This is a genomic window from Streptomyces sp. NPDC014991 (genome assembly GCF_043080665.1).
In the GTDB taxonomy this organism is placed as follows: domain Bacteria; phylum Actinomycetota; class Actinomycetes; order Streptomycetales; family Streptomycetaceae; genus Streptomyces.
In genome coordinates, this window is the sequence record NZ_JBIBVY010000001.1 from 743,356 (window position 1) to 801,026 (window position 57,671).

Annotated in this window: 49 protein-coding genes (2 of these 49 only partly in view); 34 read left to right on the forward strand and 15 right to left on the reverse strand. The window is 73.8% G+C overall.

The annotated features are described in order from the left end of the window. The 8 genes in view from ACF1BE_RS03355 to ACF1BE_RS03390 are tightly spaced (at most 43 nt apart) and all read left to right on the forward strand, a layout consistent with a single transcriptional unit that may run on beyond the window. On the forward strand, positions 1–1,419 hold the 3' portion of the coding sequence (locus ACF1BE_RS03355) for an ABC transporter substrate-binding protein (RefSeq protein WP_392197261.1). 6 nt of this gene lie to the left of the window's left edge; only the last 1,419 of its 1,425 coding nucleotides appear in the window; its start codon lies off the left edge, out of view; its stop codon occupies positions 1,417–1,419. Beyond that, positions 1,419–2,303, forward strand: a complete 885-nt coding sequence (locus ACF1BE_RS03360) for a carbohydrate ABC transporter permease (protein ID WP_392197262.1) — start codon at positions 1,419–1,421, stop codon at positions 2,301–2,303. The genes ACF1BE_RS03355 and ACF1BE_RS03360 overlap by 1 nt, the downstream gene beginning before the upstream one ends. Further along, positions 2,300–3,124 (forward strand): carbohydrate ABC transporter permease, encoded by an 825-nt coding sequence (locus ACF1BE_RS03365; protein WP_392197263.1) that lies wholly within the window; start codon positions 2,300–2,302, stop codon positions 3,122–3,124. The genes ACF1BE_RS03360 and ACF1BE_RS03365 overlap by 4 nt, the downstream gene beginning before the upstream one ends. Beyond that, the gene (locus ACF1BE_RS03370; RefSeq protein WP_392197264.1) at positions 3,121–4,209 is read left to right on the forward strand and encodes an ABC transporter ATP-binding protein; all 1,089 of its coding nucleotides are present in this window, start codon (positions 3,121–3,123) and stop codon (positions 4,207–4,209) included. Before ACF1BE_RS03365 ends, ACF1BE_RS03370 begins: the two co-directional genes overlap by 4 nt. Then, the gene (locus ACF1BE_RS03375) at positions 4,206–5,033 is read left to right on the forward strand and encodes a DeoR/GlpR family DNA-binding transcription regulator (RefSeq protein WP_392197265.1); all 828 of its coding nucleotides are present in this window, start codon (positions 4,206–4,208) and stop codon (positions 5,031–5,033) included. Before ACF1BE_RS03370 ends, ACF1BE_RS03375 begins: the two co-directional genes overlap by 4 nt. Further along, positions 5,011–6,084: an ABC transporter ATP-binding protein gene (locus tag ACF1BE_RS03380; protein ID WP_392197266.1), complete on the forward strand. Its 1,074-nt coding sequence runs from the start codon at positions 5,011–5,013 to the stop codon at positions 6,082–6,084. Before ACF1BE_RS03375 ends, ACF1BE_RS03380 begins: the two co-directional genes overlap by 23 nt. Then, positions 6,081–7,106: a 2-hydroxyacid dehydrogenase gene (locus ACF1BE_RS03385; protein ID WP_392197267.1), complete on the forward strand. Its 1,026-nt coding sequence runs from the start codon at positions 6,081–6,083 to the stop codon at positions 7,104–7,106. Before ACF1BE_RS03380 ends, ACF1BE_RS03385 begins: the two co-directional genes overlap by 4 nt. 43 nt (positions 7,107–7,149) lie before the next feature. Next, positions 7,150–8,610 carry an FGGY family carbohydrate kinase gene (locus ACF1BE_RS03390; protein WP_392197268.1) on the forward strand — a complete coding sequence of 487 codons (1,461 nt, stop codon included), beginning with the start codon at positions 7,150–7,152 and terminating at the stop codon, positions 8,608–8,610. On the opposite strand, the gene ACF1BE_RS03395 is transcribed toward ACF1BE_RS03390, so the two are convergent. After that, positions 8,597–9,259 carry a DsbA family protein gene (locus tag ACF1BE_RS03395; protein ID WP_392197269.1) on the reverse strand — a complete coding sequence of 221 codons (663 nt, stop codon included), beginning with the start codon at positions 9,257–9,259 and terminating at the stop codon, positions 8,597–8,599. The genes ACF1BE_RS03390 and ACF1BE_RS03395 overlap by 14 nt on opposite strands. 141 nt (positions 9,260–9,400) lie before the next feature. On the opposite strand from ACF1BE_RS03395, the gene pepN (ACF1BE_RS03400) reads away from it, so the two are divergent. Together pepN (ACF1BE_RS03400) and ACF1BE_RS03405 are read left to right on the forward strand one after the other, a co-directional pair. After that, positions 9,401–11,983 carry an aminopeptidase N gene (gene pepN, locus ACF1BE_RS03400; protein ID WP_392197270.1) on the forward strand — a complete coding sequence of 861 codons (2,583 nt, stop codon included), beginning with the start codon at positions 9,401–9,403 and terminating at the stop codon, positions 11,981–11,983. A gap of 207 nt (positions 11,984–12,190) precedes the next feature. Then, positions 12,191–13,240 (forward strand): hypothetical protein, encoded by a 1,050-nt coding sequence (locus ACF1BE_RS03405; protein WP_392197271.1) that lies wholly within the window; start codon positions 12,191–12,193, stop codon positions 13,238–13,240. Between the two features lie 17 nt (positions 13,241–13,257). On the opposite strand, the gene ACF1BE_RS03410 is transcribed toward ACF1BE_RS03405, so the two are convergent. From ACF1BE_RS03410 to ACF1BE_RS03430, 5 genes are all read right to left on the reverse strand, one after another. Further along, positions 13,258–14,058 carry a hypothetical protein gene (locus ACF1BE_RS03410; protein ID WP_392197272.1) on the reverse strand — a complete coding sequence of 267 codons (801 nt, stop codon included), beginning with the start codon at positions 14,056–14,058 and terminating at the stop codon, positions 13,258–13,260. 153 nt (positions 14,059–14,211) lie between these two features. Continuing rightward, on the reverse strand, positions 14,212–15,357 hold the full coding sequence (locus ACF1BE_RS03415) for a serine hydrolase domain-containing protein (RefSeq protein ID WP_392197273.1): 1,146 nt from the start codon (positions 15,355–15,357) through the stop codon (positions 14,212–14,214). Positions 15,358–15,449: 92 nt separating this feature from the next. Further along, a complete protein-coding gene (locus ACF1BE_RS03420) occupies positions 15,450–17,213 on the reverse strand; it encodes a TIGR03767 family metallophosphoesterase (RefSeq protein ID WP_392197274.1) in 1,764 nt (587 codons plus the stop codon). A 390-nt stretch (positions 17,214–17,603) separates the two neighbouring features. Beyond that, positions 17,604–18,485: a pyridoxamine 5'-phosphate oxidase family protein gene (locus ACF1BE_RS03425; protein WP_392197275.1), complete on the reverse strand. Its 882-nt coding sequence runs from the start codon at positions 18,483–18,485 to the stop codon at positions 17,604–17,606. Positions 18,486–18,487: 2 nt separating this feature from the next. After that, positions 18,488–18,934: a VOC family protein gene (locus tag ACF1BE_RS03430; RefSeq protein ID WP_392197276.1), complete on the reverse strand. Its 447-nt coding sequence runs from the start codon at positions 18,932–18,934 to the stop codon at positions 18,488–18,490. A gap of 118 nt (positions 18,935–19,052) precedes the next feature. Between ACF1BE_RS03430 and ACF1BE_RS03435 the strand changes: the two genes are divergently transcribed. Continuing rightward, the gene (locus ACF1BE_RS03435; RefSeq protein WP_392197277.1) at positions 19,053–19,595 is read left to right on the forward strand and encodes a CGNR zinc finger domain-containing protein; all 543 of its coding nucleotides are present in this window, start codon (positions 19,053–19,055) and stop codon (positions 19,593–19,595) included. Positions 19,596–19,749: 154 nt separating this feature from the next. Next, positions 19,750–23,049 carry a S8 family serine peptidase gene (locus tag ACF1BE_RS03440; RefSeq protein ID WP_392197278.1) on the forward strand — a complete coding sequence of 1,100 codons (3,300 nt, stop codon included), beginning with the start codon at positions 19,750–19,752 and terminating at the stop codon, positions 23,047–23,049. Positions 23,050–23,276: 227 nt separating this feature from the next. On the opposite strand, the gene ACF1BE_RS03445 is transcribed toward ACF1BE_RS03440, so the two are convergent. The 3 genes from ACF1BE_RS03445 to ACF1BE_RS03455 form a co-directional block, all read right to left on the reverse strand. Then, positions 23,277–23,465 (reverse strand): hypothetical protein, encoded by a 189-nt coding sequence (locus tag ACF1BE_RS03445; protein WP_392197279.1) that lies wholly within the window; start codon positions 23,463–23,465, stop codon positions 23,277–23,279. Between the two features lie 99 nt (positions 23,466–23,564). After that, positions 23,565–24,548 (reverse strand): hypothetical protein, encoded by a 984-nt coding sequence (locus ACF1BE_RS03450; RefSeq protein ID WP_392197280.1) that lies wholly within the window; start codon positions 24,546–24,548, stop codon positions 23,565–23,567. Position 24,549: 1 nt separating this feature from the next. Then, entirely contained in the window at positions 24,550–25,098 is a 549-nt protein-coding gene (locus ACF1BE_RS03455; protein ID WP_392197406.1) for an RNA polymerase sigma factor, read from the reverse strand. 331 nt (positions 25,099–25,429) lie between these two features. Here ACF1BE_RS03455 and ACF1BE_RS03460 point away from each other — a divergent pair, with 331 nt between their 5' ends. The 3 genes from ACF1BE_RS03460 (at position 25,430) to pepN (ACF1BE_RS03470) (ending at position 29,768) form a co-directional block, all read left to right on the forward strand. After that, complete coding sequence (locus ACF1BE_RS03460; RefSeq protein ID WP_392197281.1) at positions 25,430–26,449, forward strand: aspartate-semialdehyde dehydrogenase; 1,020 nt, start codon at positions 25,430–25,432, stop codon at positions 26,447–26,449. Positions 26,450–26,782: 333 nt separating this feature from the next. Next, positions 26,783–27,040: a hypothetical protein gene (locus tag ACF1BE_RS03465; RefSeq protein ID WP_392197282.1), complete on the forward strand. Its 258-nt coding sequence runs from the start codon at positions 26,783–26,785 to the stop codon at positions 27,038–27,040. Positions 27,041–27,194: 154 nt separating this feature from the next. Then, a complete protein-coding gene (gene pepN, locus ACF1BE_RS03470; RefSeq protein ID WP_392197283.1) occupies positions 27,195–29,768 on the forward strand; it encodes an aminopeptidase N in 2,574 nt (857 codons plus the stop codon). A gap of 77 nt (positions 29,769–29,845) precedes the next feature. Here the strand turns inward: pepN (ACF1BE_RS03470) and ACF1BE_RS03475 are convergent, their stop codons facing one another. Next, a complete protein-coding gene (locus ACF1BE_RS03475; protein WP_392197284.1) occupies positions 29,846–30,787 on the reverse strand; it encodes an EamA family transporter in 942 nt (313 codons plus the stop codon). Between the two features lie 139 nt (positions 30,788–30,926). Here ACF1BE_RS03475 and ACF1BE_RS03480 point away from each other — a divergent pair, with 139 nt between their 5' ends. Further along, a complete protein-coding gene (locus ACF1BE_RS03480; RefSeq protein WP_392197285.1) occupies positions 30,927–31,427 on the forward strand; it encodes a MarR family winged helix-turn-helix transcriptional regulator in 501 nt (166 codons plus the stop codon). A gap of 13 nt (positions 31,428–31,440) precedes the next feature. Here ACF1BE_RS03480 and ACF1BE_RS03485 read toward each other — a convergent pair whose 3' ends face one another. Continuing rightward, the gene (locus tag ACF1BE_RS03485; protein WP_392197286.1) at positions 31,441–32,955 is read right to left on the reverse strand and encodes an FAD-dependent monooxygenase; all 1,515 of its coding nucleotides are present in this window, start codon (positions 32,953–32,955) and stop codon (positions 31,441–31,443) included. Positions 32,956–33,110: 155 nt separating this feature from the next. Between ACF1BE_RS03485 and ACF1BE_RS03490 the strand changes: the two genes are divergently transcribed. Next, on the forward strand, positions 33,111–33,791 hold the full coding sequence (locus ACF1BE_RS03490; RefSeq protein WP_392197287.1) for a TetR family transcriptional regulator: 681 nt from the start codon (positions 33,111–33,113) through the stop codon (positions 33,789–33,791). Between the two features lie 108 nt (positions 33,792–33,899). On the opposite strand, the gene ACF1BE_RS03495 is transcribed toward ACF1BE_RS03490, so the two are convergent. The 3 genes from ACF1BE_RS03495 to ACF1BE_RS03505 all read right to left on the reverse strand — a co-directional run bounded on the left by ACF1BE_RS03495 (position 33,900) and on the right by ACF1BE_RS03505 (position 36,692). Beyond that, positions 33,900–34,187 carry a hypothetical protein gene (locus ACF1BE_RS03495; protein ID WP_392197288.1) on the reverse strand — a complete coding sequence of 96 codons (288 nt, stop codon included), beginning with the start codon at positions 34,185–34,187 and terminating at the stop codon, positions 33,900–33,902. A 168-nt stretch (positions 34,188–34,355) separates the two neighbouring features. Then, positions 34,356–36,449: a 4-alpha-glucanotransferase gene (malQ, locus tag ACF1BE_RS03500; protein ID WP_392197289.1), complete on the reverse strand. Its 2,094-nt coding sequence runs from the start codon at positions 36,447–36,449 to the stop codon at positions 34,356–34,358. Continuing rightward, positions 36,450–36,692: a hypothetical protein gene (locus tag ACF1BE_RS03505; RefSeq protein WP_392197290.1), complete on the reverse strand. Its 243-nt coding sequence runs from the start codon at positions 36,690–36,692 to the stop codon at positions 36,450–36,452. Between the two features lie 158 nt (positions 36,693–36,850). On the opposite strand from ACF1BE_RS03505, the gene ACF1BE_RS03510 reads away from it, so the two are divergent. The 5 genes from ACF1BE_RS03510 to ACF1BE_RS03530 all read left to right on the forward strand — a co-directional run bounded on the left by ACF1BE_RS03510 (position 36,851) and on the right by ACF1BE_RS03530 (position 41,476). Continuing rightward, positions 36,851–37,459: an RNA polymerase sigma factor gene (locus tag ACF1BE_RS03510; protein WP_392197291.1), complete on the forward strand. Its 609-nt coding sequence runs from the start codon at positions 36,851–36,853 to the stop codon at positions 37,457–37,459. After that, a complete protein-coding gene (locus ACF1BE_RS03515) occupies positions 37,456–38,658 on the forward strand; it encodes a zf-HC2 domain-containing protein (RefSeq protein WP_392197292.1) in 1,203 nt (400 codons plus the stop codon). Before ACF1BE_RS03510 ends, ACF1BE_RS03515 begins: the two co-directional genes overlap by 4 nt. A 144-nt stretch (positions 38,659–38,802) precedes the next feature. Further along, positions 38,803–39,558, forward strand: coding sequence for an ABC transporter ATP-binding protein (locus tag ACF1BE_RS03520; RefSeq protein WP_392197407.1), 756 nt, complete (start codon positions 38,803–38,805; stop codon positions 39,556–39,558). Further along, complete coding sequence (locus ACF1BE_RS03525) at positions 39,555–40,868, forward strand: hypothetical protein (protein ID WP_392197293.1); 1,314 nt, start codon at positions 39,555–39,557, stop codon at positions 40,866–40,868. The genes ACF1BE_RS03520 and ACF1BE_RS03525 overlap by 4 nt, the downstream gene beginning before the upstream one ends. Positions 40,869–40,873: 5 nt before the next feature. Continuing rightward, complete coding sequence (locus ACF1BE_RS03530; RefSeq protein ID WP_392197408.1) at positions 40,874–41,476, forward strand: hypothetical protein; 603 nt, start codon at positions 40,874–40,876, stop codon at positions 41,474–41,476. Positions 41,477–41,531: 55 nt separating this feature from the next. On the opposite strand, the gene ACF1BE_RS03535 is transcribed toward ACF1BE_RS03530, so the two are convergent. Further along, entirely contained in the window at positions 41,532–42,068 is a 537-nt protein-coding gene (locus ACF1BE_RS03535) for an HNH endonuclease (RefSeq protein ID WP_356816364.1), read from the reverse strand. Between the two features lie 340 nt (positions 42,069–42,408). Between ACF1BE_RS03535 and ACF1BE_RS03540 the strand changes: the two genes are divergently transcribed. From ACF1BE_RS03540 to ACF1BE_RS03595, 12 genes are all read left to right on the forward strand, one after another. Continuing rightward, positions 42,409–43,497, forward strand: a complete 1,089-nt coding sequence (locus ACF1BE_RS03540) for a mechanosensitive ion channel family protein (protein WP_392197409.1) — start codon at positions 42,409–42,411, stop codon at positions 43,495–43,497. 387 nt (positions 43,498–43,884) lie between these two features. Beyond that, entirely contained in the window at positions 43,885–45,096 is a 1,212-nt protein-coding gene (locus ACF1BE_RS03545; protein ID WP_392197294.1) for an ROK family protein, read from the forward strand. Positions 45,097–45,153: 57 nt separating this feature from the next. After that, a complete protein-coding gene (locus tag ACF1BE_RS03550) occupies positions 45,154–46,497 on the forward strand; it encodes an ABC transporter substrate-binding protein (protein ID WP_392197295.1) in 1,344 nt (447 codons plus the stop codon). After that, complete coding sequence (locus ACF1BE_RS03555) at positions 46,497–47,438, forward strand: carbohydrate ABC transporter permease (RefSeq protein ID WP_392197296.1); 942 nt, start codon at positions 46,497–46,499, stop codon at positions 47,436–47,438. The genes ACF1BE_RS03550 and ACF1BE_RS03555 overlap by 1 nt, the downstream gene beginning before the upstream one ends. A gap of 2 nt (positions 47,439–47,440) precedes the next feature. Next, positions 47,441–48,334 carry a carbohydrate ABC transporter permease gene (locus tag ACF1BE_RS03560; protein ID WP_392197297.1) on the forward strand — a complete coding sequence of 298 codons (894 nt, stop codon included), beginning with the start codon at positions 47,441–47,443 and terminating at the stop codon, positions 48,332–48,334. 7 nt (positions 48,335–48,341) lie between these two features. After that, a complete protein-coding gene (locus tag ACF1BE_RS03565) occupies positions 48,342–49,616 on the forward strand; it encodes a 6-phospho-beta-glucosidase (RefSeq protein ID WP_392197298.1) in 1,275 nt (424 codons plus the stop codon). Continuing rightward, positions 49,607–50,599 (forward strand): N-acetylglucosamine kinase, encoded by a 993-nt coding sequence (locus ACF1BE_RS03570; protein ID WP_392197299.1) that lies wholly within the window; start codon positions 49,607–49,609, stop codon positions 50,597–50,599. Before ACF1BE_RS03565 ends, ACF1BE_RS03570 begins: the two co-directional genes overlap by 10 nt. 376 nt (positions 50,600–50,975) lie before the next feature. Next, positions 50,976–52,319, forward strand: coding sequence for a hypothetical protein (locus tag ACF1BE_RS03575; RefSeq protein WP_392197300.1), 1,344 nt, complete (start codon positions 50,976–50,978; stop codon positions 52,317–52,319). Positions 52,320–52,333: 14 nt separating this feature from the next. Continuing rightward, positions 52,334–53,359, forward strand: coding sequence for a glutamate ABC transporter substrate-binding protein (locus ACF1BE_RS03580; protein ID WP_392197301.1), 1,026 nt, complete (start codon positions 52,334–52,336; stop codon positions 53,357–53,359). 41 nt (positions 53,360–53,400) lie between these two features. Next, positions 53,401–54,681 (forward strand): hypothetical protein, encoded by a 1,281-nt coding sequence (locus tag ACF1BE_RS03585; RefSeq protein WP_392197302.1) that lies wholly within the window; start codon positions 53,401–53,403, stop codon positions 54,679–54,681. Then, positions 54,678–57,314, forward strand: coding sequence for a tetratricopeptide repeat protein (locus ACF1BE_RS03590; RefSeq protein ID WP_392197303.1), 2,637 nt, complete (start codon positions 54,678–54,680; stop codon positions 57,312–57,314). The genes ACF1BE_RS03585 and ACF1BE_RS03590 overlap by 4 nt, the downstream gene beginning before the upstream one ends. 3 nt (positions 57,315–57,317) lie before the next feature. After that, positions 57,318–57,671, forward strand: the start of a protein-coding gene (locus tag ACF1BE_RS03595; protein ID WP_392197304.1) for a PP2C family serine/threonine-protein phosphatase. The gene runs 972 nt beyond the window's last position; the window shows 354 of its 1,326 coding nt (coding positions 1–354); its start codon is at positions 57,318–57,320; the stop codon falls past the right edge of the window.

The window sequence follows — 57,671 nt, forward strand, 5'->3', positions numbered from 1 at the left end:
AGGCACGTGCACGACCGCCGACGCTTCCTCGCGCTCACCGGCACCCTCGCCGCCGCCCCGCTGCTCTCCGCCTGCGGCACCGGGTTCGGCGGCGACCGGCGGGACGAGGGCGGCGGTTCGGCCGCGGACGACGTCACCGGGCCCTTCGACTGGAGGCGGGAGAAGGGCACCACCGTGAAGGCGCTGCTGAACAAGCACCCGTACACCGACGCCCTGATCGCCGACCTGAAGTCGTTCACCGAGAAGACCGGCATCGAGGTGACGTACGACGTCTTCCCCGAGGACAACTACTTCGACAAGCTCACCGTCGACCTGTCCAGCGGGCGCGCCTCCTACGACGTGTTCATGCTCGGCGCCTACATGGTGTGGCAGTACGGGCCGCCGGGCTGGCTGGAGGACCTGGGCCCCTGGATGCGCAACTCCTCCGCCACCGCCGCCGAATGGGACCGGGCGGACTTCTTCCCCAGCCTGCTGGAGGCCGGCCAGTGGTCGCTGAGGGCGGGCGAGCCGCTCGGCCGGGGCGGGCAGTACGCGCTGCCGTGGGGCTGGGAGACCAACGTGGTCGCCTACCACACCGGGGTGTTCCGCAAGCTGGGGCTCAGACCGGCCGAGACCTTCGAGGACTTGCGCGAACTGGCCGGGGTGATCAAGCGGAAGGCGGCCGGTGCCGGGTTCGACGGGATGTACGGGATCGCGGTGCGCGGGTCACGGAGCTGGGCCACCATCCACCCCGGGTTCATGACGATGTACGCCCGCAACGGCCTGCGCGACTTCACCGTCGAGGGCGGCAGGCTCACGCCCGCCATGAACTCCGCCCGGGCCGTCGCCTTCACCGAGGACTGGGCGGACATGGTGCGGCGGGGCGGGCCACCGTCCTGGACGTCGTACACCTGGTACCAGTGCTCCAGCGATCTCGGGGCGCAGAAGGCCGGAATGCTGTTCGACGCCGACACGGCCGCCTACTTCCAGGCCGTGAAGGGCGCGAGCCCCGCCTCCGGGCAGATCGCCTTCCACCCGGGGCCGAAGGGGCCGGACGGCTCGCTCGCCACCAACATGTGGGTCTGGTCGCTCGGCATGAACGCCAGAAGCGGACGCAAGAGCGCCGCCTGGCTGTTCCTCCAGTGGGCCACGGGCAGGGAGCACCTGCGCAAGGCCGCCCTCACCGGGCACCACATCGACCCCGTGCGCAGGTCGGTCAGCCAGGACGGCGCCTACAAGGACCGGATGCGGCACCTTCCCGGCTTCCTGGAGACCTTCGAGACGGTCGCCGGCCGGACGCGGATCCAGTTCACCCCGCAGGCGCAGTTCTTCGACACCACCACCAGCTGGGCGGCGGCCCTCCAGGAGATCTACGGCGGGAAGGGCGCCCGGTCCGTGCTGGACGGGCTGGCCGGCGACCTGAAGGCGAAGGTCGGCTGATGCGCCGGCGCCCGGCGCTGCGTCCGTACCTGCTCGTGCTGCCGGCGCTGCTGCTGACCTGCGGGATCCTCTACCCGTTCGCGCTCGGCCTGTACTACACCCTGTTCGACTTCTCGGCGGCCGAGCCCCAGCCCGACCTGGTGCGGCTGCACAACTACGGGACGCTCCTCACCCAGGACGCCTTCTGGAACTCGGCCGGGGTGACCGTGCTGTACGCGGTCGGCGCGGCCGGTGCGGAGACCGTGCTCGGGGTGGCCGTCGCCCTGCTGCTGCACCGCTCCTCGCCGGTGGGCCGGGTCCTGGAGAAGATCCTGATCCTGCCGTTGATGATCGCGCCGGTGATCGCGGCGATCATCTGGAAGCTGATGCTCCAGCCGTCCGTGGGGGTGGTCAACCACCTGCTGCGGCCGTTCGGTCTGGGCGGGGTGCAGTGGACGGACACGCCGGCGGGCGCGCTGCTGTCGTCGATCGCCGTGGACGTGTGGGTGTACACCCCGTTCGTGGCGGTCCTCGCGCTGGCGGGGCTGCGGTCGCTGCCCGGCTCCCCGTTCGAGGCGGCGGCCGTGGACGGGGCCGGCCGGTGGTACACGCTCCGGCGGCTGACCCTGCCGATGCTGTGGCCGTACGTCCTGGTCGCCGTCATCTTCCGGTTCATGGACTCGCTGAAGGTCTTCGACATCATCTACGCCCTCACCGAGGGCGGCCCCGGGGACTCCACCATGGTCCTCCAGATCCGGGCCTATCTGGAGGCGATCCGGTTCCAGCGGTACTCGTTCGGGATCAGCTACACGATCGTGCTGTGGGCCGTGGTGTACCTGGCGGCGATGGTGCTGGTGCGGCGCCTCGGGCGGATCCAGCGCGGGGCGGCGGAGGTGTCCGGGTGAGGAGACGCCTGCCGGGGTGGCTCGCGGACGCCGCCCTGATCCTCTACTTCCTCTTCGCGCTGTTCCCGGTCGCCTGGATGGTGATCCTCTCCCTGAAACCGGCCGACCAGCTGTTCAGCACCTACTTCTCCTTCACGCCGACCCTTCAGTCGTACCGGACGGTGCTGGGCGACAGCGAGGGCATCCCGTTCACCCGGTTCTTCGTCAACAGCCTGGTGGTGTCGGTGGGCGCGGTCGCGCTGTCGCTGGTGGTCGGACTGCCGGCCGCCTACGCCTCGGCGCGCTGGCGGTTCAAAGGCTCGGAGAACCTGATGTTCACGCTGCTGTCGTTCCGCTTCGCCCCCGAACTCACCGTCATCGTCCCGCTGTTCGTGCTGTACCAGAAGCTGGGCCTGTTCGACACGTACGTCGGCATGGTGTGGGTGCTGCAACTGGTCACCCTGCCACTGGTGGTGTGGATCATGCGGTCGTACTTCGCCGACCTGGCCCCGGAGCTGGAGCAGGCGGCCCTGCTCGACGGGTACACGCGCCGGCAGGCGTTCCTCCGGGTCGCCCTGCCGCTGGTCAGGCCGGGCGTCGCCGCCGTCTCGCTGCTGGCGTTCATCTTCGCCTGGAACAACTTCGTCTTCCCGCTGATCCTCACCTCCCGCGAGGCGCAGACGGTGACCGTGGGCGCGCTGTCCTTCCTCGGCGGCGACCGCCCCCGCTACAACCTCACGGCCGCCGCCGCCCTCGTCTCCGTCGTCCCGCCGCTGCTGCTGGCGCTGACCATCCAGCGCTACCTGGTGCGCGGGCTGTCGTTCGGGGCGGTCAAGTCGTGAGCATCACGCTGCGGGACGTACGCAAGGCGTACGGCCGGACCACCGCCCTGGACGGGGTCGGACTCGACGTACGGGAAGGCGAGTTCTTCTGCCTGCTCGGGCCGTCGGGAGCCGGCAAGACGACCACGCTGAAGACGGTAGCCGGGCTGGAGCGGCCGGATGCCGGCACGGTGGAGATCGGCGGCCGGGACATGCGGGACGTGGAGCCGTACGACCGGGGCGTGGCCATGTGCTTCGAGAGCTACGCCCTGTACCCGCACCGGTCCGTGTACGACAACCTGGTCTCGCCGCTGCGCTCCCCGCGCCACCGGCTGCCCGCCGCCGAGGCCCGCGACCGGGTCGGTGCCGTAGCCGAACTGCTCGGCATCAGCGGCCTGCTGGACCGCTCCCCCGGGCAGCTGTCCAACGGGCAGCGGCAGCGGGTCGCGCTCGGCCGGGTGCTGGTCCGCCCGGCCCGCGCGTTCCTGCTCGACGAGCCGCTGTCCCACCTGGACGCCAAGCTGCGCCAGCGGATGCGGGCCGAGCTGAAGGCGATCGGCGCCGTCCGGCGCACCACCACCCTGTACGTCACCCACGACTGGGTGGAGGCGCTCGCGCTCGGCGACCGGATCGGGGTCATCCGCGACGGCCGGATCGTACAGACCGGCACCCGGGAGGACATCTGGTACCGGCCGTACGACACCGAGGTCGCCCGGGCCTTCGGCCGGCCCCGGATCAACCTGCTGCCGGGGGTGGTCACCGAAGCCGGGGACTTCCGGTCGGCGGACGGGGCGCTCGCGCTGCCGCTGCCGGTGCGGGTCGCCGCCGGCACCGCGGTGCTGGTCGGTGTGCGGCCCCGGGACGTGTCGCTGACCGGCGGCGGACACCGGATCGCCGGGACCGTGTACGTCACCGAGGTGCTCGGCCGGTCCGTGGAGGTGACCGTGCGGATCGGCGCCCAGCGGCTGTCGTTCGTCGCGGACCGGGGCGAGGCGGCCGGACTGCGTCCCGACGACCCGGTCCGCCCGGCCGTCCGGCCCGAGAACCTGCTGGTGTTCGAGGCCGACCGGCCACAGCGCCCAGGACGACGGACAGAGCAGAGATGAGCGGCACCGGTGCACAGCAGGGACCCGCGGCCCGGCAGGCCGCCCTGGCCGAACGCGTCCTCGCCGAGGGCTCGGCGAGCGCGGCCGAACTGGCCGAACGGTTCGGGGTGAGCCTGATGACCATCCACCGGGACCTGGACGAACTGGAACGGCAGGGCATCGTACGGAAGTTCCGCGGTGGAGTGACCGCGCAGCCCTCCGGGGTGTTCGAGTCGAACGTGCAGTACCGGCTGAAGACCATGCGCGCGCAGAAGGCCGCGCTCGCCGGGCACGCCCTGAGGCACATCGAGCCCGGCATGGCGATCCTGCTCGACGACTCCACCACCACCCTGGAGATAGCCCGCCGGCTGCGGTCCGGCGAGATCACCCCGCTGACCGTCGTCACCAACTTCCTGGAGGCCGTCAACCTGCTCGCGGGCCGTCGGGGCATCCACCTGGTCGCGCTCGGCGGCGACTACGACCGGCTGCACTCGTCCTTCCTCGGGGTGTCCTGCGTGGACGCGGTCGGGCAGCTGCGCGTCGACGTCGGGTTCGTGTCCACCTCCGGTGTGCACGGCGGCCACGCCTACCACCAGGAGCAGCACATCGTCTCCGTGAAGCGGGCCATGCTCGACTCCGCCGCCCGCACCCTGCTGCTGGCCGACCACACCAAGCTGGGCCGGGTCGCCCTGCACCGGGTCGCCCCGCTCTCCCGCTTCGACCTGCTGCTGGTGGACGACGGCGCCGGCCCCGGGGCACTGCGCGACCTGGACGAGCACAAGGTGCGCTACGAAGTGTGCGCCACCGGCACGAGGGAGGGCGATGACCGCGCTGGAGTTACGTGAGCTGCGCAAGACCTACCGGCCGCGGGGCCGCCCGCCGGTGGATGCGGTCCGGGGCATCGACCTGCGCCTGGACTCCGGGGAACTGCTGGGCCTGCTGGGCCCGTCGGGCTGCGGGAAGTCCACGACCCTGCGGATGATCGCGGGCCTGGAACCGGTGACCGGCGGCGACATCCTGATCGACGGCGCCTCGGTGGCGGACCGGCCGGCACAGCGGCGGAACATCGGGGTCGCCTTCGAGAACTACGCCCTGTATCCGCCGCTCACCGTCGCGGAGAACCTGGCGTTCGGGCTCAGGGCCCGCCGCGGGAGCGACCGGGAGGCCGTGCGGCGCCGGGTCGCCCGGATCGCCGAACGGGTCGGTCTCACCGACGTCCTCGACGCCCGGCCGGCCGGCCTGTCCAGCGGGCAGAAACAGCGCGTGTCCCTGGCCCGCGCCCTGATCCGGGAACCGGACGTCCTCCTGCTGGACGAGCCGCTGTCCCACCTGGACGCGGCCCAGCGCGACACCACCCGCCGCGAACTCAAGCGCATCCAGCGCGACCTGGGCCACACCACCATCCTCGTCACCCACGACCAGGAGGAGGCCCTGTCCCTGGCCGACCGGATCGCCGTCATGCGGGACGGCGTCATCCAGCAGCTCGGCACCCCGTACGAGATCTACGACCGCCCCGCCACCACGTTCGTGGCGGACTTCGTCGGCGAACCCGCGATCAACCTGCTGCCCGGCATCGCCGGCGCCGACGGCCACGCCCGGCTGTCCGCGGGGGTGCGGATCCCGCTGCCGGCGGCGGTCCCGGCGGGCCGGCCGGTGGTGGTCGGCATCCGCCCCGAGGATCTGGGCCTGACCGGCGCCGACGGCATCCCCGCCCGGGTCCTCGCCCACGAACCCCTGCTGGAGTCCGGTATCGCCACCCTCGCCCTCGCCGGGGTGGAACGGCACCTGGTGGTCCTCACCGGACCCGGGGTGCGCCTCGCCCACGACGAACGGGTCCGGGTCGCGGCCGGGCTCGTCCATGTCTTCGACGCCGAGACGGGAGACTCACTGCGATGACCTCCGGTGCTGTACGTGTGGTGGCCGCCGGCGACCACTTCGTCCTGCCGTCCCTGATCACCCGGGCCCTGGCGGAGGAGACCGACGTCGAGACGCGGGAGCTGACGCTCGGCTGGCCGCTGGAACCGTTCGGGCCGGTCGCCGAGGTGAGCGAGGCAAGCGACGCCGAGGAGGAACTGATCGGCGCGCTCGCCGGCGCGCAGGTCCTGGTCACCCAGATGGGACCGGTCACCGAACGGGTCCTGGCGGCCTGCCCGGCGCTGCGGCTGGTCGTGGTCTGCCGGGGCGGGCCGGTGAACGTCAACCTGGACGCGGCCCGGCGGCACGGCGTGCGGGTGTGCTTCGCGCCCGGCCGCAATGCCGCCGCGACCGCCGAGTTCACCGTCGGCCTGCTGCTCGCCGCCCTGCGCCGCATCCCGCAGGCCCACGACCTGCTGGCCCGGCAGGGAAGCTGGGCGGGCGCGACGTACTACACCTACGAGCACAGCGGCCTGGAGCTGGAGGACCTGCCCGTCGGGCTGGTCGGCTACGGCGCGGTCGGCAGCCGGGTCGCCCGGGTGCTGTGCGCGTTCGGGGCGCGGGTGATGGTGTACGACCCGTATGTGCGCGGCGAGGTGCACGGGCTGCGGCTGCCGTCCCTGGACGACCTGCTGCGCCGCTCGGCCGTGATCAGCCTGCACGCCCGGCTCACCGAGGAGACCCGCGGTCTGATCGGCGCCCGCGAACTGGCGCTGCTGCCGCCGGGCGCGGTGGTGGTCAACGCGGCCCGGGGTCCGCTGCTGGACGAGGACGCGCTGTGCGACGCGCTCGGGGAGGGACGGCTGTCGGCGGCGGCCCTGGACACCTACGCCCGTGAACCGCTCCCGCCGGACTCGCGGCTGCGTCCGCTCGCCGGCCGGGTCGTGCTCACCCCGCATCTGGGCGGGGCGAGCCGGGCGGTGGCCAAGAAGGCCGCGCGGATCGCGGCGGCCGAGGTGGGCCGCTGGGTGCGCGGGGAGCCGCTCGCGCACTGCCTGACCTGAACGGGCCCGGCAACGAGGACCGACAAGAGGGGTGAGGGGTGTCATGTTCGTCGGGATCGATGTGGGCACGTCCCTGGTGAAGGCCGCGGCCTTCGACCGTTCCGGCCGCGCACTGGCGGTGGAGGCCCGCCCGGTGGGGCTCGCCCTGTGCGGCGGGGCGGTGGAGCAGGACGCGGGCGAGGTGTACGCGGCCGTCACCGCCGTGCTGGAGGCACTGACCGCGCGGGTGCCGGAGCCCGTGGAGCTGGCCGGGCTGACCGGGCAGGGCGACGGGGTGTGGCTGGTGGACGCGGCGGGCCGGCCGGTGCGGCCGGCGATCTCCTGGATGGACGGCCGGGCGCACGAGCTGGTGGACCGCTGGCTGGCGGACGGCACCGTCGAGGCCGTCTTCCGGCGCACCGGCGGCGCGCTGTTCCCGGGCAGCCCCGGCCCGCTGCTGGCCTGGCTGGACCGGCACGAACCGGCCTGTCTGGACCGGGCCGCGGCGGCCGTGTGCTGCAAGGACATGGTCTTCCAGCGGCTGACCGGCGCCGGGCGGGCGGTGACGGACGTGTCCGACGCGTCGATGCCGTTCCTGGACCCGCGCACCCGGTCCTACGACGACGGGGTGCTGGAGCTGCTCGGCCTGACCCGCCGGCGGCGGCTGCTGCCGGAGATCGGCGACCCGGTCGCGGCCGGCGAGGCGGGCGGCGAGGGGCTGCCCGCCGGGACGCCGCTGGCGAACGGCCCGTACGACCTGGCCGCCTGCGCGCTCGGCGCGGGCGTCACCGCGCCCGGCGACGGGCTGCTGATCGTCGGCACCTGTCTGGCGAGCCTGGTCGTCACCACCGGACTGGACCTCGGCGGCGAACCGGCCGGCCTGTACATCTCCACCGACCGGCCGGGCCACCGGCTGCGTGCGATGCCCGCGATGGTCGGCACGGCGGCCCTGGACTGGGTGCTGGCCACGACGGGTGCCCGGCACCAGGAGCTGGACGCCCTGCTCGCCGAGGCCCCGCCCGGCTCGGCCGGGGTGCGCGTGCTGCCGTACTTCGCGCCCTCCGGCGAGCGGGCGCCGTTCGTGGAGCCCGGGCTGCGGGCCGAACTGCTCGGTGTCTCCCTGGGGACGCGCCCCGCCGACCTGGTCCGGGCCACCTGTGAGGGCATCGGCTACGCGGCCCGGCACTGTCTGGCGGCGGCGGGTCTGACCGGGACGCTCGCGGTGTGCGGTGGCGGCACCCGCAGCCCGGCCTGGACGCAGCTGCTGGCCGACGTGCTGGGCCGGCCGCTGAGGGTGGTGGAGGGTGAGGTCGGCGCGCGGGGCGCCGTGCTGGCGGCGGCCGGACGGTACGGCGTGCCGCTGGACGCCGGGGCGTGGACGCGGCCCACCCGGCTGGTCGACCCGGACCCGGACCGGGCGGCGTACTACGCGCGGGGGTACGCGGAGCACCTCGACCTGCTGGCCGGGGCGCGGGAACGGGCCCGGCTGCGGACCGGGCCCGTCACGGGCGTCACAGGTTGCTGAAGTCGGGGCCCTTGGTGCGGGTCCGCTTGATCTCGTAGAAACCCGGCACCGAGGCCACGGCGAGCGTGCCGTCCCACAGGCGGGCCGCCTCCTCGCCCTGCGGGGCGGGGGTGACGACCGGGCCGAAGAAGGCGATCTGCTCGCCGTCGGGGCCGGGGACCGCGATGACCGGGGTGCCGACGTCCTGGCCGACCTTCTCGATGCCCTCCTTGTGGGAGGCGCGCAGTTCGGCGTCGAACTCGAAGTCGTCCTGGCCGGCGTAGTCGATCAGCTCGGCGGGCAGGCCGACGTCGGCGAGCGCGCCGGCGATCGCCTCCGGGGTCGGGCCCTCGCCGTTGTTGTGGATGCGGGTGCCGAGCGCGGTGTAGAGCGGGCCGAGGACGTCCGCGCCGTGCTTCTGCCAGGCCGCGGTGACCACGCGCACCGGCGGCCACGCCTTGGTCTCCAGCAGTTCGCGGTACTCCTCGGGCAGCTCGTCGAGCCTGTCCTCGTTGAGCACGGCGAGGCTCATGACGTGCCAGCGGACCTCGATGTCGCGGACCTTCTCCACCTCGAGCACCCACCGGGAGGTCATCCAGGCCCACGGGCACAGGGGGTCGAACCAGAAGTCGACGGGGGTCTTGCCGGACGGGGTGGCGGTCTCGGACACGGAAGGCTCCTCAGGGCGAACGTCGTTTGCCTCGACAACGAGGTCACCGCGCGTCGCATTCCCCGCTGTCCGCCGTCAGGAGCACATGGCAGGATCGGTCCTGTTCCGCCACCTTCACGCGATCACAAGGGAGTGCTGTCCGTGCCCGGTGAGAATCTGTCCCGCGACGAGGCCCGGGAGCGGGCCGCCCTGCTGTCCGTCGACGGGTACGAGGTGTTCCTCGACATCCGGTCCGCCGTCGGTGCCGGCGGGGACGAGCCGCGCACGTTCCGCTCGGTGACCACCGTCCGCTTCCGCTGCGCCGAGCCCGGCGTGTCGAGTTTCGCCGATCTGATCGCCCCGGGCGTGACGTCCGTCGTGCTCAACGGCCGGGACCTGGACCCGGGCGAGGTCTTCGACGGCTCCCGGATCCTGCTGGAGGATCTGGCCGCGGAGAACGAGCTGGTGGTGGACGCCCGCTGCGCCTACTCGCGCACCGGTGAGGGCCTGCACCGCTTCGTCGACCCGGAGGACGGCGAGGTCTACCTGTACACCCAGTACGAGCCGGCCGACGCCCGCCGGGTGTTCGCGAACTTCGAGCAGCCGGACCTGAAGGCGCCGTACCGCTTCGAGGTGCGGGCGCCCGAGGGCTGGACGGTGTGGAGCAACGGCGCCGGTGAACTCGCCGACGGAGTGTGGCGGTTCGCGGAGACCAAGCCGATCTCGACGTACATCACGTGTGTGGTGGCGGGCCCGTACCACTATGTGACGGACTCCTACACGCGCACCCTCCAGGACGGCACGAAGCTGGAGATCGCGCTCGGCGCGATGTGCCGCAAGGGGCTGGCACCGCACTTCGACGCGGACGACGTCTTCCTGGTGACCAAGCAGGGCCTGGACTTCTTCCACGACCACTTCGACTTCCCGTACCCGTTCGGCAAGTACGACCAGGCGTTCGTGCCGGAGTACAACCTCGGCGCGATGGAGAACCCGGGCCTGGTGACCTTCCGGGAGGAGTACATCTTCCGCGGGAAGGTGACACAGGCGTCGTACGAGGCGCGGGCCAACGTCATCCTGCACGAGATGGCGCACATGTGGTTCGGCGACCTCGTCACCATGGTGTGGTGGGACGACCTGTGGCTGAAGGAGTCCTTCGCGGACTTCATGGGCACGTTCGCGAACGTGGGCGCGACCCGCTTCCGTGACGCCTGGGTCACCTTCGCCAACCGCCGCAAGGCCTGGGCGTACCGGGCGGACCAGCTGCCGTCCACGCATCCGGTCACGGCGGACATCCGCGACCTCCAGGACGCCAAGCTGAACTTCGACGGCATCACCTACGCCAAGGGCGCCTCGGTGCTCAAGCAGCTGGTGGCGTACGTCGGCCAGGACGCGTTCCTGGAGGGTGCCCGGCGGTACTTCAAGCGCAACGCGTACGGCAACACGCGTCTGGGCGACCTGCTGTCGGTGCTGGCCGAGACCAGCGGCCGGGACATGTCGGGCTGGGCGCGGTCCTGGCTCCAGACGGCCGGGGTGAACGCGCTGACCCCGCAGGTGCTGCTGGACACCGAGGGCGGCCGGATCGCCGAGCTGGCGGTGGTGCAGGAGGCGGCCGAGTCGCATCCCGAACTGCGTCCCCACCGGGTCGCGGTGGGCCTGTACCGCGGCACGCCGGAGGGCGCGCTGGAGCGGTACGCGCGCGTCGAGACGGACGTGGAGGGCCCGCGGACGGTCGTCACGGAGCTGGCGGGCGCGCAGGCGCCGGAGCTGGTGCTGGTCAACGACGACGACCTCACCTACTGCAAGATCCGTTTCGACGAGACCTCGCTGGCGACCCTGCGTACCCGGCTGGGCGCGCTCACCGACCCGCTCGCCCGCGCCCTGTGCTGGTCGGCGCTGTGGAACCTGACCCGGGACGGGCTGCTGCCGGCGCGGGACTTCATCGCTCTGGTGCTGCGCTTCGCGGGCCGCGAGTCCGACATCGGTGTGCTCCAGATGCTGCACGCCTGGGCGGACTCGGCGCTGGCGCACTACGCGGCGCCGGCGTGGCGGGAGACCGGCGGCCGGCTGCTGGCGGAGGGTGCGCTGCGGGAGCTGCGGGCCGCCGGGCCGGGCAGTGAGCAGCAGCTGGCGTGGGCGCGGTTCTTCGCGTCCGTGGCCGCCACCGAGGGGGACCTCGGCCTGCTGACGGAGCTGCTGGACGGCACCACCGGGATCGACGGCCTGGTGCTGGACCAGGAGCTGCGCTGGGCGTTCCTGGAGCCGCTGGCGGCGCACGGGGTGGCCGGCGAGCGCGAGCTGGCGGCGGAACTGGCCCGGGACGACACGGCGTCCGGCAGGCGGCACCAGGTGCGCTGCCTGGCCGCCCGTCCGTCGGCGGCGGTCAAGGCGCAGGCGTGGGCCCAGGTGGTGGAGTCCGAGGCGCTGTCGAACGCGCATGTGGAGGCGACGATCGCGGGCTTCGCCCGGCCGTCGCAGCGGGAGCTGACCGCGCCGTACGCGCAGCTGTACTTCGCGGCGATCGAGCGGGTGTGGCGGGAGCGGTCGATCCAGATCGGCATGGACGTGGTGCGGGGTCTGTTCCCGGCGTACCAGGACCGTCCGGAGACGCTGGAGGCGGCGGACGCCTGGCTTCGGGCGCACGCGGACGCGGCGCCGGCACTGCGCCGGCTGGTGCTGGAGGCGCGGGACGACCTGGCGCGGGCGCTGCGGGCACAGGAGTGCGACGCGGCGGCGGCCGGCCACTGAGCCTTGGCCTGAGTCTGCCCGGTGGGTGACCGTTACGAAATTCGGTCAGACAACACCGTGACCCCTGGTCCGCACCCGATCGGACCAGGGGTTTCCCTTCCCTACTCGGCACCCGAACACCTGACCTTTAGTCCCGTCCTGTCCGCATATTTCGACGGCCGTGTAACAGCGGTTAGGGAAGGGACCCGGTGCGGGAATCCCCCCGCCATGACGCACGACACCCCGCTCTCCCCCCGCTCCCTGAGCCACCTCTCCGACGTCCACCGCCGGGTCCTGACGGCGGCTCAGCTCCGCGCGCACGGCGTGACACCGGCCGAGCAGACCGAGCAGTGCCGTCCCGGCGGCCCCTGGCGGGAACTGCTGCCGAACGTCGTCCTGCTGCACCCCGGCCCGCCGACCGGCGAGGAACGGCTGCACGGGGCCCTGCTGTACACGGCCCGCGCGGCGACGCCGGGCGTCCCCCTCCAGCCGACGTCCGAGTCCCCGCACCGGCCGCGGTACGCGGAGGCGGTGCTCACCGGCCTGGCGGCGCTCACCCTGCACGGCTTCTCCTGCACCCCGGCGCCGCTCTCCCTGGACCGGGTGGACGTCCTGGTCCCGCGGCTGCGCCGGCTGCGTTCCACGGGCTACGTCCGCGTCCTGCGCACCCCCGTCCTGCCCGTGCCGCAGTCCGTGTCGGGCCTGCCGGTGGCACCGGTGCCGCGGGCGCTGGCGGACGCGGTGGCGGAGCTGACCGACGCGGAGGCGGTACGACGGCTGCTGACCGAGGCGGTGCGCGGGGGGCACTGCGAACCGGCGGCGGTGGTGCGGGAGCTCACCCGGGCCAAACTCCTGGGCCGGGCGCAGGTGAGGGACGCGGTGGACTCGCTGGTGGCCGAGGGCCGCTCGGCCGCCGAGGACCGCCTGTACCGGATGGTCCGCGAGTACGGCCTGCCCGACCCGGTGTGGAACGTCGACCTGCGCCTGCCGGGCGGGCCGCACCTGGGCGGCCTGGACGCCTACTGGCCGGACCATGCGGTCGCCGTCGAACTGGACACACGCGCGCCCCGGCCGGGCGACCGGGAGGACGACGACGCGCTGTGGCCGGAGTACGCCCGCAAGCGCGAGCACCTGGAGCGGCTGGGGATCACGGTCGTGCACACCACGCCGAAGAAGCTCCGGGACTGTCCGGAGCAGCAGGCGGCGGTGGTGCGGACGGCGCTCATGGCGTCCGGGGACCGCGATCCGGCCGCGTACGTCGTGGTGCTGCCCCGGTAGCCGGGACCGTGGTGGCCCTACGGCGAGACGGGGGGCGGTGCGCTCGCCGGCGGGTGGCTCGGACGCAACGAGGCGGGGAGCGGCTCCAGCGACGCGCACAGGGCCGCCGGGAACGCGGGCTCACTGCGCCGCACGTCCCGGCAGCCCCCGGCCGCGCTGCCGAGGATCGGCACCCATCCGCTCTTCTCGGCCCGGAAGAACCAGCGGTCGCCCAGCCGCGACGAGCAGCCGGGTCGCGACGTGTCGTCGCACGCCGGCCCGGTGCGCCAGGAGAGGTCCAGCACCAGCCACTTCCCGTCGCACCGCTCGGAGTCCCGGTAGGTGTGGTACGGCACGTCCGCCGCGAGGACCGCCTGGTCGTAGGAGTCGGCGGTGCACCCGGTCCTCGGCGGGTCGCAGCCCAGCTCGCCGCAGAGACGCAGCGCGGGGGGCCTGGCTCCGTGGCGGGTGAAGTGCGTGTAGTGGTCGACGATCACGTCCAGCTTTCCCAGCGGCTTCGGCAGCGTCACCCGGGTGGTGGCGCGCTTCTCCCGCGTGCACCCCGAACTCCGGTCGCCCGACGGGGAGGAGAAGGTGACCTGCACCCACACGGCGCCGTTCACCCGGTCGGTGACCACGGCCCTGAGGTCCCGCACACAGGCCGCGGCGCCACCGGGCACCGGCACGTCGACGCTGAGCGTGCGGTCGTCGGCGCCGACGCGTACCGCGGTGACCGAGGAGGGCTGCATCGTGGTCCACGGCAGGTGCGCGGGCACGCCGGCCGGCTTGCCGCACGCGCCGAGCAGCAGCACGGCGACCGCGCCGAGCAGGGCGGTCACGACCGCGCCACGTCGTCCCGCGCTTCCGGCACCGGACCGTGCAGCCACTGGGCATCCCCCCTGATGCGCCGGCACGGCCCCGCCGTCCGGGGCGGGGCCGGTGCCACGGTACCCGCCCCCTTCTGAGGGCGGGTCAGGGGGCCGGGACGTCGGTCAGCAGAACTCCGCCGCCACCACCGCGTCCGGGTCCCCGGTCCAGTCCGCGTTGAGGTTCAGGGCCAGGGAGTGCCGGCCGTCCGCCGTCGTCACCGCGGCGGACTTGGAGCCGTGGATGCCGCCGCCGTGGCCCCACACGTGCACCCCGCAGTCCAGCACGGTCTCCTGGAGGCCGAGGCCGTAACCGGCGCCGGGCACCTCGTCGGTCTTCACGGTGGTCTTCATCTCCTTCAGCTGCCGCGGCGGCAGGAGCTTCCCGCGCAGCAGGGCGCTGTAGAAGCGGTCCAGGTCGGCGGAGTCGGAGATCATCTCGCCTGCGGAGGAGGCGAGGGACGGATTGAGCTCCGTGACGTCGTACGTCGGACCCGTCGCCGTCGCGGCGAGTTTGCCGTAGGCCCGGCTGCTCGGCCGCGGGACGGTGACCCTGGTGCCGGGGACGGAGGTGGCCGTCAGGTGCAGGGGGCCGAGGATGCGGTGGCGGATCTCCGTGGCGTACGGGTGGCCCGTCACCTTCGCGATCACCATGCCGGCCAGGACGTAGTTGGTGTTGGAGTAGTGCCAGGACGTGCCCGGCGCGAAGTACGGACTGTGCCGCATCGCCATCGCCACCAGATCCTGCGGGGTGAGGGTGTCGTAGCGGTGCCGCAGGAAGCCGTCCGCGAGGAAGTAGGTGCGGGCGAAGTCCTCGTCCTCGGTGTAGCTGTAGATGCCGCTGGTGTGGTTGAGCAGCTGCCGGACGGTGATCGCGCGGCCGTCATGTCCGTGGCCGCGGACGACGCCCGGCAGCCACTCGTCCACCTTGTCGTCCAGGGAGAGCCGGCCCTCCGCCTCCAGCTGGAGCAGGACGGTGGCGACGAAGGTCTTGGTGATGCTGCCGACGCGGTAGCGGTCGGCGGCCGAACGCGGTGCGCCCGTGCGGGTGTCGCCCACGCCGGCGGTCGTCGACCAGGTGCCGTGGGCGTCGTTCGCGGTGGCGGTCACGCCGGGCACGCCGTCCCGGACGGTCGCCTCGACGGCCGCACGGGTCGCGGTGTGGCCGTGGCGGGCGGGGGCGGCGGGGCCCGCCGCCGCCACGGCAGGGGCCGCGAGGGCCACGGAGAGGAGCAGGGCGGCGGTGCCCGCCAGAGTCGTGCGTACGCGCATGTCTTTCCCCAGGGCGTGGATCCGGTGTGGTCGCGGGAAGGGACCGCTGCCGGGGCGCGGGGGTTGCGCGGGATGGGCCGGTTGAGTGAGTCTCAGCCCTTTCGGAGCAACAGCTCCGTGTTCCGGTCGGCCGCGCGGCCCGCGAGGGCCTTGTTGGCGCCGGGGGCGTTGTAGGACAACTCGCGGTAGAGCGCTGCGAGGCCGGTCTGGGAGAGGTCGGCGTAGTCGGTGCGGTGCGGGGCGGCGGCCTCGATCAGGGTGGTGAACAGGGAGATCGTGCCGTCCTTGTTGTCGGCCAGTTCGATGACCCGGGCGAGCTGCGGGAAGTCGACGTGCGAGGCGGTGGAGACCTCCCAGAAGGAACGGCCGCCGGAGGCCTGGTGCGGGGTGACGACGTTCTTGTGGATGTGGCCGTTCACCCAGGCCAGCACGTTGGTGTGGGCGGACAGCACGGAGATCACCTCGGCGCCGCCGTGCCGCTTCTCCCCCGGGCGGGCCGGGTCCGGGCGGGTGTTGGTCATCGTCGTGCTGGTGTGGTGGCTGAAGACGACGGCGTACGAGTCCTTGTGCTCCTTCAGCGTCCTGTCGAGCCACTTCAGCTGGGCGGTGCCGACCGAGCCCTCGTAGTGGCCGCCGGCGTCGGTGGTGTCGAGGCTGATGCCGATGACGTCGTCGGAGACGCGGAAGGCGTAGTACTGGGTGCCCGCGTCCAGGTTGGCCGAGGAGTAGCCGTGTCCGACCGGGCCGGCGCCCTGGTGGGCGGGGTCCAGATGGGCCTTGAGGTAGTCCGCCCGGGTGTACGGGGCCCGCTTCTCGTCCGGCGTGACCGGGCGCATGGAGCGGGCGTGGGCCTCGAGGAAGTCGCGGTAGCCGGTGCCCCGGGGGTCCTTGGCGTTCTTGACGGCGTCCTGGAGCTTCCTGGCGTCGGCGGCGGGGACGCTCAGCAGCTTCCGGCCGCCGATGGCCGCCTCGGTGAGGTAGGGGTCGCCGTGGGAGCCGTAACAGCCGAGCGGGAGGGCGTCGTGGTTGCCGGCGGTGGAGTACCAGGGCAGGTCGAGGCCGGGGCTTCGCACCTCGCGGATCGCGGCGGCCAGGAAGCCCTTCAGGTAGGGGAAACCGAGCGCCTTGTCGTGGTCGCGGGTGCTGGAGCCGGGCTGCCAGTACAGCGGGAGGCCGCTGTTCTGCACGCCCTCGTAGTGTCTCGGGTCACCGGTGTTGGGGGTGATGCGGCCGCCGCTCATCACCTTCATGAACCACTCCAGTTCGGAGTGGGCGTTGTTGTCGGTGTTGTCGCCGGTGGTCATCACGAAGTGCAGCGGGGCTCCGGTGACGGGGGCGCCCCGCAGCGCGTTGACCCGCTCCACGAGGGAGACGGCGCCGGGCACGGTGAGGGCCTCGTGCGGGCGCCAGGCGTGCACGTCGTGGGAGCGCAGGTACTCCAGGCGCAGCGGGTGCTGGACGTCCATCAGGTGCAGGTCGGTGAACTGCACGAACGCGGCGAGGGCCGTACGGCGGCCGGCGCGGCCGGCTCGGGATGCCGCCAGTTCGGTGCGCACGACCCGCTGCCAGCCGGGTCCGTCGCCGAGGCGGCGGTAGCCGGAGCTGTTCCGCGGGGTGGCGACGGAGGCGACGGTGGTGCCCTTGGTGAAGGGGGCGAGCGGGGTGGTGGCGGCCTGCCGGGAGTGGGCGACGGGCGTTTCCGCGCCCGCCCCGGCGGCGTCGGTGGCGGCCTGGCTGTCGGTGGGGCGGAGGGCGTAGCCCGCACCCGCGCAGAGCGAGACCGCTCCGGCGGCGGCGAGGACGGTACGGCGGTTGACCCCCGCGGCGGAGGCGGCGACAGAGCGTGTGCGCGACATGGCGCGATCTCCCCGGGTGCGAACGCGTCGGCAGTGGTCGCGGGCCGTCACGGACGCGAACGCCCCGCTCACCATGGATCGTTGGCGGCGGGGATGACCTGCGCGTGAACGCGGTGGCAACGCGTGACGCCGATCACCGTACGTGGATCACGGGGTGCCGGGCGTGGTCATGGAGTGGATCGCGGACCGCCGGAGGCCGGTCGCTCCCCGTTCATCTCGCGGGGCAGGGGAGGGTCATCGGGCCGGAACCGGAGGGGAGTCGGCCGTCCACGGCCTCGCCCTCGTGGATCGGGCGGGAGGAGCCGGTGCGGGGGCCGGTCACCTTGGCGCGGTGACCGGCCCCCCCTGCCCGGCGGTTCGCGGTGGGCGGCGTCGTACGGGGCCTCGCTGTCAGTCGTCCGGGTTGGCCGGTGAGTACTCCGGTGCGGACCAGCGCAGCGGTACGGCGGCCGTGGTGCGGACCGCCTCCGTGACGGTGAAGCACACGGTCCGTTCGCCGGCGTCGGAGAACTCGGTGCGGGCCTCGCCGGTGAGCTGGAGGGCGCTGCCCGTCTCCCAGTCGAGGAAGAGCAGGCCCGCGCGCGGGTCGGTGTAGAGGTTGCCGAGGGTGAGGAACATGGCGTTGCCGGAGTAGTCCGGCCAGCGCAGCTCCTGCGGTGAGGCGACCCGGACGAAACCGGGGTTGCCGCCGCGATGGCTGACGTCGGCGCCGTCACCGTGCACGGTGGACACGAAGAAGGTGTCGGCGGCGCGGACGAACTCCATGTCGGCCGGCTCCAGTCGCCCGGTCCGCCGGGAGGCGCCGGGTGTGCGTCCCTCGACGCGCTCGTAGGTCTCCCTGCGCTGGATGTACCGCGGGCAGTTGCCGAACACCTGGTCCGCCTCGACGGCGAAGCCCGCCGCGGTGGGCCGCGCCCGGCCGTTGAGGCGCAGCCGGCGGCGGGTGCGCGGGTCGAGGACGATGCTGCCGACGGGTGTGCCGGGGGTGGCCAGGGCCGTCGCGAGAGGGTCGGTCGGGGGTGGCCCTCCCGCGACGGAGATCTGCCGTGGCCCGGTGGCCCGGACGAATCCCGCAGTGCCCGCGACCGGCGAGGTCCACACCCGGCCCGTCACCGGGTCCGGCCCGCCGACGACCAGCAGGGGCTGCAGGCCCAGGAAGGCGGCGACGGCCATGGTGATGTCCTGGCCGAAGGCGCGGCCCATGTGGTCGGCGCGCTCGCGCACCCCCACCAGCTTCTGCACGGCGAGCGAGCCGGCGTGATAGGCGCCCATGTCTAGAAGAAACCGCAGGTCGGGGCGTTGCCGTGCGGGGCGGGGGCGTCCTGGGCGCCGTCCGGCACGGAGATCTCCAGGCGGGTGCCGTCCGGGTCGAGGAAGAAGATCCCGCCCGAGGCCGCGCCCTCGCGGTGGGCGACCAGGCCGTCGTGGGCGAACTCCACGCCGGCCGCCCTCAGCGCCGACTCGTACTCCCGGACCCGGTCCACCGAGTCGGCGGTGAGGGCGAGGTGGTGCAGTCCGGCCCGGCCGCGGTCGTAGGATTCCCGCGCCTGCTGCCACAGGGTCAGGAGCGGCGGTCCGCCGGCCTCCCCGAGGAACGCGAAGCGCCGGTCGTCCTCCTTGCCCTCACCGAGGAGGGCGAAGCCCAGCACGTCCCGGTAGAAGGCGAGGGAGCGGTCGAGATCGGTGACGTTCAAGCCGGTGTGGCCTAAGCGCAGGGTCATGGTCTGTCCCTTCGGCAACGGTGAGACGTCTAACCGTCGTAGGCCACATTAGGTGGTTGCAGCAGAGCGGGTCAACCGGTCACGTACGCTTGAGGGGTTAGATGACAAGGAGTGCCCGATGACCGCCGCCCGCGATCCCCGCCCGCTCACCGGTGAGCCCCTCGCGCTCGACCTGCTCAACACCCGCTGGAACCGGGACGGCATCACCCAGGACCTGCTCGCCCGCACCGACGGGGCGGCGGTGTGGCTCGCGAGCAACGGGCTGGCCGGGGCGCACCCCGCCGGCGCGGAGGTGCTCCACCACCTGCGCGAGGCGCGCGAGGCACTCAAGGCCGCGGTGGACGGTTCGCCGCGACAGGCGGCGCCGCTCGTGGACGCCGTCCTGGCACACGGCCGGATCCGGGCCCGGCTCACCGCCGAGGGCCCCGCCGAGGAACCCGAGTTCGCCGATCCGTCCTGGGGGCCGGCCTGGCTGGCCGCCCGAAGCTATCTCGACCTGCTGACCCGGGCCCCGGAGCGCATCCGCACCTGCTCCGGCACCGGCTGCGTCCTGTACTTCTTCGACACCTCCCGCAACGGCACCCGGCGCTGGTGCTCGATGGCCGCGTGCGGCAACCGGGCCAAGGCGTCCCGGCATTACGCCCGTTCCAAGGAGAACTGAGCAGATCCCGGGCGGCACGGGGCAGATCGCCGCACATCCCATCGCGGGTTTTCCCCATATATTCATATCGGTTCGGTCAACGGACCCCAAAGCACTGGCCCTTGCGTGAAGCTGAGCGCTCTCGTCCGCTCGTTTCTTCACCTGAGGGATGCCGATGACCCACACGCCCGAGCGTGATCCGATACCCGGCCCGAGACGCCTGACCCGCATGGCCATAGCCGTGGGTGTCGTGGCCGCCCTCTCCGCGGCCGGACCGGTACCGCTGGCCCTCGCCGCGGACACGCCACCCGCCCCGGCCACCGCCGGCCCCGGCGTCAAGTCCGCCGACGACAAGCTCGGCCCGGACGACGCCGGCCTGCTCGCCGACGCCAAGGCCGACGGCGACAAGACCGTCACCATGATGATCGCGACCTCGCCCGGGAAGACCGAGCAGGTCGCCGGGGAGCTGGACGCGGTCGAGGGCGGCCTGGTGGGCCGTACCGACGACAAGCTCGGCTACGTCCGCGCCACCGTCCCGACGGGCCGGGCCGACGCGGCCATCGCCGCCGCCGCGAAGCTGTCCTCCGTGCGGGCCATCGACCTCAAGCAGGAGATCCCGCTCGACGACCCGTCACCCCAGGGTGCCAAGTCCCCGGCCGGCAGGACCGCTTACCCGGGCCCGGACCGCAGGACCCCGGCGGAGAACCCGTACAACCCGTCCTTCGAGACCGGTGCCGTCGACTTCGTCGCGGACCACCCGAAGGCCGACGGCCGCGGCATCACCATCGGCATCCTCGACTCCGGCATCGACCTGGGCCACCCGGCACTCCAGAAGACCACCACCGGCGAGCGGAAGATCGTCGACTGGGTGACCGCGACCGACCCGGTCACCGACGGCGACGGCACCTGGCGGCGGATGACCACCGCCGTCTCCGGACCGTCCTTCTCCCTCACCACCGCCACGCAGGGCACCGAGAAGTTCACGGCGCCCGAAGGCTCGTACAAGTTCAACTACATGTACGAGTCCGCCACCGCCGGCGGCGACGAGAAGGGCGACCTCAACCGCGACGGCGACACCACCGACGCCTGGGGCGTGCTGTACGACCCGGCCGCCGGCACGGTCCGCGTCGACACGAACGACAACCTGGACTTCACCGACGACACGCCGATGAAGCCGTACAAGGACGGTTACCAGGTCGGCTACTTCGGTACCGACGACCCGTCGACGGACGTCGCCGAACGGGTCCCGTTCGTGGTCGAGACCCGCAAGGACGTCGTCTACAACTCCTCCGGCGCGACGGCCGACTACGTCAACATCGGCGTCATCGAGTCCGAGCACGGCACCCACGTCGCCGGCATCACCGCCGCCCACGGCCTGTTCGGCGGGAAGATGAACGGCGCGGCCCCCGGCGCCGAGCTCGTCTCCTCCCGGGCCTGCACCTGGACCGGCGGCTGCACCAACGTCGCTCTCACCGAGGGCATGATCGACCTCGTCACCAAGCGGGGCGTCGACATCGTCAACATGTCGATCGGCGGCCTGCCCGCGCTGAACGACGGCAACAACGCGCGCGCCGAGCTGTACACCCGGCTCATCGACACCTACGGCGTCCAGCTGGTGATCTCCGCCGGCAACTCCGGCCCCGGCGCCAACACCATCGGCGACCCCGGCCTGGCCGACAAGGTCATCTCGGTCGGCGCGGCCATCTCCAGGCAGACCTGGGCCGCCAACTACGGCTCCACCGTGGAGACCAGGTACGCGATGATGCCCTTCTCCTCGCGCGGCCCGCGTGAGGACGGCGGCTTCACCCCGACCCTGAGCGCACCCGGCGCCGCGATCAACACCACCCAGACCTGGCTGCCGGGCTCCCCGGTCGCCGAGGCGGGCTACGCGCTGCCGGCCGGCTACTCCATGCTCCAGGGCACCTCGATGGCCTCCCCGCAGGCCGCCGGCGCCTCCGCGCTGCTGCTGTCGGCCGCGAAGCAGAAGGGCATCGACCTGACGCCCGCCGCGCTGCGCACGGCACTGACCTCGACCGCCGACCACATCAAGGGGGTGCAGGCCTACGAGGAGGGTGCGGGCCTCATCAACGTCGTGGACGCGTGGGAGTCGGTCAAGGACGGCGCCTCCGCCCACGACTACACCGTCAAGGCCCCGGTCGACACCGCGATCGACGGCGCCCTGAAGACCCCGGGCTACGGCACCGGCCTGTACGACCGCGAGGGCGGCCTGAAGGCCGGGCAGAAGAAGACGTACGACCTCACGATCACCCGCACCTCCGGCCCGGACCAGGCCGTCCGGCACGAGCTGCACTTCGAGAACAACGCCGGCCACACCTTCCGGATCGTCGGCGACGACGTGGTGCGGCTTCCGCTGAACCAGCCGGTGACCGTCAGGGTCCAGGCGGCGCCGGCGTCGGCGGGCACCAAGAGCGCGATCCTGGAGGTCGACGACCCGCGGACCGAGGGCATCGACAAGCAGGTCCTCGCCACGGTCGTAGTCGCCGACCCGGTCCACTACGCCTTCTCGGCGTCGGACTCGGTGCAGCGCAACAGCACCCGGTCCTACTTCCTGACCGTGCCCGAGGGCGCGAAGTCGCTGGAGGTCGCGATCGGCGGGCTGAAGGACAGGAGCCAGACCCGGTTCGTCGCCATCCACCCCTACGGCGTCCCGTCGGACAACACCGGCACCCCGTACTGCTACAACAACTACCTGGACGGCAACGGCTGCAAGCCGGACGTGCGCTCGTACGCCGACCCGCAGCCCGGCGTCTGGGAGGTCGAGGTCGAGGCCCGGCGCACCTCGCCGCTGCTCGACAACCCCTACCGGCTGGACGTCTCCGTCCTCGGCGCCGCCTTCGACCCCGAGACCGTGACCGTCCCCGAGGCCGAGGCCGGCACGCCGGTCGCCGCCTCCTGGAAGGTCACCAACACCTACGCGGCGCTGGACGGCAAGCTCACCGGCGGCCCCCTCGGCTCCGCCAAGACGGCCCGCCCGGCCGTCAAGGAAGGCGAGACGCAGACCACCACGGTCGACGTCCCCGCCGGCGCGACCTCGCTCGACGTCGCCATCGGCGGCGTCTCGGACGCCGCGGCCGACCTCGACCTGATGGTGTACGACTCCTCCGGCAAGGAGGTCGGCAAGTCCGCCGACGGCGACTCGGAGGAGGCGGTCTCCGTGCCGTCCCCGGCCGCCGGCACCTACACCGTCCAGGTCGTGGGCTATTCCGTCCCGTCCGGCTCGACCGGCTACGACTACCGGGACGTGTTCTTCTCCACCGCGCTCGGCTCCGTCACGGTCGACGGCTCGGCACCGGTCAAGCTCGGCACGGGCGACTCCGCGACGGTGACCGGCCAGGTCACGGCCGCCACCGAGGCCCCGGCCGGCCGGGAGTTCTTCGGCCGGGTGCAGCTGGTCAACGCGCGCGGCACGGTCGCGGGCACCGGCAGCGTGAAGATCGGCAAGGTCACGCCGTAACGGGGTGACGGAAGCGGGGGCGGGCGTCCTGACGGACGCCCGCCCTTCTTCTTCGCCTTCCGGCCGGCCCGGCTCCGGGTCCTCGCCGGTACCGGTGCCGGGCTCGCCCCGGGCGCGTGTCGTCATCCGCGACCCGTGGCCGGTGGCCGGCCGCCCGTGGCCGTCGGCCGGCCGGCATCGTCCATGGCCTCCGCCGGCCCCCGGCCCCGGGCTCGGCGCCGCGCGGGTCACCGGCCCTCCGGTGCCCGGCCTCCCGGCTCACCGTGGTCCACGTCGGCGTGCCCCTGCTCGGACAGGGCGGACTCCGTGCCCGCGGCGCCGCCCAGCAGCACCACCGCCGCAAGGACGGCCGCCCGCCGGCACCGCCGGCGCACGGCACCCCGCCCCGCGGCTCCCCGCGTCCGCCGTGACGTCATGACGTGCCGGCCCTCGCGGCCCGCGGTCCCTGTGCGCGGGACCGGTCACGGGACGCGGGGGCGGCACGCAACGTTCGTGTCCGCCGTCGCCGTGCCGGGTCACGGGCAGGATGTGTGCCGGGACCCGGGCAGGGCGTCGGTGATCCAGGCGCGGGCGGCGGCCACCTCGGCGTCGCCGACGGCCCACACGCTCGCCTCCTCCTCGCCCCGGCCGACCCGGACGAGGACGTGCTCTCCCGTGCGCGGCGCCGGCTGCGTGCCGCCGTCCAGCAGGAATCCGACCTCGGCCGGGCCGTGCGCGGGCTTGTACGAGCGGAGCACGGTCAGCGTGATCCGGCCGGTCATGGAGTCCGGCAGCCGCCGCACCTTCGTCACGGTGCCCTCCACCACCAGCCGGGAACAGGCCAGCTCGCGTTCCGGGTCCGCGGGGCGCCCGCCGGCCCGAGCCCCCTTGCCCGCGGAGTCGGCGGCGCTCCTGGACGAGGCCCCGCTGTCGTCCGCGCCGCCGCCGGCCCGCGTCACCAGCCAGCCGAAGCCGAGAACGAGGGAGAAGGCCGCGGCCCCCGCGAGCGAACCGAGCGCGATCCGCAGGGCCCGCCGCGACCCGGACGGCCGCCCCGGGGGCCGGGTACGACCCCGGCCACGGCGAGCGACGCCCGCACCCGCCACGGCCCCTCCGGCGCCCCCGGCTCCCGGGCTCCCCGCCCTCCGCCGCTCCGCACCCCCGGCCGCCGGCTGACCGGCCCCCGCGTCCCCGGTGCCCGCGGACCGAACCCCGCCGTCCCCGGCCACCGCAGGGCCGGCCCCCGCTTCCCCGGCCGCCGGACCCCACGCCCGCGCGTCCCCGCTCGCCCGTTCCCCCGTGAGTGCCTCGGCCAGCCAGTGGAGTTGGTCGCGCAGGAGCGCCACGTCGGCCTCGGCCGCGCGGTGGCCGGTGTGGAAGGCGGTGTCCCGGTGGGCCTCCTCCGGGAGGGGGTCGCCGGTGATCGCGGCCATGAGGGCGTCCATGCCGCCGTACTCCCCGGCGCCCTCCGCGCCCCGCGCGCGCCGCGCGCCGTCCGCGCCCTCGTGTTCGGCGGTCACGTCACACCACCTCGTCCTCGTGCAGCCGGTCGCGCAGCGCGCGGACCGCCGTGTGCAGCCTGCTCTTGACCGTGCCCTCCGGTATGCCCAGCTCCCCGGCGATGTCCCGCACGGGCAGGTCGGCGAAGAAGCGCAGGACGACCACCTGCCGCTGGGCGGCGGGCAGTTCGTCCAGGCCGCGGGCGACGGCGAGGGAGAGCAGGCTGGTCTCCTCGCCGGAGGGGTGCACGGGCTCGTGCAGCGCGGCGAGCCGCTCCCCCAGCCGTTCCCGGCGCCGTTTGGCCCGGTGCCAGTCCATGGCCAGGTTGGAGGCGACGACCGCCGCCCACGCCGACACGTCCCGCGGTGCCTCACGGCCGCTCGCGGCCCGCTCCAGCAGCCGCAGCCGGACCTGCTGCACCCCGTCCGGCAGGTCCGACTGCGGCACGCCGCCGAGCGCGAGCACCGCCCGCACCCGGCGTTCCTGGGCCGCGTCCAGGGGATCGCCGACGGTACGGTCCGTACCCTCGGCGTACGCCCCCTGGTCGCGGTGCGCCCTTCCGCGCAGCACAAGCCACCCCCTCACGCGTCTGCCCCTACGACGCGGCGGCGGGCCGGAACGTTCGACCGGCGCCGCACGGGTCCGGAGGCGTACGTCACACCCTCGTATGGCCGGAGCCCCGACGGGCAGGGGCCGGACAGCACAGCTTGCGGCGCGGACCCTTCGAAGAAGGAATATCTCCAGCTCAGCGGGGTTGTGAGGCGGATGTACGGAACTGTGTGCCGGTGAATCGTGTCCCACTCCTCGGGCACGCGCGGCAAAGAACTGGACAGGTGGGCCGGGGTTCGCCGCATGATGGAAAAGCCCCGGTCGGGCAAGAGACACGTAAGAGGGAGTCGCTGTGAGGGTCGGAATCGTCGGAGCCACCGGTCAGGTCGGCACGGTCATGCGCAGGATCCTCACGGAGCGCGACTTCCCGGTCACGGAGCTGCGCCTGTTCGCCTCGGCCCGTTCGGCCGGGACCGTGCTGGACGGCGTGACGGTGGAGGACGCGGCGAGCGCCGACTACACCGGCCTGGACATCGTGCTGTTCTCCGCGGGCGGCGCGACCTCCAGGGCGCTGGCCGGGAAGGTCGCCTCCCAGGGCGCCGTCGTGATCGACAACTCCTCCGCCTGGCGCATGGACCCCGAGGTGCCGCTGGTGGTGTCCGAGGTGAACCCGCACGCGATCGCCGACCGCCCCAAGGGCATCATCGCCAACCCGAACTGCACCACCATGGCCGCGATGCCGGCGCTGAAGGTGCTGCACGAGGAGGCCGGCCTGGAGGCACTGGTCGTCGCCACCTACCAGGCGGTGTCCGGCTCGGGTCTCGCGGGCGTCGCGGAGCTGCACGGTCAGGTGCAGAAGGTGGCGGCCGAGGCGGACAAGCTCACCCATGACGGCGCGGCGGTCGACTTCCCCGAGCCGCAGGTCTACAAGCGCACCATCGCCTTCAACGTGCTCCCCCTCGCGGGCAACATCGTGGACGACGGTTCGAACGAGACCGACGAGGAGCAGAAGCTGCGCAACGAGTCCCGCAAGATCCTGGAGATCCCCGGGCTGAAGGTCTCCGGCACCTGCGTGCGCGTTCCGGTCTTCTCCGGTCACTCCCTCCAGGTCAACGCGCGTTTCGCCCGCCCGGTCAGTCCCGAGCGCGCGACCGAGCTGCTCGCGAAGGCCCCGGGTGTCGCCCTCTCCGACATCCCGACCCCGCTCCAGGCGGCGGGCCAGGACCCGTCGTACGTCGGCCGTATCCGCCGCGACGAGACGGTGGACAACGGCCTCGCCCTGTTCATCTCCAACGACAACCTGCGCAAGGGCGCCGCGCTGAACGCGGTGCAGATCGCGGAGCTGGTGGCGGCGGAGCTGTCGGGCCGGTAACCCGCGTCCGTACCGCGCGGATCGTACGGAAGGGGCGGCCGAAGAACGGCCGCCCCTTCCGCATGTCCCCGCACCGCCCCGGGGCCGTCGCCGCCCGAGATGCTGAGTCCCCGGCGGGCGGCTAGCGTGAGGGAAAAGGGCCGCGACCGGGGCTGCGCCCACCGCCGGCGAGTGCCCTGTCCACCGGGGCGGGCCGCCCGAGCGGCGCAGGCCGCGCTTCCCGTCCCCCGCGGCGACACCTACGACCGCGGCGTGCGCGCGCACGCACCACGGCCGCGGCCATCGCCCCCGTAACGGCAGAACCCGACGGGGACGTGGAAGGAAGGCAGGCCCATGAAACCACTACGCGCGAGGCGACTGTTCGCGGGATCCGCGGTCGCCGTTCTCCTGGCCGGCGGCGCCGCGATCGGCGCGGCGGGCACGGCCTCGGCAGCCGCCCCGGACCACGTGCCCACCAACCATGGCTGCTTCGATCGCGGCAACGGCTGGTACGACAACTGCGACGACTTCGGCAACCGTGGCGGATACGGGAACTTCTTCCCCAGCGGTGTCGTCGGCGGCGGCGGTGTCGTGGTGATCGTGCTGAGCTGAACGCGGGCCGTGAGCCGGGCGGGTCCCGTACCCGTCCGGCTCGGGCGTGCCGCGGCCCGCGGGGCCGCCGACGGCCGGCGCGGCGCGGACATCGCGTCGTGTGTGGGTCCCATGGAAGGATGGCGCAACCTACCCATAACGAGGAGATGACCGCGTGCCTGGCACAAACCTGACTCGCGAAGAGGCGCAGCAGCGGGCCGAGCTGCTCAACGTTGACTCGTACGAGATCGATCTCGACCTCTCCGGCGCGCAGGAGGGCGGTACCTACCGGTCCGTGACCACGGTGCGCTTCGACGTGGCCCGCGGCGGTGCCGCGTCGTTCGTCGACCTGGTGGCGCCGGCCGTCCACGAGGTGGTCCTCAACGGCGACCACCTGGACCCCGCCGAGGTCTTCGGCGACTCGCGGATCGCGCTGCCGGAACTGCTGGAGGGGCGCAACGTCCTGCGGGTGGTCGCGGACTGCGCCTACACCAACACCGGCGAGGGTCTGCACCGCTTCGTCGACCCCGTGGACGACCAGGCCTATCTCTACACCCAGTTCGAGGTGCCGGACGCCCGCCGGGTGTTCGCCTCGTTCGAGCAGCCGGACCTGAAGGCCACCTTCCAGTTCACCGTGAAGGCGCCCGCCGGCTGGACGGTCATCTCCAACTCGCCGACGCCGGAACCGGCCGACAACGTCTGGGTCTTCGAGCCGACCCCGCGGATCTCGACGTACATCACCGCGCTGATCGCCGGCCCGTACCACTCCGTGCACAGCGTGTACGAGAAGGACGGGCGCAGCGTGCCGCTCGGCATCTACTGCCGGCCCTCGCTCGCCGAGTTCCTCGACGCGGACGCGATCTTCGAGGTCACCCGGCAGGGCTTCGACTGGTTCCAGGAGAAGTTCGACTACGCGTACCCGTTCGCGAAGTACGACCAGCTGTTCGTGCCCGAGTTCAACGCGGGCGCCATGGAGAACGCCGGCGCGGTGACCATCCGCGACCAGTACGTCTTCCGCTCCAAGGTGACCGACGCGGCGTACGAGGTGCGCGCGGAGACGATCCTGCACGAGCTGGCGCACATGTGGTTCGGCGACCTGGTCACCATGGAGTGGTGGAACGACCTGTGGCTGAACGAGTCGTTCGCCACCTACACCTCCATCGCCTGCCAGGCCGCCGCGCCCGGCTCGCGGTGGCCGCACTCGTGGACCACGTTCGCCAACTCGATGAAGACCTGGGCCTACCGGCAGGACCAGTTGCCGTCCACGCACCCGATCATGGCGGACATCCGCGACCTGGACGACGTCCTCGTCAACTTCGACGGCATCACGTACGCCAAGGGCGCGAGCGTGCTCAAGCAGCTCGTCGCCTACGTCGGCGAGGACGAGTTCTTCAAGGGCGTGCAGGCCTACTTCCAGCGGCACGCCTTCGGCAACACCCGCCTGTCCGACCTGCTGGGCGCCCTGGAGGAGACCTCCGGCCGCGACCTGAAGACCTGGTCGAGGAAGTGGCTGGAGACGGCCGGCATCAACATCCTGCGGCCCGAGGTCACCACCGGCGCCGACGGGGTCGTCACCTCCTTCGCCGTCCGCCAGGAGGCCCCGGCGCTCCCGGCCGGCGCCAAGGGCGAGCCGACACTGCGCCCGCACCGCATCGCGGTCGGCCTGTACGACCTCGACGACTCCGGCAAGCTGGTGCGCACCGAGCGGATCGAGCTGGACGTCGACGGGGAGCTGACCGACGTACCGCAGCTCTCCGGCCGGCGCCGTCCGGCGGTCGTCCTGCTCAACGACGACGACCTGTCCTACGCCAAGGTCCGCCTGGACGAGGAGTCGCTGAGGACGGTCACCGAGCACCTCGGCGACTTCGCGGAGTCCCTGCCGCGCGCCCTGTGCTGGGCGTCGGCCTGGGACATGACGCGGGACGCCGAGCTGGCCGCCCGTGACTACCTCGCCCTCGTGCTGTCCGGCATCGGCAAGGAGTCCGACATCGGCGTGGTGCAGTCGCTGCACCGCCAGGTCAAGCTGGCCATCGACCTGTACGCCGCCCCGGCCGCCCGCGAAACCCTGCTGTCCCGCTGGACCGACGCCACGCTGGCGCATCTGCGCGCGGCCGAGCCGGGCAGCGACCACCAGCTGGCCTGGGCGCGGGCGTTCGCGGCGACCGCGCGCACCCCGGAGCAGCTGGACCTGCTGGAGGCGCTGCTGGACGGCACGCAGACGGTGCAGGGCCTGGCCGTGGACACCGAGCTGCGCTGGGCGTTCGTCCAGCGGCTCGCGGCCGTCGGCCGGTACGACGAGGCGGAGATCGCGGCCGAGTACGAGCGGGACAGGACGGCGGCCGGCGAGCGCCACGCGGCCACCGCCCGCGCGGCCCGGCCCACCGCCGAGGCCAAGGCGGAGGCGTGGGCGTCGGTCATCGACTCCGACAAGCTCCCGAACGCCGTGCAGGAGGCCGTGATCGGCGGTTTCGTCCAGACCGACCAGCGCGAGCTGCTCGCGCCGTACGCGGACACGTACTTCGAGGTCGTCAAGGACGTCTGGGACTCCCGTTCGCACGAGATCGCCCAGCAGATCGCGATCGGCCTGTACCCGTCGGTCCAGGTCTCCGAGGAGACCCTGGCCCGGACGGACACCTGGCTGGCCGACGCCGAGCCGAACGCGGCCCTGCGCCGCCTCGTCTCGGAGGCCCGCTCGGGCGTCGAGCGCGCCCTGCGGGCCCAGGCGGCCGACGCGACGGCAGCCGAGTAACACCCCGAGGGCGCCCGGCACGACGCCGGGCGCCCGTGCGCCCCGGCCCCCACCGGGCCGGGGCTCCCCGGTCGTCCTTACCGCCTCGGGGCCGAGAGCGAGAGAGGCGGCGCGTCCTCCCGGTTGCCGGGCTCGGAGAGTGTGGGCTGCCGTCGGCGGTCGCCGAACTGCCCGGCCAGGGTCGCTCCGGACGCCAGCGCCATGCCCGCGATCTGTACCGGTGTGAGCGCCTGGCCGAGGGCCGCCCAGCCGACGACCGCCGCGGTCAGCGGGGACAGTGGGCCGAGGAAGCCGGCCTGGGTGGCGGTGAGCCGGCCGATGCCGCGGAACCAGAGCCAGTAGGCGACGGCCGTGTTGGCGAGGGCGAGGTAGAGGTAGCCGCCGACGGCGGGGGCGTCGAGGGCGGGCGGGGCGCCCTCGGCCAGCAGTGCGACCGGTGCGACGAGCAGGCCGCCGGCGGTGAGCTGCCAGCCGGTGAGCGCCAGCGGGCCGACGCCGTCCGGGCGGCCCCAGCGCTTGGTCAGGACGGTTCCGGCGGCCATGGAGCCCGTGGAGGCGACCGCCGCGAGGACGCCGGTGAGGTCGAGCGCCCCGGCCCCCCGCAGTACGACGAGGCTGACGCCGAACGCGGCCACCAGCCCGGTGAGCAGCGTGCGCGGGGACGGCCGCTGCCCGAGCAGCAGCGCGGAGAGTCCGACGACGAACAGCGGTCCGGCGGAACCGACGACCGCGGCCGTCCCGCCGGGCAGCCGGTACGCCGCCACGAACAGCAGCGGGAAGAAGGCGCCGATGTTGAGCGCCCCGAGCACGGCCGCCTTGACCCACCAGGTGCCGCGCGGCAGCACCCGGGTGAGGGCGAGCAGCAGGAGGCCGGCGGGCAGGGCCCGCATCAGCGCCGTGAACAGGGGGCGGTCCGGCGGCAGGAACTCGGTGGTGACCGCGTAGGTCGTGCCCCAGGAGATGGGCGCGAGTGCGGTGACGGCGATGACTGCGCTGCTTCCCGGGCGGCGGGTGGCCATGGGAGGGCCCCTTCCAGGCGGTGACGGATCCGGTCGGATCAACGACATTTAGCTTAGTCATAAGCTACTTAGTGTCAAGCGTCTTTCTGGTGGGCCAGTTTCTTGCGGACGAGCGGAGAGCGGACCGATACTTCCGCCCATGCAGCAACAGCCGGCCGACCCCGTCGACATGATCACCGAGCAGTGGGCGCGGGTGCGGCCCGACCTCGACACCCGGGCGATGGAGGTGTTCGGCCGGATCTTCCGGCTCTCGCGCGCGATGGGCGACCGCATGGAGCGGGCGTACAAGCCGTACGGCATCTCCCGCGGCGAGTTCGACGTCCTCGCCACCCTGCGCCGCTCCGGCGAGCCCTACACCCTCTCGCCCCGCCAGCTCTCCTCCACCCTCATGCTGACCACCGGCGGGATGACCGGCCGCCTCGACAAGCTGGAACAGGCCGGCCTGCTGCGCCGCTCCCCCGACCCGCACGACCGGCGCGGCCTTCAGGTGACCCTCACCGACGAGGGGCTGCGGCTGATCGACGAGGCGGTCGGCGCGGGCCTGGCGGAGGAGAACGCCGCCCTGGCCGCCCTGAGCCCCGAGCAGGCCGGCCACCTGGCCGGCCTGCTGCGGACACTGCTCGACGCGACGACCGGATAACCGCCGCCCGGCGTCAGCCGACGGGGCCGAGATGCCGGGCGAGGGCCGCCCCGGTCTGCGCCGCGGTGGCCGCCTCGGCGGCCCAGGCCGCGTGTCCGTCGGGGCGCACCAGCACGGTCGTACGACGACCGCTCGCCCATCGCGCCACGGTCAGCCGGTCCGCGCGCCCGGCCCCCGCCTCGTACGGTTCCGGCGTGATCAGGACGAACCGGCCGCCGCGCAGCGCCTCGTGGAGCCGGCCGCCGCCGGCGAGGGCGACGTCCGGGACACGGGCGCCGGTGAGCGGGTGGGCACCGCGCGGTGCTCGGTAGCGGTAGCCGATGCCGGTGATCTGGCCGACGAGCCTGCGCCGCACCGGGCCGACCGTGCCGAGGAACGCGGTGAGGGCCGCGCGGGCCGCTAGCGTCCAGGGGCGCCTGGCCATGGCGAGGCGGACGATCCCGCCGCTGCTGCGCAGCACCGCCCTGCCGACGGGGTGCCGTTCCGCCTGGTAGCTGTCGAGCAGCCCGGGGCCGGCGTGGCCGCCCGCGACCGCCGCCAGCTTCCAGCCGAGGTTCGCCGCGTCCTGGAGCCCGGTGTTCATGCCCTGCCCGCCGGCCGGCGTGTGCACGTGCGCGGCGTCCCCGGCGAGGAAGACCCGCCCGGCCCGGTACGCCGGAGCCTGCCGCTCGTCGCTGTGGAAACGGGACATCCAGCGGGCGTCGTACATGCCGAAGTCCCGGCCGAGGGCGCGGCGGACGGTCTCCCTGACCTCCTCCAGGTCAAGCGGCTCGCCGTCCGGGACGTCGCGGGCGCGGTTCCAGCCGATCACCCGGTAGTAGCCGTCACCGAAGGGCGCGAGGAAGGCGAAGGCGTCGCCCACGGCGTTGGCGGTGAGCACCGTCGGGGGCCGCTCGGTGAGCCTGACGTCCGCGAGGACGACGGAGCGGATCACCGACCTGCCCGGGAAGGGCAGTCCGACCGCCTGCCGCACGGCGCTGCGCATGCCGTCGGCGCCGACGACGTACGCGGCCCGGAAGGTCTCCGTCCGCCCTTCCCCTTCCCCTTCCCCACGTCCTTCCGTCCGGCGGGCCCGCACCGTCACACCGGCCGCGTCCTGCGTGAGGCCGGTCAGCTCCGTCTCGTAGCGGATGTCGGCACCCGCCTCGACCGCGCGCCGCTCCAGCACCTTCTCCACCTCGTACTGCGGCAGGACGAGGAGGTGGTTGAAACGGGAGGGCAGGCCGGTGAGGTCGATGGTGAGCCGGCCGAAGAGGCCGAGCCGGTCCAGGGGCTGCCCGAGGGCCTCCAGCTCGTCGGCGAGGCCGCGGGCGTCGAGTTGTTCGAGGGTGCGGGCGTGCAGGACGAAGGCGCGGGAGAGGTTGCTGATCCGGTGGGGGCGCTTCTCCAGGAGGGTGACCGGGATGCCGGCGGTGGCGAGGTCACCGGCGAGGAGGAGACCGGTGGGGCCGGCGCCGACGACGAGGATGCGCGGGGTGGTGGTGTCCGGGGTGGTTGCCGTGGTGGTCGTTCCCGTGGTGCCGGTCATGGTGGCCTCCTCGGTGCGAACGGCTGTTGGCCAGCGCTTGGTGCCCGCATTGCATTGCCAACACCCGTTGGTCAACGCTTGTAGGCAAGCGTAGAACGCCCCGCGGTGCCGGTCAACACTTGTTGGCCTACATGCGTTGGCCTACGCTCGTGGACATGACGGCCAGCATCCAGCCGAACCAGCCGGCACCCGGCGCCCAGCCGAACGAGCAGCCCGACCAGCCGCCCGGTCAGCAGCCGGGCCGGCAACCGGGCCGGCAGCCGAACCGGCCGGCCACTCGGCCGCCGCGCCGCTCCGACGCCACCCGTACCGCCATCCTCGCCGCCGCCCGCGAGCGCTTCGCCGCCGACGGCTACGAGCGGGCCACCATCCGGGCCGTCGCCGCCGACGCGCGGATCGACCCTTCCATGGTGATGCGCTACTTCGGCAGCAAGGAAGGACTGTTCGCCGCGGCCGTCACGCTCGATCTGCGGCTGCCCGACCTGGCGCGGGTGCCGGGCGATGAGGTGGGCCGTGCGCTGGTGGGCCACTTCCTCGGCCTGTGGGAGGAGAACGAGGAGCTGAGGGCCGTCCTGCGGGTCGGTGTCACCAACCAGGCCGGGGCCGAGCGGATGCAGGGCATCTTCACGGAGCAGCTGCTGCCCGTGGCCCGGCAGGTGTGCCCCGATCCCGAGCAGGCCCCGGCGCGGGCCGCGTTGTGCGCCGCGCAGCTGCTCGGTCTGGCCCTGACGCGTTACGTGCTGCGGCTGCCGCCGGCCCGGGCACTCACCCGCGAGGAGCTGGTGGCGTGGCTGGGGCCGACGGTGCAGCGCTATCTGACCGCGCCGCACCCCTGACCGGGCCGGGCGGGAAACGCCGGGGGCGCCGGTCTCACCCGGGTACGGCGTGCGCGCGTACCGGCGGGGAGGACGGGCGCCCGTCGGGGACAGGACCGGTGAACCCGGTCAGGCCTTGACCTGGGCCTGGGCGTCGGGCCTGATGTCGATGTTGGACGAGGTGGTGTCCTTCTTGGCCCGCGACTTGTCCAGCAGCATCACCAGGCCGGCGATCACCGCGAACAGCACCAGCGGGGCGAAGACGTACAGGCCCAGCGTCTCGATGACGCTCAGGCCCTTGCCGGGGTCGTCACCGTCGTCGCGGGTCAGCGCGAACGCGGGGGACGACATGAGCAGCATCATCAGCGTCGTACCGGCGGCCAGGGCGCCGGCGCGCAGGGCGTTGTTCTTGTCCACGGTGCCAAGTTAGCGAACGGCCGCGGAGTGTGCGCGCCCGGGGTGCCGGTAGCGGCCCGGGCGGCCGCTCGGCGGAGCCCCGGGGGCCGCCGTCCCCGGTGCTCCGCCGCGGCCGTGTGCCGGCTCCGCCCGCACGGGGCGGGACGGACCCGCGCGGTACGCCCGTGCTCACCGTGCGGACGGGCCGGACCCGCGCAGTACGCCGAGCAGTCCCCGCAGCCGCGGGGAGGCCACCAGTTCCTCCAGGGGCACCGGCCGGCCCTCGGAGTCCGCGATCGGCAGGCGCCAGTTCGGATACTCGTACCAGGTGCCGGGCAGGTTCTGCGGGCGGCGGTCGCCGATGCCGTCCGGGAGCCAGACGCCGATCAGGCGGGCGGGGGTGCGCAGCAGGAAGCGGTGGACGGCGCGGATCTCCTCCTCCTCGTCGGAGCCGGGTGGTCCGGCCGCCGGGCTGTCCAGCAGGCCGAGGCTGCCGAGCAGGGCGAGCCACTCCGCGGTGTCCGCGGTGACCTCCGCGCGTTCCTCGGCGGCCGACCGGGTCAGCAGGCCCAGGCGGTCGCGCAGGTCGACGTGGTCGCCGGTGAGCCGGGCGGCGGTGGGCGGCAGGTCGTGGGTGGTGGCGGTGGCCAGGCAGTCCGCGCGCCAGCGGTCGGGGGGCAGGGGACGGCCGTCGCCCGCCCAGTCCCGTTCGAACCAGAGCACGGAGGTGCCGAGGACCCCGCGCCGCTCCAGCGTCTCGCGCACGCCGGGTTCCACGGTGCCCAGGTCCTCGCCGATCACGACGGCGCCGGCGCGGGTGGCCTCCAGGGCGAGGATCGCGAGCATGGCGTCGGAGTCGTAGTGGATGTAGGTGCCCTCCGTGGGCGGGCTGCCCTGGGGGATCCACCACAGCCGGAACAGGCCCATGACGTGGTCGATGCGCAGGGCGCCGGCGTAGCGGAAGAGGGCGCGCAGCAGGTCGCGGTAGGGGGCGTGGCCGCAGGCGGCGAGCCGGTCGGGGCGCCAGGGGGGCAGGCCCCAGTCCTGGCCGCGGGCGTTGAAGGCGTCCGGTGGCGCGCCGACGGACATGCCGGCGGCGAAGACGTCCTGCTGGGCCCAGGCGTCGGCGCCGGAGGGGTGCACGCCGACGGCGAGGTCGTGCACGATCCCGACGGACATGCCGGCCTCGCGGGCGACGCGCTGGGCGGCGCGCAGCTGGCCGTCGGTGAGCCAGGCGAGGCGGGCGTGGAAGTCGACGCGGTCGGCGAGACCGGTGCGGGCGCGGGCGGTGGCTTCCGAGCGGGGGTCGTGCAGGCCGTCGGGCCAGCGCTGCCAGTCGGGCCCGTGGACCTCGGTGAGGGCGTACCAGGTGGCGTAGTCGTCGAGGGCCTGGCCGTGGGCGGCGCGGAAGGCGTCGTAGGCGGCCTGCCGGCCGGGGGCGAGGGGGACCTGGAGGACGATCTCCAGCGCCTCCCGCTTCAGTTCCCACACGGCGTCCCGGTCGATGAGGGCGCCCTTGTCGAGGACGTCGGCGCGCAGCCGCTCGGCCCGCTCCAGCAGGGGGTGCAGGCGGTCGCGGTCCCGTACGTAGGCGAACTCGGGTACGTCCTCGACGCGCAGGTGGACGGGGTCGGGGAAGCGGCGGGAGGAGGGGCGGTACGGGGAGGGGTCGGTGGGGGCACCGGGTACGGCCGCGTGCAGCGGGTTGACCTGGACGAAGCCGGCGCCGGCGGTGCGTCCCGCCCAGCCGGCCAGCTCGGCGAGGTCGGTGAGGTCGCCCATGCCCCAGGAGCGGCGGGAGAGCAGGGAGTACAGCTGGACGAGGAGGCCGTGGGAGCGGCCGGGCGGGGCGGGCAGCCGGTCGGGGGCGATGACGAGGTGGGCCGTCCCGGTCCGCCCGTCGGGGGCGGTGGCGGTGAGGTGGTGCACGCCGAGGGGCAGGTCCGCGGTGCCGTCGTGTTCCTCCCCGTCCTCGGTCCGCACGCGCAGCCGGGTGCCGGGGGGCAGCGCGGTGAGGGCGGCGGGCGGTTCGGTGCCGGCCCACCGGACCACGGTCGGGGGCAGCAGGCGTTCGCGCAGTTCGCGTTCCCGCGCGGCGAGGGCGGTGCGTACGGCGTCCGGGCCGGCCGCGTCGACGCCGAGGGCGGCCAGCGCGGCGGTGACGGCGGAGGCGGGGACCTGGACGGTGCGGTCGGGGGCGGGGCGGTAGGAGGTGGCGACCCCGTGCAGCTCGGCGAGCCGGGCGAGGTCGGGCGCGGGGTGCTCGTCGGGCGCCGCGGCCATCTACAGCCCCGGTGCGTAGGAGGCCGGGACCGGGTCGGGCTCGCTGGTCGGCGTGACGGTCTCGGCGAGCGGGGGCTCGCTGGTGAGGGGTTCGGCGTCGGGCAGCGGCGGCTCGCTGGTCAGCGGTGGCTGCGCGTACGCGGTCTCGGAGCCGGAGACGGACAGCCATGCCGCGTCGGTCTCGGCGGAGGGCTCCGCCACGGGTTTGTACTGGGCCGGGATCGAGGGAGCCGGTGCGGCCACGGAGGCCTCCTTGTCGGTGTGCCGGATGCTGCGGCTTCGGACGGGTCACGGCAGGCCTACCCCGTGACGCCGATGCCACGCGCGGCGCCCGGCCGGTGCCGGAGTGATCCGGCTGCGGCCGGGTGACCGATAGAGGGGGTGTGAGACTGTTCCGCCCCATGGGGGGCCAGCGGGAGGACGACGACGCGAGCGGCGGGGACGCGGCCCTGCTGCGGGCGGTCGCGCGCGGCGACGCGGCGGCGATGGGCACCCTGTACGACCGGCACGCCGGGTGGCTGCACGCGCGGCTGACGCGGCGGTGCGCCGATCCCGAGGTGGTGCGGGAGGTGCTCCAGGACACGTTCGTCACGGTGTGGCGGTCGGCGGCCGGGCATCGCGGGCAGGAGGCCGGCGGCTGGCTGTGGACGATCGCCGCGCGCCGGCTGGTCGACGCGCGGCGGGTGCAGGAGCGGGCCGCGCGGGTCGCGGGACCGCTGCCGGAGCCCGGGTTCGCCGACCGGTACGAGCCCGCCGCCGCGCCGTCCGCCGAGGACCGGGTGCTGGCGGGGCTGGAGTACGGCGATGTGGGCACCGCGCTCGACCGGATCTCCCCGGAGCTGCGCGAGGTGCTGCGGGCGACGGTCGTCGACGGGCTGAGCACCCGTGAGGCGGCCCGGCTGCTCGGCATCCCGGAGGGCACGGTCAAGTCCCGGGCCCGCCGCGCCCGCGCGGAACTGCGGGACACCCTGGACCGGTTGAACCCGTCCCCGGTGGGAGGCACGGCATGACGCACCCCGACAGGCGGCCCTGGCACGCCTGCGACGACCTGGTGTCCCGTTACGCCGGGGGCACGCTGCCGGAAGCGGACGCATGGTCCCTGGAGAAGCACGTGGAGAACTGCGCGGAATGCGCGTCCCGGGTGTCGGCCGCGGTCCGCGGCACGGCGGCGGGGGCGGTGCTGGCCCAGGTACGAGCGGCGGTGCTGGATCCGACGTGGGCGCCGGCCGCGCCGGAACCGGCGCGGGCGGATCCGACGCCGGTGCGGGGACGACCGGGGGTGCCGGAGCCGGCCCGGGCGTGGGAGGCGGGCGCGGCACCGGGACCGCGGGCCGGCCGGCGGCCCTTGCCGCCCGTGCCGTCACGACTGCCGTCCCGGTTGCCGCGGCTGCTGTGGGCCGCCGGACCGGCCGTGCGCGGGGGGTGGCTGCCGGCCGTGGCGGCGCGGAGGGGGACAGCGGCTGCGGTGCCGGACACGGCCGTGCCAGGGGAGCCGGGGGCCGGCCAGGCTCCCGGGCGGACCGGGCCGTCCGGGTCCCTGTGGCTGCCGTGGGTCGGCCGGGCCTCCGGGCGGACCGGGCCGTCCCGGTTCGTGCGGCTGTTGTGGGCCGCCGGGCCCGCCGTTCGTGGTGCGTGGTTGCCGGCCGTGGTGGGGGTGGCCGTCGCCGCGCTGGCCCTGTCGTACGGGGCGGGGTTCCCTGGGGCGCGGGCGCTGCTGCTGGCCGTCGCCCCCCTCGTGCCCGTCGCCGGCGTGGCCCTGTCCTACGGCCCGCACGCCGACCCGCTGCACGAGGTGGCCGCGGCCACGCCGGGCGGCGGACTGCGGCTGGCGCTCACCCGTACGGTCGCCGTGCTCGCGGTGAGCCTGCCACCGCTCACCCTGGCCGGGCTGCTGCTGCCCGCCTCGGGCGCCCCGGCCGCGGTGGCCTGGCTGTTGCCCGGGCTGGCGCTGGCGCTGGCCACGCTGGCCCTGGCCTCCTTCACCGGGTGCCGGGCGGCGGCCGGGGTGACGGGGGGCGGCTGGCTGTTCGCCGTGCTGTCACCGGCGGTGGCCGGGCCGGGCGGCGCGGCCACCGCCCGGCTGGCCGGGCAGCTGTCCCGCTGCCTGGACGGTGCCGCCGCGCAGAGCGGGTGGGCGGCGGCGGCCGCGCTGAGCGCCGTCCTGCTGCTGGCGCGCCGCCCGGTCTACGACCGCCCGCTGCGTCCGTGACGGGTGCCGCTGTTCGCGGCACCCCCTTCTCCCCGTTCCTGACCGTTCCCGACTCCCGGGGTCACCGGCCGTCGCGGTGCCGTGCCCTGTCCTGTCCTGTTCCTGTCCTGTTCCTGTCCTGGAGAGACTGTGAGTTCGCTACGTGTGACCGGCCTGCGGGTCCGGCACCGCAAGACCCTCGCCCTCGACTCGCTCGACCTGACGCTCGGCACCGGTGTGCACGGGCTGCTCGGGCCGAACGGGGCGGGGAAGACCTCGCTGATCCGGGTGCTGGCCACGGTGGCCCGGCCGGACGCCGGCCGGGTGGAACTGCTCGGTGAGGACATCGCCGGCCGGCGCGGCCGGACCGGGGTGCGGCGCCGGCTCGGCTATCTGCCGCAGGAGTTCGGCTACTACCCGGGCTTCACCGTACGGGAGTTCGTGGCGTACATGGCCTGGCTGAAGGAGGTACCGGCCGCGCGGGTACCGGCGGCCGTGGAGCGGGCCGTGGCCCGGGTGGGCCTCGGGGACCGTGCCGACGCGAGGATCCGGACGCTGTCGGGCGGCATGGTCCGCCGGGTCGGGATCGCGCAGGCCATCGTGAACGACCCCGCGCTGCTGCTGCTCGACGAGCCGACCGCCGGTCTCGACCCGGAGCAGCGGGTGGAGTTCCGGGAGCTGCTGCGCGAGCTGGGGACGGCGGCGACCGTGGTGGTCTCCACCCACCTGGTGGAGGACGTGGCCGCCGCCTGCACGGGGGTCACCCTGCTGGACGGGGGCCGGATCGCCTACCGCGGTACGCCCCGTGCGCTCAGCCTGCTCGGTGAGGCGTCCGGCGGGCCGGGCGACCACCCGATCGAGCGCGGGTACACGGCGGCGCTGCGGGCGCACCGTGCTCCGGGCGCCCGGGAGGCGGTGTGAGGACGCCGGTCGTTGCCCGTGAGACGCGCGTGCGGGCGCCGCATCCGCTGCGGACCGAGGGGCTGCGGGGGTTCGCGCCGTGGGCCGGAGCCGCGGTGCTGCTGACGTGCGGGGCGGTGCTGTACGGGACGGCGGACCGCTGGCAGGGCGGCTGGTCGGAGACCGCCGTCGAGACGCACACCGCCCTGCTGATCACCGTTCCGCTGGCCGCGGCGGCGGGCTGCTGGCAGGGCGGCCGGGAGCGTCGGCGCCGTACCGAGGAACTGTGGACGACGGCCGTACGCACGCCCCTCGCCCGTCTGCTGCTCGCGGCCCTGCCCGTCGCGTTCTGGGTGGTCGCCGGCTACCTGGTCACGGTGGCCGTGGCGCTCCTCGCCACCTGGCCCTATGTGCGGGGTGACCGGCCGCAGCTGACCCTGCTGCCGGGGGACACGGCAGCCGTCGCGGCGGGCGCGCTGGCCGGGCATGTGGTGGGGCGGGCCGTGCCCACGCGGCTGGCGGCTCCGCTGCTGGCGATGACCGGGTACGTGGGGCTGGGCGTCGTGGCGGCCGACGGCTCGGCGGCGGGGCGCGCGCTGACTCCCGCCGCCCTGGCCGGGGTCGGGGAGCTGCCGGTGTGGTGGCAGCCGTGGGCGATGGCGGTGTGGACGGGCGGCCTGGCCTGTGCCGCGGCGCTGGGGTACGCGGCCCGGCGCCGGGCGGTGGCCCTGCTGCCGCTGGCCGCCGCGCTGGCCGCGGGCACGCTGCTCGCGCAGAGCGGGGACGGCCTGTGGCACACCGATCCGCTCACCCGGCGCCAGGTGTGCGACACCTCCCGCACTCCGGCGGTGTGCGTGAACGCCCGGTACGCCGGCATGCTTCCGCAGGTCAGCGATGCCCTGTCGGGGGTCACCGGCAAGCTGGCGGGCGTGCGGAACCTGCCGGTGCGCTGGGCGGACCACGGAGGTGCCCAGCGCACCGGCGAGGCGGCGCTGCCGGCTGTCACGCCGCTCGGCTGGTCGGCCGTACGGGGGCGGCTGACCGATCCGGAGCGGTACGCGCGGGAGGCGGTCGACGCGCTGGCGCTGCGCGGCGACTGTCCGCAGGAGCAGCTGTCCGGCCGGGCGCTGACGGCGGACGACGCGGTGGAGCACTACCTCGCGCCGCTCCCGGTGCGGGACCGCCTCGACGGGTCCGACGTCCACGACGCCCGGCTGCGAGAGGCCCGGGCCAGGCTGGCCGGGATGGACGGGCACAAGCGCCGCGAGTGGCTGTCGGCGTACTTCGCGGCCCGGGCGGCCTGCCGTACGAAGGAGATCCCCGCACTGTGACGACGATCCACGGTCCCCTGCTCTACGCCCGCTCCCGGGCGCTCCCCCTGACCCTGGCCGCGCTCGCCGCCACGGCCGGCTTCGCGGTGTGGGCGGCCGGCCGGCTCGACGCCTACCTCGATCCCGGCCGCCGGGTGCCGATCGTCGCCCTGGCGCCGCTGCTGGCGTCGGCGGTGATCGGGGCGAGCCTGTACAGCGCCTCGGACGAACTGGACCGCACCGCCGTACGGCCGTGGTGGCCGCGCCGGCTGACGCAGCTGGCGGCCCTGACCGCGCTGGCCGCGCTGCTGGTGATGCCGGCCGTGCTCGGCCGTGCGGAGACCTTCGGGCCGCCGGCGGTGCTGCGCAACACCCTGGGCTGTGCGGGGGTCACCGCGGCGGCGGCCGTCCTGCTGGGCGCCCGCGTGAGCTGGCTGCCCGCGTTCGGCTACGTCACCGCGGTGTACCTGGGCTCCCACGGCGCGCACGGCCGCGCGGCCACGGTGTGGGCGTGGCCGGTGCAGCCGGGAGCGCAGCCGGGCGCGTGGGCGGCGGCGCTGACGGCGTTCGCGCTGGGCGCGGCCGGGTACGCCGTGCGGGGCGCCCGCCCCGAGGGGCCCCGCGGCTGAGACCGCCGGCCGGTCCGGCCTGCCGCGGGGACGGCACACGGCGGGCCGGGCCGGCCTACGCGGAGATGCCGTCGATCCGGGCCAGCGCGTCGTCCGCGCCGTACGGCTGCAGGTAGGGGAGCCAGCGCGGATCCCGGTGCCCGGTACCGATGATGCGCCAGGCCAGGCCCGAGGGCGGGGCGGGCTTGTGGCGCAGCCGCCAGCCCAGCTCGACGAGGTGGCGGTCGGCCTTGACGTGGTTGCAGCGGCGGCACGAGGCCACCACGTTGTCCCAGACGTGCTTGCCCCCGCGGCTGCGGGGGATGACGTGGTCGACGCTGGTTGCGATGCCACCGCAGTACATGCACCGGCCCCCGTCGCGCGCGAAGAGCGCCCGCCGGGTCAGAGGGACGGGCCCCCGGTAGGGAACCCGGACGAACCGCTTGAGCCGGACCACGCTGGGAGCGGGGAGTGTGACGGTCGCGCTGTGCAGATAGGCGCCGGATTCCTCGAGGGAGACGGCCTTGTTCTCCAGGACGAGGACGAGCGCGCGGCGGAGCGGTACGACGCCGAGCGGCTCGTACGACGCGTTGAGGACCAGGACATGCGGCACGGGTGCCTCCTTGGGCGTCGGCGGCGCGTGGCTTGCGCCGGGACGATCTGAGGTCAGTCTCCCTTGACGCCTGGCGGAAGCGCCACCATGTGCCGGTAACGGGCTGGGAGTGTTTTCGACCACACCTGATGCATCCCCCGGGGCACCGCCCGTTCAAGCCCGCGTGAGCCGTGTCTCTCCTGCGTGCCTCCTGTGCGGAACGGCCGGAGGCACCCACGATGCCCCGTTAGTGTGGTGCTCCTGTCCGTCCGGTGACCTTTTCGTGACCTTGACCGCCCGCCGGCGCGGACCGCGCAGCACCTTGGAGGTACCTGCCGTGTCGTCCCTGCCCATCGCCCTGATGGCCGCCGGCTCGTCCCCGTCACCGTCTCCGTCCCCCTCCCAGTCGACGGCGCCGGCCGTGCCGTCCCTCCAGGACGCCCAGGACAGCGCGACGAACGCGGCGAGCTGGGTCGAGCAGAACTGGTCGACGTGGCTCGCGATGGGTCTCCAGATCCTGTTGATCGTGATCGTGGCGGTCGCGCTCAGAGCGGCGGTGCGGCGGGCGATCACCAAGCTGATCGACCGGATGAACCGCACCGTCCAGGCCGTGGACGGCAGCGCGCTGGGCGGGCTGCTGGTCAACGCCGAGCGGCGCCGGCAGCGCGCGGCGGCGATCGGCTCGGTGCTGCGGTCGGTGGCCAGCTTCCTGATCCTCGGCACGGCCGCGCTGATGGTGCTGGGCACCTTCAAGATCAACCTGGCGCCGCTGCTGGCGTCCGCCGGTGTCGCGGGTGTGGCGATCGGTTTCGGCGCCCGGAACCTGGTCACCGACTTCCTCTCCGGCGTGTTCATGATCCTGGAGGACCAGTACGGCGTCGGTGACGTGATCGACGCGGGTGTGGCCACCGGCGAGGTGATCGAGGTCGGGCTGCGCGTGACCAAGCTGCGCGGTGACGGCGGCGAGATCTGGTACGTCCGCAACGGCGAGGTCAAGCGGATCGGCAACCTCTCCCAGGGCTGGGCGACGGCCGGCGTCGACGTGACCGTGCGGGCGAGCGAGGAACTGGACCGGGTCCGGGCCACGCTGGACGAGGTCGCCGAGAAGATGAGCAAGGAAGAGCCCTGGAACGAGCTGCTGTGGGGCCCCGTCGAGGTGCTCGGCCTGGACTCCGTGCTGATCGACTCCATGGTGGTCCGCGTCTCGGCGAAGACCATGCCGGGCAAGTCGGTGACGGTCGAGCGGGAGCTGCGCTGGCGGATCAAGCGGGCGTTCGACGCGGCGAGCATCCGCATCGTGGGCGGTGCGACGGCCCTGGAGGACGCGGAGAACACCCCGGACCCGACGGCCGCGGTCGCGGCCCCGTCGGCGTACGCCAACGCGGACTCCCCGCAGGTGGCGGCGACAACCCCGATCGCGTCGCAGCGTCCGGCACCGCCGGCGAAGTAGCGGAACGGTTCAGCACGCTCGTTCGAGTGAACGGATGGGGCATTCCGGCGTGAGAAGCGCCGCGAACGCCCTTCGTTCTGCCGGGGCCCCCAGCGCGGGCTCGGGGCCTGTCTCCCAGGATCCTGCCGACCCGCTCACCCAGGTCTCCGCCGCATCCGGCCGACGAGAGCCCCGGCGGCGCACCCGGCCGCCGACGTCCCCGAGATAACGACTCCGTTGCCTCGGGGACGTTGTCTATTGACGCCCCCTTCGTCCTGGGCTTACGTTCCTCCCACCCGAATAGGAAACTTTCCTAACAGTGATCTCCCGGCGGCCGGTGATCAAGACTGGACGCCGTCCCCCGGTCACTGAAAAGCTGGGCGGCTGGAAAGGCAGGTGTCGACACCCATGGCAGGAACCGCCGGTACGCCGGGCACCCCGCGCGTCCTGCGCGCCATGAACGACCGTGCCGCCCTGGACCTGCTGCTGGAGCACGGGCCGCTGTCGCGCACCCGGATCGGCAAGCTCACCGGCCTGTCCAAGCCCACCGCCTCCCAGCTGCTGGCCCGCCTGGAGGCCGCCGGCCTGGTCCGGCTCACCGGCACCAGCGAGGGCCGGCCGGGCCCCAACGCCCAGCTGTACGCGATCGACCCGGCCGCCGCGTACGCCGCCGGGCTCGACGTCACCCCGCACCGCATCCGCGCCGCCGTCGCCGACATCACCGGCCGCACGGTCGGCGAGTACCGGCTGCCCACCCCCGGCCGGCGGCCCGCCCAGCCCGTCGTCCGGCAGGTCGGCGAAGCACTGGACGGTGCCGTCAAGGCCGCCGGTCTCGCCCGGTCCGACGTGCACCGGCTGGTCATCGGCACCCCCGGCGCCTTCGACCCGGGCACCGGCCGCCTGCGCTACGCCTCCCACCTGCCCGGCTGGCACTCCCCCACCCTCCTCGAGGAACTCGCGGCGGCACTGCCGATGCCGGTCGAGTACGAGAACGACGTCAACCTCGCCGCCATCGCCGAGCAACGCCTCGGCGCGGCCCGCGGCCACGCGGACTTCGTACTGCTGTGGAACCAGGAGGGGCTCGGCGCCGCCCTGGTCCTCGGCGGCCGGCTGCACCGCGGCTGGACCGGCGGCGCCGGTGAGGTCGGCTTCCTGCCGGTGCCGGGCACCCCCCTGGTCCGGCAGGTCACGAAGGCCAACAGCGGCGGCTACCAGGAGTTGGCCGGCTCCCAGGCCGTACCGAGACTGGCCCGCGAACTCGGCATCGAGGACGTGCCGCCGGGGCCGTACGCCGAGGCCGCCACCGCGCTCGTCGCCCGCGCCGCCGACCACGCCGGCGGCCCCCACCGGGAACTGCTGCGGGCCTACGCGACCCGGCTGGCCACCGGTCTCGCCTCGCTCGTCTCCGTCCTCGACCCCGAACTCGTCGTCCTCAGCGGCTCCGCCCTGACGGCCGGCGGCGAGGTGCTGCGCGCCCTCGTCCAGGCCGAGCTGGAGGAACTGGCCGCGGCCCGGCCCCGGCTGGTCGTCGGTGACGTCCGCGAACACCCCGTACTGCGCGGCGCGCTGGAGTCCGCGCTCGCCGCCACCCGCGACGAGGTCTTCGACACCTCGCGCTGAGCCCACCGCACCCCGGTAGCACTCCCCTTCCGCCCACCCGCCCTGGGAGATCCCGCCATGCCCGACGTCATACCCTCAGCTGTCCGAAAGACGGCTTTTGCCCTGACCGCGTCGCTGGCCCTGCTCACCACCGCCTGTACCGGCCAGTCCGGCTCGGGTGCCACGGACGACGCCTCGGCTAACACGACGATCAACTTCTGGCACGCCTGGAGCGCGCCGAACGAGGTGAAGGCCGTCCGGTCACTGGTCGCCGGCTTCGAGAAGGCGCACCCCAACATCCACGTGAACGTCGTCGGCAACATGACCGACGACAAGATCAACCAGGCGCTGCGCTCCGGCGGTGGCAACGCCCCGGACGTGATCTCCTCGTTCACCACCAACAACGTGGGCAAGTTCTGTTCCTCCGGCGCCCTGGTGAACCTGGACCCCTTCTTCGAGAAGTCCCGGATCGACCCGCGGACGACGTTCCCGAAGCCGATGAACGAGTACACGAGCTTCGAGGGCAACCGCTGCACGGTCCCGCTGCTCGGAGACGCCTACGGGCTCTACTACAACAAGACGGCGTTCCGGAAGGCGGGCATCACGGCACCGCCCCGCACCTGGTCGCAGTTCACGGCCGACGCGAAGAAGCTGACCTTCCCCGACGGCGACGGCTACAAACAGCTCGGGTTCATGCCGGACTACCACGGCTGGGAGTCCACCACCGAGCACTACCTCGCCCAGTTCTCGCCGACGTACTTCGACCGGAACGGCAAGTCGAACATCGCCAAGGACCCGGCCTTCCGGCAGGGGTTCACGCTCCAGAGGCAACTCGTCGACGAACTCGGCGGATTCCACAGGCTGGAGCGGTTCCGGGCCACCCTCGGCGACGAGTGGGGCGCCCGGCACCCCTTCCACACCGGCCAGGTCGCCATGCAGCTCGACGGCGAGTGGCGGCTCGGCATGGCCAAGGAGGCCAAGCCCGGCTTCGAGATCGGCGTGGCACCGCTGCCCGTCCCGGACGACCGGGCCGGCGAGTACGGCAAGGGCTACATCACCGGCACCATCGCGGGCATCGCCGCCACCAGCCACAAGCAGAACGCGGCCTGGGAGCTGGTGAAGTACATGACCACGGACACCGACGCGGTGGTCGGCTTCGCCAACGCCATCCACAACGTGCCCTCCACGCTGGCCGCGCTGAAGTCCCCGAAGCTGAAGTACGACCCGCGTTTCAAGACGTTCCTGGACATCGCCGCCAACCCGCACTCCACCACCACGCCTGCCTCCCTCAACGGCGGGGTGTACCTGGTGACGATCCAGCAGTTCGGCTACGACTACGAGAGCGGCAAGGCCACCGATCTGCCGGCCGGGCTGCGGAAGACGGCCGCGCAGATCGACACGGACATCGCGCAGGCCCGGTGATGAGCACCGTCACCCTCGCGGCCAGGCGCCGGCGCTCGGCCCTGCGCACGCTCGCCTTCATGTCGCCGTGGCTCGTCGGCTTCGCGGTCTTCTTCGCCTACCCGCTGCTCTCCACGGTCTACTTCTCCTTCATGCACTACGACGGCTTCCAGCCGCCGCGGTGGACCGGCGGGAAGAACTGGGCGTACGTCTTCGCGCACTACCCGCTGTTCTGGCCCGCCCTGCGCAACACGCTGTGGCTCGTCGCCGTCATGGTGAGCCTCCGGGTGCTCTTCGGACTCGGCGTCGGCCTGCTCATCACGAAGATCAAGACCGGTACCGGCGTCTTCCGCACCCTGTTCTACCTGCCCTACCTGGCCCCGCCGGTCGCGGCGACCATGGCCTTCGCGTTCCTCCTCAACCCCGGCACGGGCCCCGTCGACTCCCTCCTGGAGAAGACCGGCATCCCGGCCCCGGGCTGGTTCAGCGACCCCGCCTGGTCCAAGCCCGCCCTGACCCTGCTGGCCCTGTGGGGCATCGGCGACCTGATGGTCATCTTCATGGCCGCGCTGCTGGACGTGCCGGCCGAGCAGTACGAGGCGGCGGAACTGGACGGCGCCTCGGCGTGGCAGCGGTTCCGGTACGTCACCCTGCCGAACATCTCGCCGATCGTGATGTTCGCCGTCGTCACCGGCGTGATCCAGGCCATGCAGTACTACACCCAGCCACTGGTCGCCGGGAAGGTCGCCTCCGGCGTGATCCAGGGCGCGGGCACCCAGTTCGAGCCCGGTTACCCCGACAAGTCCACCCTCACCCTCCCCCAGCTCGTCTACAACCTCGGCTTCCAGCGCTTCGACTACGGCTCGGCCTGCGCGGTGGCGCTGGTGCTGTTCGCCCTGTCGACGGCGTTCACCGCGCTGCTGATGCGGCGCCGGGGCGGCCTGATCCAGGCAGGTGACTGACCATGACCCACGTACTGGACCAGCCGGCGCGGCCGGCGCCGTCCGTCTCCGCGGCCGGGCGCGCCGCCCGCCGCAGGACGCTGCTGGAGTGGATCGCGGTCCATTGCCTCGGCGTCGCCGTCGCGCTGTTCTTCACCCTGCCGTTCGTGTTCGTGCTGCTGACCTCGCTGATGAGCGACAGCCAGGCACTGAGCCGGGACCTGGTCCCGCACACCTGGGAGTGGGGCAACTACCGGAAGGTCCTCGACACCCCCGGCTTCCTCACCTGGTGGCGCAACACGCTGCTCTACGCCGGCCTCGGCACCGTCCTGACCGTCGTGTCCTCGGTGCCGGTGGCGTACGCGCTCGCCAAGTTCCGCTTCCGGGGCCGCAACCTGTCACTCATGCTGGTGATCTCGATGATGATGCTGCCCCCGCAGGTGGTCGTCATCCCGATGTACCTGTTCTGGGCGAAGCAGCTGGACCTGTCCGGCACGCTGTGGCCGCTGATCGTCCCGATGGCGTTCGGGGACGCGTTCTCCGTCTTCCTGCTGCGCCAGTTCCTGATGACCATCCCGAACGAGTACCTGGACGCGGCGAAGGTCGACGGCTGCGGCGACCTGCGCACCCTCGTGCGGGTGGTCCTGCCCATGGCCAGACCGGGCATCGCCGCCGTGGCCCTCTTCCAGTTCTTCTACGCCTGGAACGACTACTTCGGCCCGCAGATCTACGCGTCGGAGAACCCCGGCGCCTGGACCCTGTCCTACGGCCTGGAGTCCTTCAAGGGCGCCCACCACACCGACTGGAACCTCACCATGGCGGCGACCGTGCTGGTCATGGCCCCCGTGATCCTCGTGTTCTTCTTCGCCCAGAAAGCGTTCGTCGAGGGCGTCACCCTCACCGGAGTAAAGGGTTGATCTGGCTGTGAAACTCACCGTGGTCGGCGGCGGCTCGACCTACACGCCCGAACTCGTCGACGGCTTCGCCCGCCTGCGCGACACCCTGCCGCTGGAGGAACTCGTCCTCGTGGACCCGGCCGCGGACCGGCTGGAGCTGGTCGGCGGCCTCGCCCGGCGCATCTTCGCCCGACAGGGCCACCCCGGCCGCGTCGTCACCACGTCCGACCTGGACGCGGGGATCGACGGCGCCGACGCGGTGCTGCTGCAACTGCGCGTCGGCGGCCAGGCGGCCCGGCAGCAGGACGAGACCTGGCCGCTGGAGTGCGGCTGCGTCGGCCAGGAGACGACCGGCGCCGGTGGCCTGGCGAAGGCCCTGCGCACCGTCCCCGTCGTGCTCGACATCGCCGAGCGGGTCCGCACGGCCAACCCCCGCGCCTGGATCGTCGACTTCACCAACCCGGTCGGCATCGTCACCCGCGCCCTGCTCCGGGAGGGCCACCGGGCGGTCGGCCTGTGCAACGTGGCGATCGGCTTGCAGCGCAAGTTCGCCGGGCTGCTGGGCGTGTCCCCGGCGGAGCTCCACCTCGGCCACGTCGGACTCAACCACCTCACCTGGGAGACCGGCGTACGGCTGGGCGGCCCCGACGGCGACGACGTCCTGCCCGGGCTCCTGGCCGAGCACGGCGAGGCGATCGCCGCGGACCTCCGCCTCCCCCGCCCGCTCCTGGACCGCCTCGGCGTCGTCCCCTCGTACTACCTGCGCTACTACTACGCGCACGACGAGGTCGTCCGGGAGCTCGCCACCAAGCCCTCCCGGGCCGCCGAAGTGGCCGCCATGGAGGCCGAGCTGCTGACGATGTACGGCGACCCGGCCCTGGACGAGAAGCCGGCCCTGCTCGCCGAGCGCGGCGGCGCCTACTACTCGGAGGCCGCCGTGGACCTGGCCGCGGCCCTGCTGGGGAACGAGGCGGGCGGCGGCAGCCCCTACCAGGTGGTGAACACCCTCAACCGGGGCACGCTGCCCTTCCTCCCCGACGACGCGGTGATCGAGGTCCAGGCGGCGGTCGGCCCGGCGGGCCCGGTCCCGCTTCCGGTACCCGGCCTGGACCCGCTGTTCTCGGGCCTGGTCGCCAACGTGACGGCGTACGAGGAGCTGGCCCTGGACGCGGCGCTGCGCGGCGGCCGGGACCGCGTCTTCCGCGCGTTGCTGGCGCATCCCCTGATCGCCCAGTACGCGTACGCCGAGACCCTCACCGACCGTCTCATCGCACACAACCGGGAGCATCTGGCGTGGGCCTGACCGCAGCCGAGCCGCCGACGGTCCTCGCCGTCGACGCGGGCAACAGCAAGACCGACGTGGCCGTGGTCACCGCCGCCGGCGAGGTCCTGGCCACGGCCCGCGGCGGCGGCTTCCGCCCGCCCGCCGTGGGGGTGACCGCGGCGCTGGACGCGCTGGCACAGCCGGTGACCCGGGCGTTCGCGGACGCCGGGGTGACCTCCGTGACCCATGTGTCGGCCTGCCTGGCCAACGCCGACCTCCCGGTGGAGGAGGAGCGCCTCGCGGCCGCGCTGCGCGCACGGGCGTGGGGCACGTCGGTGGAGGTCCGCAACGACACCTTCGCGGTGCTGCGCGCGGGCGTCGCCGAACCCCGTGGCGTGGCGGTCGTCTGCGGCGCGGGCATCAACTGCGTGGGCATGCGCCCTGACGGCCGCACCGCCCGCTTCCCGGCCATCGGCCGTATCTCCGGCGACTGGGGCGGCGGCTGGGGCCTGGCCGAGGAGGCGCTGTGGCACGCGGCCCGGGCGGAGGACGGGCGCGGCGAGCCGACCGCCCTGTCCCGCACCCTGCCCGCGCACTTCGGCCTGCCGACCATGTACGCGCTCATCGAGGCCCTGCACCTGGGGCACGTCGCGCACGGCCGCCGCCACGAACTGACCCCGGTCCTCTTCGCCACGGCCGCGGCCGGCGACCCGGTGGCCGGCACGCTCGTCACCCGGCTCGCCGAGGAGGTCACGGTGATGGCGACGGTCGCCCTGACCCGGCTCGGCCTGCTGGCCGAGGAGACCCCGGTCGTGCTGGGCGGCAGCGTCCTCACGGCCGGCCACGCCCGGCTGGACGACGCGATCCGTGCGCTGCTGGCCGCCCGCGCCCCCAAGGCCACCGTCCGTGTCGTCACGGCCGGCCCGGTCCTGGGCGCGGCCCTGCTGGGCCTGGACCGGCTCGGGGCCGGGGCCGAGGCCGGAGCCCGGGCACGCGGACACTGGGAGAGCGCGACACGGTGACCACCCCGCGGGGTGCCGGCCGGCACCCCGGGGGGAACCGATCCCCCGTCACCGGCGTGTTCCTCACCGGGGGGTGGTGCGCCCGGCGGCACACGCCCCCGGGCACACTGCGATCCGATCAAGATCCCGTGAAGGCCGGTGCGGATGCCGGTGCCGACGGTGATACTGGCGGCGAACGGATGACCACGGGGGAGGTCGAGTGACACAACCGCCGAAGAGCAGCGCGGTGCCACCGCCGGCCCGGCCCGCCGGCGCGACCCGCCTTTCCGGCGCCCCGGGTACCCCTGGTCCTCCCGGCCTTCCCGGCACCCCCAGCGCTCCAGGCACCCCCGGTGTTCCCGGCCTCCCCGCCCAGGCCGGCCGGCCCGGGGGGCCCGTGGCCGTCGTCCCGCCCGTGCCGCCCACCCGGCGGACCGCGTTCGCCGAGGGGGCCGAGCGACTGCGGGCCGCCGCGACGACCGAGCCCGGGCGGCTGCGGGTCCTCGGCGCCGTACTCGCGCTGCTGGTCCTCGCGTTCGGGGCGGTCACCGCCTGGCAGACCAGTGCCCGGTCCGCCGCCGCCGACGACGTACTGCACCGCAGCCAGCCGCTGAGCGCGGGCGCCGCCGGGATCTACCGGTCGCTCGCGGACGCCAACACGGCCGCCTCCACCGGGTACCTGGCCGGCGGGCAGGAGACCCCGGACTCCCGGGACCGGTACGAGAAGGACATCCGGACCGCCGCCGCCGGACTCGTCACCGCCGCCGCCAACGCCGAACCCGGCTCGGCCTCCGAGGCGACCATCGCCCGGCTGAACCAGCTGCTGCCGGAGTACAAGGGCCTGATCGAACGGGCCCGGACGTACAACCGGCAGGGCTACCCGGTCGGCGGCGCCTATCTGCGCTACGCCAACGAGAAGATGCAGAAGCAGATGCTCCCGGCCGCGGAGGATCTGTACTCGACGGAGAACCGGCGGCTCACCGGCGACTACGGGGACGCGACACCGTACCCGTGGGCGGCGATCGCGCTCGGTGTGCTCGCCCTCGCCGCGCTCGGCCGGGCCCAGCACCGCATGTACCGGCGCACCAACCGCGTCCTCAACCACGGCCTGGTGGCCGCCAGTGCCGCGACCACCGTCGCCCTGCTGTGGCTGGTCGTCGGGCACGCGTTCGCCCGGTCGGGGCTCGACGACTCCTACGAGCACGGCATCCGGTCCCTCAACGTCCTGCACGACGCCCGGATCGCGTCCCTGAAGGCACGCGGGAACGAGAACCTGAGCCTGGTGTCGCGCGGCGCCGAGACCGTCACGGTCGGCGGCACCTCCTACGACGCCTACTACCACGACTTCGACAAGGACATGGCCGTGCTCGGCAAGGGACTGACCGAGGCCGCGAGGCTCGCCGACGACCGGGAGGGCACCGACCCGGTCAAGGCGGCGGAGACCGACATGGCGGTGTGGAAGCAGCGCCACGCCGCGGCGCGTGCCGAGGACGAGCACGGCAACTACCAGCAGGCGCTCGACAAGGTCATCGGCGCGAAGGGCGCGACCGGCGAGTGCTTCGACGGCGTGGACCGCAGCCTCGTCCGCGCCATCGGCCACGAACAGGCCGAGTTCCGGCAGGCGGCCGGTGACGGCCGCGACGCCATGACCGGGCTGCCGGCCGGCGCGGCGGTCCTCGCGGTGCTGGGCGCGGCCGGTGCCGTCGCCGGCATCGGGCGCCGGCTCTCGGAGTACCGGTGACAGGGGGCGGAGCGATGGACGCGAGCCGTGCACGGGCCTCGCTGCGGGGCTGGGGCGGGGTCGCCGCCATGGCGGTGCTGTGCGCGCTGGCGCTGGCGTTCGTCCTGCTGCTGCCGTGCACCCAGAAGCCGGTGCCGGAGCAGGCCGGCCGGCGGACCGTCACCGCCGCCCAGGCCCGCGCCGACGGCTGCGAGGACACGGACGCCCACCGGCGCACCCTCGCCCCGTCCGGCGGCGACGGACCGGTGATCGACGCCATCAAGGCCCGTACGGGCGCCCGGCGCAAGCTGATCGTCGGCGTCGACCAGAACAGCTACCGCTGGGGTTACCGCAACCCCAACACCGAGGGCGCGGAGCTGGAGGGCTTCGACATCGATCTCGTCCACCGGATCGCCCAGGACATCCTCGGCGACCCGGAAGCCGTGCAGTTCAAGGCCATCCCGACCAGCCAGCGCATCCCCGCCATCGAGAACGGGCGGGTGGACATGGTCGTACGGACCATGACGATCACCTGCGACCGGCTCGCCCATGTCGCGTTCTCCGCGCCCTACTTCAAGACCGGGCAGCAGGTCCTCGCCCCCAAGTCGTCGGCGGTCACCGGATACGACGGATCGCTGGCGCACAAGAAGGTCTGCACGTCCGCGGGTTCGACCGCGCACACCAAGCTGGACGCCGACCGGAGGACCGGCCGGCTGCCCGCCTCCACCGACATCTCCACCACCGTCCCCAGCCAGCTCGACTGCCTGGTCCGGCTCCAGCTCGGCGAGGTGGACGCGGTGGTGACCGACGGTGCGCTCGCCGCGAGCCAGGCGGCCCAGGACCCGACCGTGGCGCTGAAGGGTCAGGCGTTCACCGAGGAGTACTACGGCGTGGCGATGCGCAAGGACGCCACCGACCTGGTACGCCGGGTCAACCGCGTCCTGGTGGACTACCGCGCGAACGGCTGGCAGGCGTCGTACGACAAGTGGCTGTCGGCGACACTGGGTAGGGATCCTGCCGCGTCGGAACCGCCCGTGCCGGAGTACCTGCACGGTGGCTGAGCCGCACCCGACCGGAAGACACAGCGAGCGAGAGGTGATCGATGGGCGTCACGGACCCCGCCGGGCCGGTGATGGACCGGGACGAGGTGGACCGTGCGCTGGCGCGGCTCGGCCAGGAGCACGAGGCGATCGAGACCTCACTGCTGGCCCTCCAGGACCACGCGGGCCGCAGACTCCTCGAAGGGGCCGCCCTGACCGGTGTCACCGAAGAGCGCTGGCAGGTCACGGAGGCCCGGATCACCTCGCTGTGGGCGTGCTTCGACGCGTACACGGCCGCGCTGCGCGGCGCCCGGCAGATCCGCGCCCGGCGCCGCTGGTCCAGTCGCGAGGACCTGGTGCAGCTGACCGGGCTGCTGCGCGGTGAGTCCGTGACCGTCCCCGACAGCGGCACCGGCAGGCTGAGCGAGACGTTCACGCTGTCCGCGCTGGTGGACCGGATGAACGAGCTGTACGCGACGAGCCTGGACGTGATCGTCGCCGCCGACGCGGTCTGGTCGGCGCTGCCCGCGCGGATCGACCTGCTCGCCGAGGAGCTCCGGCGCACCCGGCAGCTCGCGCACTCCGTGGGCGTGCGCCCCGGCGAACATCCGGCCGGCGACGACCTGGAGCGGATCACGCGCACGCTGACGCGGCTGCGCGAGGACGTCGTCTCGGACCCGCTCGCCTTCTGGGTGCCGGCCGCGGGCAGTTCGGCACCCGGCGGCGGCCGTCCGGACACCGCGGTGTACGACCGTGAGGCGCGCGCCCTGGAGGACGTACGGCGGGAGATCGACGCGGTGCTGACCGTACGTCAGGACGCGGAGACACGGCTGATCCGGCTGCGGGACGTGCTCTCGCGCGCGGACCGCACCCTCGCCGAGGCCCGTGCCGCGCGCGGCGAGGTGCTGGCGAAGATCGCCGCGACCGAGGTGCCGGTGGTCAGCGGGCCGCCGACCGCGCTCCACGAACAGCTGACCACCGCGGCCGAGTACCGCAGGCAGGCCCGCTGGCACCGGCTCTCCCCGCTGCTGGAGGACCTGGAACGCAAGGCGGAGGACGAACTGGTGCGCGCCCGCGAGTCCCTGACCGCGGTGACCGCGCCGCTCGCGGTCCGCGCCGAGCTGCGCGGCCGGCTCGACGCCTACCGGGCCAAGGTCGCCCGGCACGGACTCGCGGAGGACCCGCTGCTGGTCGAGCGGTACGACGCGGCCCGCCGCATGCTGTGGAGCGCGCCCTGCGACCTGCGCGTCGCCGAACAGGCCGTCCTGCGCTACCAGCAGGCGGCGGCCGAGATGCTGGGCAGCGCGAGCGCGCCGGAGGACCGTAGGGGGGACCAGTCATGAGTCAGCCGGGGCAGACCTGCCAGCGGCCGGACTGCGGGGGCGCGTACGAGGACGTCGGCGACGGCGAACTGTACTGCGACACCTGTGGTCTCGCGCCGGTCGTCTCCGCGACCGGGGCGGTCGGCTCGCCGCCCACCGGGGTCACCAGGGGGTCGGCGCGGAGCGGCGGTTCCGGCAGCGCGCGTACGTCGTCCCAGTCCTCCAGGTCCCGGCGCTCGGTGTCCGGGCGGCTCTCCCGGTCCCTGTCGGGCGCGTCCGCCGGCCGTTCCGTGTCGGTGCGCAGCTCCGGTTCGTCGTCCGGTCCGTCCACGCGCGGGCGGCTGGGCGCGGGACTGGTCGCCGTGCCGCAGGTGCCGCGGCCGGACCCGCGCGCGATGGTGCTGGACAACCCGGAGGTGCCGGAGCGCAAGCGGTTCTGTTCCCGCTCGGACTGCGGGGCCCCGGTGGGCCGGGCCCGGGGGGAGCGGCCGGGCCGCACGGAGGGTTTCTGCACCAAGTGCGGGCACCCGTACTCCTTCGTGCCCAAGCTGAGGGCCGGGGACATCGTGCACGGCCAGTACGAGGTCGCCGGCTGCCTCGCGCACGGCGGACTCGGCTGGGTCTACCTCGCCGTGGACCGGGCCGTCTCCGACCGCTGGGTGGTGCTCAAGGGCCTGCTCGACACAGGTGACCAGGACGCGATGGCCGCGGCGATCTCCGAACGGCGGTTCCTCGCGGAGATCGAGCACGCCAACATCGTGCGGATCTACAACTTCGTGGAGCACCTGGACCAGCGCACCGGCTCCCTCGACGGCTACATCGTCATGGAGTACGTCGGCGGCAGGTCCCTGAAGGAGATCGCCAACGCCCGCCGCGCCCCCGACGGCCGACGCGACCCGCTGCCGGTGGAGCAGGCGTGCGCGTACGGCATCGAGGCGCTGGAGGCGCTCGGCCATCTGCACAGCCGCAACCTGCTGTACTGCGACTTCAAGGTCGACAACGCCATCCAGACCGAGGACCAGCTCAAGCTGATCGACATGGGCGCGGTGCGCAGGATGGACGACGACGAGTCGGCCATCTACGGCACGGTCGGCTACCAGGCTCCGGAGGTCGCCGAGGCCGGCCCGTCGGTGGCCAGCGACCTGTACACGGTGGGCCGTACGCTCGCCGTGCTGACCTTCGACTTCCAGGGCTACACGAACGTCTACGCGGACTGTCTGCCCGACCCCGGCAGCATCGAGGTCTTCCACCGGTACGAGTCCTTCTACCGGTTCCTGGTCCGCGCCACCGACCTCGATCCGGCCCGCCGGTTCGCCTCCGCGCAGGAGATGGCCGAGCAGCTGACGGGCGTGCTGCGGGAGGTCGTGTCGCTCCAGACCGGACAGGCCCGGCCCGCGCTGTCGACGCTGTTCGGGCCCGAGGTGAAGGTCACGGACACGGAGTTGTTCCCACGGCTGCACGGGGACGTGTCCCTGCTGGGGGCGCGCACGGTACGCGGCCGGAAGCGGGGTGGTGGCCCCGCGGCCGCGCCGGCCTCGGCTCCGGGAGGCGCGGCTCCGGCGGCAGCGGCTCGGACGACTCCGGCTCCGGCTCCGGCTCCGGCTGTAGCGGTGCAGGTGGTAGCGGCTCCGGTTCCGGTCCCGGGTCCGGCTGCCGCGGTGCCGACTCCCGGGCCGCCGGTTTCCGGCGTGCCGGCTTCCGTCCCGGCGGTCCTGGTCAGGCCCGTCGACACGCCCGCCGCCGCCCTGGCCCTGCCGGTGCCGCTGGTCGACCCCACCGACCCCGACGCCGGCTTCCTGGCGGGCCTCATGGCCTCCGCGCCGGCCGAGCTGATCGGCGCCCTGGCCGCGGCGCCCACCCGGTCCGTCGAGACCCGGCTGCGGCAGATCCGCGCCCGCCTGGAGAGCGGCGACCACCGGGCCGCGCTGACCGGCCTGGCCGAGCTGGACGAGGAACGGCCCGACGACTGGCGGGTGGTCTGGTACCGGGGCGTCGCCGCCCTGGCCACCGGCGACTTCGAGGGCGCCGCGCCCGCCTTCGACGCGATCTACGACGCCTTCCCCGGCGAGGCCGCGCCCAAGCTGGCGCTCGGCCTGTGCGCCGAGGTGCTGGGCCAGCCGGACAACGCGGCCGAGTACTACCGCCTGGTGTGGGCGACCGACCCGAGCTTCGTGAGTGCCGCGTTCGGCCTCGCCCGGGTGCGGCTCGCGGCCGGGGACCGGCGCGGTGCCGTGACCACGCTGGAGTCGGTTCCGGAGTCGTCCATCCACTACACGGCCGCCCGGGTCGCCGCCGTCCGGGCACGCCTGAGACAGCGCACGGCGAGCGCCGGTGACGTACCGTTCCTGGACGACCTGACGGCCGCCGCCGGGCAGGTCGAGGCGCTCCAGGTGTACGGTCTGGACCCGGCCCGGCGCGAGCAGTTGACGGCGGAGGTGCTCGGCTGCGCCCTGGACTGGGTACTCTCCGGGGGCCAGGACACCGGCCCCGCCGCCGGCGGCCGGGTGCTGCTGGGCAGCGGTCTGGACGAGCGGGGCCTGCGCTTCGGCCTGGAGCGCGCCTACCGCACGCTGGCCCGGCTGGCGCCCGGTGGCGAGGAAAGGATCGAGCTGGTGGAACGGGCCAACCGTTACCGCCCCCGGACGTGGGTGTAGTCGATGTCGCAGATGCCCCAGCAGGCCGCACTGCCGAAGTGCCCGAACTGCGCGGAGCCCGTCGAGCGGGGTGACCTGTTCTGCGGAGCGTGCGGGTACGACCTCTCGGTGGTGCCCGCTCCCCCGCAGGACCAGCCGACCCTCACCATGACGGGTCCCGGCGCGCCCGGCGACGGCGTGGACTGGCCGGCCCCCGAACCGCCGGGCTCCGCCGGCACCGCGGCCGGCGTGCACCTGCCGGCCGACCTGCCCGGCACCGACTCGGGTGGCACACCCCTGTCCGGGCACGAGTCCGACGCCGAGCGGTCCACCGGCTCCGGGGTGCGGTTCGACCGGCCGGCGGAGCCCGACGAGTAC

Coding starts and splice junctions, on each gene's coding strand:
- ACF1BE_RS03380 (WP_392197266.1), top strand. CDS start 5,011: ATGACCGCGCTGGAGTTACGTGAGCTGCGCAAGACCTACCGGCCGCGG.
- ACF1BE_RS03360 (WP_392197262.1), top strand. CDS start 1,419: ATGCGCCGGCGCCCGGCGCTGCGTCCGTACCTGCTCGTGCTGCCGGCG.
- ACF1BE_RS03480 (WP_392197285.1), top strand. CDS start 30,927: ATGCAGCAACAGCCGGCCGACCCCGTCGACATGATCACCGAGCAGTGG.
- ACF1BE_RS03440 (WP_392197278.1), top strand. CDS start 19,750: ATGACCCACACGCCCGAGCGTGATCCGATACCCGGCCCGAGACGCCTG.
- ACF1BE_RS03375 (WP_392197265.1), top strand. CDS start 4,206: ATGAGCGGCACCGGTGCACAGCAGGGACCCGCGGCCCGGCAGGCCGCC.
- malQ (WP_392197289.1), bottom strand. CDS start 36,449: ATGGCCGCGGCGCCCGACGAGCACCCCGCGCCCGACCTCGCCCGGCTC.
- ACF1BE_RS03590 (WP_392197303.1), top strand. CDS start 54,678: ATGAGTCAGCCGGGGCAGACCTGCCAGCGGCCGGACTGCGGGGGCGCG.
- ACF1BE_RS03585 (WP_392197302.1), top strand. CDS start 53,401: ATGGGCGTCACGGACCCCGCCGGGCCGGTGATGGACCGGGACGAGGTG.
- ACF1BE_RS03555 (WP_392197296.1), top strand. CDS start 46,497: ATGAGCACCGTCACCCTCGCGGCCAGGCGCCGGCGCTCGGCCCTGCGC.
- ACF1BE_RS03485 (WP_392197286.1), bottom strand. CDS start 32,955: ATGACCGGCACCACGGGAACGACCACCACGGCAACCACCCCGGACACC.
- ACF1BE_RS03475 (WP_392197284.1), bottom strand. CDS start 30,787: ATGGCCACCCGCCGCCCGGGAAGCAGCGCAGTCATCGCCGTCACCGCA.
- ACF1BE_RS03405 (WP_392197271.1), top strand. CDS start 12,191: ATGACGCACGACACCCCGCTCTCCCCCCGCTCCCTGAGCCACCTCTCC.
- ACF1BE_RS03420 (WP_392197274.1), bottom strand. CDS start 17,213: ATGTCGCGCACACGCTCTGTCGCCGCCTCCGCCGCGGGGGTCAACCGC.
- ACF1BE_RS03515 (WP_392197292.1), top strand. CDS start 37,456: ATGACGCACCCCGACAGGCGGCCCTGGCACGCCTGCGACGACCTGGTG.
- ACF1BE_RS03580 (WP_392197301.1), top strand. CDS start 52,334: ATGGACGCGAGCCGTGCACGGGCCTCGCTGCGGGGCTGGGGCGGGGTC.
- ACF1BE_RS03385 (WP_392197267.1), top strand. CDS start 6,081: ATGACCTCCGGTGCTGTACGTGTGGTGGCCGCCGGCGACCACTTCGTC.
- ACF1BE_RS03435 (WP_392197277.1), top strand. CDS start 19,053: ATGACCGCCGCCCGCGATCCCCGCCCGCTCACCGGTGAGCCCCTCGCG.
- ACF1BE_RS03510 (WP_392197291.1), top strand. CDS start 36,851: ATGGGGGGCCAGCGGGAGGACGACGACGCGAGCGGCGGGGACGCGGCC.
- ACF1BE_RS03465 (WP_392197282.1), top strand. CDS start 26,783: ATGAAACCACTACGCGCGAGGCGACTGTTCGCGGGATCCGCGGTCGCC.
- ACF1BE_RS03390 (WP_392197268.1), top strand. CDS start 7,150: ATGTTCGTCGGGATCGATGTGGGCACGTCCCTGGTGAAGGCCGCGGCC.
- ACF1BE_RS03550 (WP_392197295.1), top strand. CDS start 45,154: ATGCCCGACGTCATACCCTCAGCTGTCCGAAAGACGGCTTTTGCCCTG.
- ACF1BE_RS03430 (WP_392197276.1), bottom strand. CDS start 18,934: ATGACCCTGCGCTTAGGCCACACCGGCTTGAACGTCACCGATCTCGAC.
- ACF1BE_RS03425 (WP_392197275.1), bottom strand. CDS start 18,485: ATGGGCGCCTATCACGCCGGCTCGCTCGCCGTGCAGAAGCTGGTGGGG.
- ACF1BE_RS03560 (WP_392197297.1), top strand. CDS start 47,441: ATGACCCACGTACTGGACCAGCCGGCGCGGCCGGCGCCGTCCGTCTCC.
- ACF1BE_RS03415 (WP_392197273.1), bottom strand. CDS start 15,357: ATGCGCGTACGCACGACTCTGGCGGGCACCGCCGCCCTGCTCCTCTCC.
- ACF1BE_RS03445 (WP_392197279.1), bottom strand. CDS start 23,465: ATGACGTCACGGCGGACGCGGGGAGCCGCGGGGCGGGGTGCCGTGCGC.
- ACF1BE_RS03490 (WP_392197287.1), top strand. CDS start 33,111: ATGACGGCCAGCATCCAGCCGAACCAGCCGGCACCCGGCGCCCAGCCG.
- ACF1BE_RS03540 (WP_392197409.1), top strand. CDS start 42,409: ATGGCCGCCGGCTCGTCCCCGTCACCGTCTCCGTCCCCCTCCCAGTCG.
- ACF1BE_RS03545 (WP_392197294.1), top strand. CDS start 43,885: ATGGCAGGAACCGCCGGTACGCCGGGCACCCCGCGCGTCCTGCGCGCC.